This window comes from Streptomyces sp. NPDC055815, from assembly GCF_053616475.1.
Genome location: NZ_JBSHDU010000035.1, coordinates 1 through 57,103, shown reverse-complemented (window position 1 = coordinate 57,103; position 57,103 = coordinate 1). Strand labels below are relative to the sequence as shown.

The 57,103-nt window shown below is 72.1% G+C and carries 48 protein-coding genes and 1 pseudogene (1 of these 49 cut by a window edge); 30 read left to right on the top strand and 19 right to left on the bottom strand.

The window, feature by feature from the left end:
• The 7 genes from ACWGN5_RS22515 to ACWGN5_RS22485 form a co-directional block, all read right to left on the bottom strand.
• Positions 1 to 525, bottom strand: the 5' portion of a protein-coding gene (locus ACWGN5_RS22515) for a cysteine dioxygenase (protein WP_453517941.1). 21 nt of this gene lie to the left of the window's left edge; 525 of the gene's 546 nt are visible here — the first part of the coding sequence; it begins with the start codon at positions 523 to 525; the stop codon falls past the left edge of the window.
• A 94-nt stretch (positions 526 to 619) separates the two neighbouring features.
• Complete coding sequence (locus tag ACWGN5_RS22510; RefSeq protein WP_311314449.1) at positions 620 to 667, bottom strand: hypothetical protein; 48 nt, start codon at positions 665 to 667, stop codon at positions 620 to 622.
• A 71-nt stretch (positions 668 to 738) separates the two neighbouring features.
• Positions 739 to 2,499 carry an FAD-dependent monooxygenase gene (locus ACWGN5_RS22505; RefSeq protein WP_453517940.1) on the bottom strand — a complete coding sequence of 587 codons (1,761 nt, stop codon included), beginning with the start codon at positions 2,497 to 2,499 and terminating at the stop codon, positions 739 to 741.
• A 192-nt stretch (positions 2,500 to 2,691) separates the two neighbouring features.
• Positions 2,692 to 3,582 carry an amino acid ABC transporter permease gene (locus ACWGN5_RS22500; protein WP_453517938.1) on the bottom strand — a complete coding sequence of 297 codons (891 nt, stop codon included), beginning with the start codon at positions 3,580 to 3,582 and terminating at the stop codon, positions 2,692 to 2,694.
• Positions 3,579 to 4,253, bottom strand: a complete 675-nt coding sequence (locus ACWGN5_RS22495) for an amino acid ABC transporter permease (protein WP_453517937.1) — start codon at positions 4,251 to 4,253, stop codon at positions 3,579 to 3,581. Before ACWGN5_RS22495 ends, ACWGN5_RS22500 begins: the two co-directional genes overlap by 4 nt.
• 121 nt (positions 4,254 to 4,374) lie before the next feature.
• Positions 4,375 to 5,196 (bottom strand): glutamate ABC transporter substrate-binding protein, encoded by an 822-nt coding sequence (locus tag ACWGN5_RS22490; RefSeq protein WP_453517934.1) that lies wholly within the window; start codon positions 5,194 to 5,196, stop codon positions 4,375 to 4,377.
• 53 nt (positions 5,197 to 5,249) lie between these two features.
• Entirely contained in the window at positions 5,250 to 6,035 is a 786-nt protein-coding gene (locus ACWGN5_RS22485) for an amino acid ABC transporter ATP-binding protein (protein WP_453517933.1), read from the bottom strand.
• A 282-nt stretch (positions 6,036 to 6,317) separates the two neighbouring features.
• Between ACWGN5_RS22485 and ACWGN5_RS22480 the strand changes: the two genes are divergently transcribed.
• Both ACWGN5_RS22480 and ACWGN5_RS22475 read left to right on the top strand, forming a co-directional pair.
• Positions 6,318 to 7,031, top strand: a complete 714-nt coding sequence (locus ACWGN5_RS22480) for a response regulator transcription factor (RefSeq protein ID WP_453517931.1) — start codon at positions 6,318 to 6,320, stop codon at positions 7,029 to 7,031.
• Between the two features lie 17 nt (positions 7,032 to 7,048).
• Positions 7,049 to 8,446: a HAMP domain-containing sensor histidine kinase gene (locus ACWGN5_RS22475; protein ID WP_453517929.1), complete on the top strand. Its 1,398-nt coding sequence runs from the start codon at positions 7,049 to 7,051 to the stop codon at positions 8,444 to 8,446.
• On the opposite strand, the gene ACWGN5_RS22470 is transcribed toward ACWGN5_RS22475, so the two are convergent.
• The 4 genes from ACWGN5_RS22470 to ACWGN5_RS22455 form a co-directional block, all read right to left on the bottom strand.
• Positions 8,443 to 9,441, bottom strand: a complete 999-nt coding sequence (locus tag ACWGN5_RS22470; RefSeq protein WP_453517926.1) for a TAXI family TRAP transporter solute-binding subunit — start codon at positions 9,439 to 9,441, stop codon at positions 8,443 to 8,445. The two genes, ACWGN5_RS22475 and ACWGN5_RS22470, sit on opposite strands and share 4 nt — an antisense overlap.
• A gap of 241 nt (positions 9,442 to 9,682) precedes the next feature.
• Positions 9,683 to 10,858 carry an RCC1 domain-containing protein gene (locus tag ACWGN5_RS22465; RefSeq protein ID WP_453517924.1) on the bottom strand — a complete coding sequence of 392 codons (1,176 nt, stop codon included), beginning with the start codon at positions 10,856 to 10,858 and terminating at the stop codon, positions 9,683 to 9,685.
• Between the two features lie 31 nt (positions 10,859 to 10,889).
• Positions 10,890 to 12,059 (bottom strand): RCC1 domain-containing protein, encoded by a 1,170-nt coding sequence (locus tag ACWGN5_RS22460; RefSeq protein ID WP_453517923.1) that lies wholly within the window; start codon positions 12,057 to 12,059, stop codon positions 10,890 to 10,892.
• A gap of 13 nt (positions 12,060 to 12,072) precedes the next feature.
• Positions 12,073 to 13,284, bottom strand: coding sequence for an RCC1-like domain-containing protein (locus ACWGN5_RS22455; protein ID WP_453517921.1), 1,212 nt, complete (start codon positions 13,282 to 13,284; stop codon positions 12,073 to 12,075).
• A gap of 658 nt (positions 13,285 to 13,942) precedes the next feature.
• On the opposite strand from ACWGN5_RS22455, the gene ACWGN5_RS22450 reads away from it, so the two are divergent.
• The 3 genes from ACWGN5_RS22450 to ACWGN5_RS22440 are packed head-to-tail and all read left to right on the top strand — an operon-like array spanning position 13,943 to position 16,805.
• Positions 13,943 to 14,422: a hypothetical protein gene (locus ACWGN5_RS22450; protein ID WP_453517918.1), complete on the top strand. Its 480-nt coding sequence runs from the start codon at positions 13,943 to 13,945 to the stop codon at positions 14,420 to 14,422.
• A gap of 34 nt (positions 14,423 to 14,456) precedes the next feature.
• On the top strand, positions 14,457 to 15,404 hold the full coding sequence (locus ACWGN5_RS22445; protein ID WP_453517916.1) for a hypothetical protein: 948 nt from the start codon (positions 14,457 to 14,459) through the stop codon (positions 15,402 to 15,404).
• A gap of 18 nt (positions 15,405 to 15,422) precedes the next feature.
• A complete protein-coding gene (locus ACWGN5_RS22440) occupies positions 15,423 to 16,805 on the top strand; it encodes a hypothetical protein (RefSeq protein ID WP_453517913.1) in 1,383 nt (460 codons plus the stop codon).
• A 15-nt stretch (positions 16,806 to 16,820) separates the two neighbouring features.
• Here the strand turns inward: ACWGN5_RS22440 and ACWGN5_RS22435 are convergent, their stop codons facing one another.
• Entirely contained in the window at positions 16,821 to 18,455 is a 1,635-nt protein-coding gene (locus ACWGN5_RS22435; RefSeq protein ID WP_453517910.1) for a glutamate--tRNA ligase, read from the bottom strand.
• A gap of 202 nt (positions 18,456 to 18,657) precedes the next feature.
• Here ACWGN5_RS22435 and ACWGN5_RS22430 point away from each other — a divergent pair, with 202 nt between their 5' ends.
• From ACWGN5_RS22430 to hemL, 13 genes are all read left to right on the top strand, one after another.
• Entirely contained in the window at positions 18,658 to 19,938 is a 1,281-nt protein-coding gene (locus ACWGN5_RS22430; protein ID WP_453517908.1) for an MFS transporter, read from the top strand.
• On the top strand, positions 19,935 to 20,852 hold the full coding sequence (locus tag ACWGN5_RS22425) for a TIGR03619 family F420-dependent LLM class oxidoreductase (protein ID WP_453517906.1): 918 nt from the start codon (positions 19,935 to 19,937) through the stop codon (positions 20,850 to 20,852). The genes ACWGN5_RS22430 and ACWGN5_RS22425 overlap by 4 nt, the downstream gene beginning before the upstream one ends.
• 30 nt (positions 20,853 to 20,882) lie before the next feature.
• The gene (locus tag ACWGN5_RS22420; protein ID WP_453517903.1) at positions 20,883 to 21,803 is read left to right on the top strand and encodes a LysR family transcriptional regulator; all 921 of its coding nucleotides are present in this window, start codon (positions 20,883 to 20,885) and stop codon (positions 21,801 to 21,803) included.
• A 203-nt stretch (positions 21,804 to 22,006) separates the two neighbouring features.
• A complete protein-coding gene (locus ACWGN5_RS22415) occupies positions 22,007 to 22,936 on the top strand; it encodes a DMT family transporter (RefSeq protein ID WP_453517901.1) in 930 nt (309 codons plus the stop codon).
• Between the two features lie 172 nt (positions 22,937 to 23,108).
• Positions 23,109 to 23,666: a LuxR C-terminal-related transcriptional regulator gene (locus tag ACWGN5_RS22410; RefSeq protein WP_453517898.1), complete on the top strand. Its 558-nt coding sequence runs from the start codon at positions 23,109 to 23,111 to the stop codon at positions 23,664 to 23,666.
• A gap of 36 nt (positions 23,667 to 23,702) precedes the next feature.
• Positions 23,703 to 24,122 carry a tautomerase family protein gene (locus ACWGN5_RS22405; protein ID WP_453517895.1) on the top strand — a complete coding sequence of 140 codons (420 nt, stop codon included), beginning with the start codon at positions 23,703 to 23,705 and terminating at the stop codon, positions 24,120 to 24,122.
• Between the two features lie 166 nt (positions 24,123 to 24,288).
• On the top strand, positions 24,289 to 25,041 hold the full coding sequence (locus ACWGN5_RS22400; protein ID WP_453517892.1) for a maleate cis-trans isomerase family protein: 753 nt from the start codon (positions 24,289 to 24,291) through the stop codon (positions 25,039 to 25,041).
• The gene (locus ACWGN5_RS22395; protein ID WP_453517889.1) at positions 25,038 to 26,288 is read left to right on the top strand and encodes an FAD-dependent oxidoreductase; all 1,251 of its coding nucleotides are present in this window, start codon (positions 25,038 to 25,040) and stop codon (positions 26,286 to 26,288) included. Before ACWGN5_RS22400 ends, ACWGN5_RS22395 begins: the two co-directional genes overlap by 4 nt.
• The gene (locus tag ACWGN5_RS22390) at positions 26,257 to 27,057 is read left to right on the top strand and encodes an aspartate/glutamate racemase family protein (protein WP_041131583.1); all 801 of its coding nucleotides are present in this window, start codon (positions 26,257 to 26,259) and stop codon (positions 27,055 to 27,057) included. Before ACWGN5_RS22395 ends, ACWGN5_RS22390 begins: the two co-directional genes overlap by 32 nt.
• A gap of 100 nt (positions 27,058 to 27,157) precedes the next feature.
• Positions 27,158 to 28,177, top strand: a complete 1,020-nt coding sequence (hemB, locus tag ACWGN5_RS22385) for a porphobilinogen synthase (RefSeq protein WP_453517887.1) — start codon at positions 27,158 to 27,160, stop codon at positions 28,175 to 28,177.
• A gap of 4 nt (positions 28,178 to 28,181) precedes the next feature.
• Positions 28,182 to 29,513 (top strand): glutamyl-tRNA reductase, encoded by a 1,332-nt coding sequence (hemA, locus tag ACWGN5_RS22380; RefSeq protein WP_453517885.1) that lies wholly within the window; start codon positions 28,182 to 28,184, stop codon positions 29,511 to 29,513.
• Positions 29,510 to 31,555, top strand: coding sequence for an acetate--CoA ligase family protein (locus ACWGN5_RS22375; protein ID WP_453517883.1), 2,046 nt, complete (start codon positions 29,510 to 29,512; stop codon positions 31,553 to 31,555). The genes hemA and ACWGN5_RS22375 overlap by 4 nt, the downstream gene beginning before the upstream one ends.
• The gene (gene hemL, locus ACWGN5_RS22370) at positions 31,552 to 32,850 is read left to right on the top strand and encodes a glutamate-1-semialdehyde 2,1-aminomutase (RefSeq protein ID WP_453517881.1); all 1,299 of its coding nucleotides are present in this window, start codon (positions 31,552 to 31,554) and stop codon (positions 32,848 to 32,850) included. The genes ACWGN5_RS22375 and hemL overlap by 4 nt, the downstream gene beginning before the upstream one ends.
• Positions 32,851 to 32,907: 57 nt before the next feature.
• Here hemL and ACWGN5_RS22365 read toward each other — a convergent pair.
• Positions 32,908 to 33,325, bottom strand: a pseudogene (locus tag ACWGN5_RS22365) (organic hydroperoxide resistance protein).
• Between the two features lie 151 nt (positions 33,326 to 33,476).
• Between ACWGN5_RS22365 and ACWGN5_RS22360 the strand changes: the two are divergent.
• Entirely contained in the window at positions 33,477 to 34,562 is a 1,086-nt protein-coding gene (locus ACWGN5_RS22360; protein ID WP_453517878.1) for a CaiB/BaiF CoA transferase family protein, read from the top strand.
• Here ACWGN5_RS22360 and ACWGN5_RS22355 read toward each other — a convergent pair.
• The 4 genes from ACWGN5_RS22355 to ACWGN5_RS22340 form a co-directional block, all read right to left on the bottom strand.
• Positions 34,559 to 35,299 (bottom strand): thioesterase II family protein, encoded by a 741-nt coding sequence (locus ACWGN5_RS22355; protein WP_453517875.1) that lies wholly within the window; start codon positions 35,297 to 35,299, stop codon positions 34,559 to 34,561. The two genes, ACWGN5_RS22360 and ACWGN5_RS22355, sit on opposite strands and share 4 nt — an antisense overlap.
• A 171-nt stretch (positions 35,300 to 35,470) precedes the next feature.
• Positions 35,471 to 36,880: an MFS transporter gene (locus tag ACWGN5_RS22350; RefSeq protein ID WP_453517872.1), complete on the bottom strand. Its 1,410-nt coding sequence runs from the start codon at positions 36,878 to 36,880 to the stop codon at positions 35,471 to 35,473.
• A gap of 234 nt (positions 36,881 to 37,114) precedes the next feature.
• Positions 37,115 to 38,296: an acyltransferase family protein gene (locus ACWGN5_RS22345; RefSeq protein ID WP_453517870.1), complete on the bottom strand. Its 1,182-nt coding sequence runs from the start codon at positions 38,294 to 38,296 to the stop codon at positions 37,115 to 37,117.
• 183 nt (positions 38,297 to 38,479) lie between these two features.
• On the bottom strand, positions 38,480 to 39,352 hold the full coding sequence (locus ACWGN5_RS22340; protein WP_453517867.1) for an aspartyl/asparaginyl beta-hydroxylase domain-containing protein: 873 nt from the start codon (positions 39,350 to 39,352) through the stop codon (positions 38,480 to 38,482).
• Between the two features lie 124 nt (positions 39,353 to 39,476).
• Between ACWGN5_RS22340 and ACWGN5_RS22335 the strand changes: the two genes are divergently transcribed.
• Together ACWGN5_RS22335 and ACWGN5_RS22330 are read left to right on the top strand one after the other, a co-directional pair.
• On the top strand, positions 39,477 to 40,274 hold the full coding sequence (locus ACWGN5_RS22335; protein WP_453517864.1) for an SDR family oxidoreductase: 798 nt from the start codon (positions 39,477 to 39,479) through the stop codon (positions 40,272 to 40,274).
• Positions 40,275 to 40,300: 26 nt separating this feature from the next.
• A complete protein-coding gene (locus tag ACWGN5_RS22330) occupies positions 40,301 to 40,948 on the top strand; it encodes an isochorismatase family protein (protein WP_453517862.1) in 648 nt (215 codons plus the stop codon).
• A gap of 103 nt (positions 40,949 to 41,051) precedes the next feature.
• On the opposite strand, the gene ACWGN5_RS22325 is transcribed toward ACWGN5_RS22330, so the two are convergent.
• A complete protein-coding gene (locus ACWGN5_RS22325) occupies positions 41,052 to 42,173 on the bottom strand; it encodes an isochorismate synthase (RefSeq protein WP_453517860.1) in 1,122 nt (373 codons plus the stop codon).
• Positions 42,174 to 42,311: 138 nt separating this feature from the next.
• On the opposite strand from ACWGN5_RS22325, the gene ACWGN5_RS22320 reads away from it, so the two are divergent.
• From ACWGN5_RS22320 to ACWGN5_RS22285, 8 genes are all read left to right on the top strand, one after another.
• Positions 42,312 to 43,952, top strand: coding sequence for a (2,3-dihydroxybenzoyl)adenylate synthase (locus ACWGN5_RS22320; RefSeq protein WP_453517857.1), 1,641 nt, complete (start codon positions 42,312 to 42,314; stop codon positions 43,950 to 43,952).
• Positions 43,953 to 44,002: 50 nt separating this feature from the next.
• Complete coding sequence (locus ACWGN5_RS22315; RefSeq protein WP_453517855.1) at positions 44,003 to 44,260, top strand: phosphopantetheine-binding protein; 258 nt, start codon at positions 44,003 to 44,005, stop codon at positions 44,258 to 44,260.
• A gap of 26 nt (positions 44,261 to 44,286) precedes the next feature.
• Positions 44,287 to 45,795 (top strand): tryptophan 7-halogenase, encoded by a 1,509-nt coding sequence (locus tag ACWGN5_RS22310; RefSeq protein WP_453517852.1) that lies wholly within the window; start codon positions 44,287 to 44,289, stop codon positions 45,793 to 45,795.
• A gap of 111 nt (positions 45,796 to 45,906) precedes the next feature.
• Positions 45,907 to 46,119 carry an MbtH family protein gene (locus ACWGN5_RS22305; protein ID WP_453517849.1) on the top strand — a complete coding sequence of 71 codons (213 nt, stop codon included), beginning with the start codon at positions 45,907 to 45,909 and terminating at the stop codon, positions 46,117 to 46,119.
• Positions 46,120 to 46,313: 194 nt separating this feature from the next.
• Positions 46,314 to 47,582 carry a cation:proton antiporter gene (locus ACWGN5_RS22300; RefSeq protein ID WP_453517846.1) on the top strand — a complete coding sequence of 423 codons (1,269 nt, stop codon included), beginning with the start codon at positions 46,314 to 46,316 and terminating at the stop codon, positions 47,580 to 47,582.
• A gap of 55 nt (positions 47,583 to 47,637) precedes the next feature.
• Positions 47,638 to 50,826, top strand: a complete 3,189-nt coding sequence (locus ACWGN5_RS22295) for an amino acid adenylation domain-containing protein (RefSeq protein ID WP_453517843.1) — start codon at positions 47,638 to 47,640, stop codon at positions 50,824 to 50,826.
• A 46-nt stretch (positions 50,827 to 50,872) separates the two neighbouring features.
• Positions 50,873 to 51,967, top strand: coding sequence for an NAD(P)/FAD-dependent oxidoreductase (locus ACWGN5_RS22290; RefSeq protein WP_453517842.1), 1,095 nt, complete (start codon positions 50,873 to 50,875; stop codon positions 51,965 to 51,967).
• Positions 51,968 to 52,302: 335 nt separating this feature from the next.
• Entirely contained in the window at positions 52,303 to 53,826 is a 1,524-nt protein-coding gene (locus ACWGN5_RS22285; protein WP_453517840.1) for a hypothetical protein, read from the top strand.
• On the opposite strand, the gene ACWGN5_RS22280 is transcribed toward ACWGN5_RS22285, so the two are convergent.
• Entirely contained in the window at positions 53,819 to 54,856 is a 1,038-nt protein-coding gene (locus tag ACWGN5_RS22280; RefSeq protein WP_453517837.1) for an AMP-binding protein, read from the bottom strand. The genes ACWGN5_RS22285 and ACWGN5_RS22280 overlap by 8 nt on opposite strands.
• Positions 54,857 to 55,341: 485 nt before the next feature.
• Here ACWGN5_RS22280 and miaB point away from each other — a divergent pair, with 485 nt between their 5' ends.
• Positions 55,342 to 56,865: a tRNA (N6-isopentenyl adenosine(37)-C2)-methylthiotransferase MiaB gene (gene miaB, locus ACWGN5_RS22275; RefSeq protein WP_453517836.1), complete on the top strand. Its 1,524-nt coding sequence runs from the start codon at positions 55,342 to 55,344 to the stop codon at positions 56,863 to 56,865.
• Positions 56,866 to 57,103 lie beyond the last annotated feature (238 nt).

Genomic DNA, 57,103 nt, shown 5'->3' with positions numbered 1-57,103 from the left:
CTCGACCTGCTCAAGACGGAGCACCGCGCCCGCCCGGCTGAAGCGCCGGATCAGCGGGAGCGGCGGATAGTAGGCGTGCACCGACACCGCGTGGGTGTCCGTGGACTCGTTCAGCACCTCGTGCACATGGTGGCGGCCGAACGCCCGGCCGGTGCCCTCCGAGAGGCGCCGTGAGCGGTCGAGGCCGTCGGCCAGTTCCAGGGTCTTCCAGCCGCTCGCCGGCAGCCGGACCGCGAGCGCGTTCTCGGTCAGCGTGCCGCGCGCGGTCGCGAAGGCGCCCAGCGACTCGGCGTGGTCGTGCCAGCCGGTGCCGGTGCCTGGCGGCCAGCCGATGAGCCAGGCCTCGCTGCCGCCGGGGCCGTCGAGCCGTACCCAGGTACGGCCCTCCGGGTCGAGCGGCAGGGAGTCGACGAGTTCCTGGTCGGCCGCCGTACGACGGACGAAGTCGAGGAGTTCCGCCGAGGTCGGTGAGGGGGTGGAGGCGGGGGAGAGGGTAGGGGGAAGGGGGGTGACGTGCTGAGGCACGGGTGACCGTCCTGAGGTTCGCGAAGAGCGCGCGACGGAACCCGGCACACGGACATGCGTCGGTGGCGGGGCGCGCGCGGGGAAAGGGGCGAGATCAGCAGGACGGGCGACACACGCAGCCCGCATAGCGGAGGAGGTCCATATGGACCCTCCGCCACAGGCGCACATCGGTGTCGGTCACGCTCCGGAGTACACCATGCGCGCCTGCGGGAATCAATGCATGTCCGCCGTGCGGTCGCTCGGCACGGGCACCTCGGTCTCCGAGGGGGCCTTGTCGGAAGGGGCCTTGTCGGAGGGGGCCTTGTCGGAGGGGGTCTTCTCGGAGGGGGCCTTCTTCGACGCGGCACCCTCCGGCGGAGCCTCCTCGGTGGCCGAGCCGCCGCGGGCCGCGTCCGCCGCCGCGTACAGCTCCTCCGGACGGACCCCGGAGAACGCGGCGACGAGGTGCCCGTCGGGCCGTACGAGCAGGACGGCGTGGGCCGGAGCGCCCGGGTAGGCCTCCGTGACCAGGACCTCGGCCTTCACCGGGAGCGCCTGGACCGCCTCTTCGAGCCGGGGCATCACCCCCGCGGTCCGCCAGTGACGCCGGTCCCACACCCCCGTGCCGGGTGCGACGAGGAGGACCAGGAGGCGGCCCTGGCCGAGCCGGTCCCGGAGCCGTACGGTCGTGCCGTCGGGGGCGGTCACGCGGACGTCCTCGACCGGGGCGCCCTCCGGGGTGCCGACGGGGGTGCGCCCCTCGGTGTACGGAGGCGCGAGGGGGGAGTGCGGGTACGCCGGGGGCGCGCCGAGCGGGCCGCGCCCCACGTGACCGTCGGTCAGCAGGGCGTCGTGGCCGCGCGAGGCACCCGGGAGGTACGTCCGCAGGCCCCCGCCGCCGCGCAGCACGGGCAGCGACTGGTCCGCGGCGCGCAGCCGGATCGCGACGGCCGTCCGCCGCTCGCTCTGGTAGCTGTCGAGCAGCCGCTCCGAGCCGCCGTGGTGCCAGGCGTGGGCGAGCTTCCACGCGAGGTTGTCCACGTCCCGCAGGCCCTCGTCGAGGCCCTGGGTGCCGACCGCCCCGAGCAGGTGCGCCGCGTCGCCGGCGAGGAAGACCCGGTCCACCCGCCAGCGGCGGGCGAGCCGGTGGTGCAGGGTGTGGACGCCGGTGTCGATGAGTTCGTACGGGGGCGTCACGCCCTCGCACCAGCCGGCCAGGGTCTCGCGGATCCGGGCGACCAGCGCGTCCGGCGTGACGAGGTCGCCGCGGGGCGGCAGCAGCCAGTCGATCCGCCACACGCCGTCGGGCAGCGGACGGGCGGTGATCTCCTCGCCGGCGCCCCGCCACGGGGGCTGACGGTGCAACAGGGCCTCGCCGGGCCACGGGAGTTCGGTGCGCAGCGCGGCGACGGCGTGCCGCTCCACCGCCGTGCGGCCGGGGAAGCGGATCCCGAGCAGCTTGCGTACGGTCGAGCGGGCGCCGTCGCAGCCGACGAGATGGCTGCCGCGCCACCAGGTGCCCTCCGGGCCGCGGGTGTGGGCGACGACCCCGTCCGGGTCCTGCTCGATGGTGTCGAGCCGGGACTCGGTGACGATCCGGATGAGCTTCTGCCGGGAGATGGCGTCGCGCAGTCCGCGGGCCAGGGCGTGCTGCGGGATGTGCAGCGGGGCCGCGGGGGAGGCCGGCGCGTCGGGGTCCTCGGACCATTCCTCGGTGCCGCCGAGCCCCAGGTCGAGGGTGAGCCGGCGCACCTCCTGGCGGCGGCGCATCCCGCGCCAGCCGATCCAGCGGACGCCCTCGTCACGGAGGGTCGTACAGCCGAGCCGCTCCACCATCGCGGCCATGTCGGCGCGCAGGACGACGCTGCGCGCCGGGCGGGACTCCTCCTTGCCGGCGCCCTCGTCGAGGACGATGCTGGGCACGCCCTGGGCGGCGAGCGCGAGGGAGAGCGCGAGGCCGACCGGCCCCGCGCCCACGATGATCACCGGGTCCACGGCGCGGCTCCTGTAGGCCGGACGGTCATGGGGGCAGCACAGCTGAGTGTGGCACGAGCCCGGTGGTTGATCACAGACCGTATGCAACCCACTGAGGGTGCTTGCGTCAAGCGACGGGGTGGGCGCGGTGCGGCTGACCTGAAGTCAGTGCCGCTCCGGCCCACCCCTGTTGTCCCACGGACCCCTGCGGGGTCAGGCGCCGCTGACGGCTTCCGACTTCACGTCGGGGGCTCCGGCCTGGGCCGGGAGGGCCACCGAGGGGGACTTCCTGCCCTGCCGCAGCCGCTTCTCCAGACGGCTCGCGAGGGTGGTGAGGAGGAAGTTGATGGCGATGTAGATGAGCGAGATCACCGTGAGGGTGGCGATCGTGTTGGCGCCGTAGTTGGCCGTGATCTGCCGGTTCTGGCTGAGCAGTTCCGTGAGGCCGAGCAGGGCGCCGCCGAGCGCGGTGTCCTTGACGATGACGACGAGCTGGCTGACCAGGGCCGGCAGCATGACGGTCACGGCCTGCGGCAGCAGGACGTACAGCATGGTCTGGCCCTTGCGCATGCCGAGCGCGACGGCCGCGTCGCCCTGGCCCCGGGGCAGCGAGAGCACGCCGGCCCGGACGATCTCGGCGATCACGGAGGCGTTGTAGAGCACCAGGCCGGTGACGACCGCGTACAGCGGGCGGAAGTCCGAGCTGATGGTCGTGAACTCACGGTAGATCCCGGCGGCGAACATCATCAGGAGCAGCACCGGGATGGCGCGGAAGAACTCCACGAGCGCGCCGACCGGCACGCGCACCCAGCGGTGGTCGGAGAGCCGGCCGATGCCGAGGGCCGCGCCGAGCGGCAGCGCGATCACGATGGCGAGCGCGGCGGCCTTGAGGGTCTCGGTGAGGCCGGGCAGCAGATACGTCGTCCAGACCTCGGAGTCGGTGACGAACGGGGTCCACTTGTCGGCGTCCAGCTGGTGCTTGGCGTTCAGGGCGGCGAGCACCCACCAGGCCACCAGGGCGAGGACCGCGAGGAAGACGATCGTGTAGATGACGTTGCGCTGCTTGGCGCGCGGTCCGGGGGTGTCGTACAGGACGGAGCTCATCGCTTCACCGCCAGTCGCTTGGCCGCCCAGCCGAGGATCAGGCCGGTGGGGAGGGTGAGGACGATGAAGCCGAAGGCGAAGACCGCGAAGACGGCGAAGAGCGCGTCGGTCTCGTTCTCCAGCATCTCCTTCATCAGGAGCGACGCCTCGGCGGCGCCGATCGCGGCCGCCACGGTGGTGTTCTTCGTGAGGGCGATCAGCACGTTGGCGAGGGGGGTCACCGCGGCGCGGAAGGCCTGCGGGAGGACCACGAGCCGGAGGACCTGGGTGAAGCTCAGGCCCAGAGCGCGGGCGGCCTCGGCCTGGCCAGGCGGGACGGTGTTGATGCCCGAGCGCAGCGCCTCGCAGACGAAGGTGCCGGTGTACGCGATGAGGCCGAGCACGGCGAGCCGGAAGCCGATGTCCTCGAAGCGTTCCGCGCCGAGCGAGATCTGCAGGGTCTGGTTGAGGCCCAGCAGACAGGCGACGACGACCACCGTCAGCGGAGTGTTCCGGACGATGTTCACGTACGCGGTGGCGAAGCCCCGCATCAGCGGGACCGGGCTGACCCGCATGGCGACCAGGGCGGTGCCCCAGATCAGCGAGCCGATCGCCGAGTAGAGGGCGAGCTGAGCCGTCACCCAGAAGGCGCCGAGCAGGTCGTACTGCCCGGAATCAAGAAAGTCGAACACGATGCCCCGCGCTCTCCCCTGGTGGTCGGTCGGTGTGGAGGCCGCCGGGTGGGCGGCGGCCGGTGCCGGTGTGACGGCCGCCCCAGCGCGGGGCGGCCGTCACGAGGCCGGGCGGGGTGGGTCAGCTCGCGACCTTCGGCGCGGGCTCGTACTGGTAGCCCGAGGGGCCGAAGTGCTGCTTGACGAGCTTCTCCCAGGTGCCGTCGGAGACCATCTTCTCCAGCGCCTTGTTGATCTTGCCGCGGAGCTCGTCGTCGCCCTTCTTCAGGCCGATGCCGTAGTTCTCGTCGCTCATCTTCAGGCCGACGAGCTTGAACTTGCCCTGGTGCTCCTTCTGCGAGGCGTAGCCCGCGAGGATCGAGGCGTCGGTGGTCAGGGCGTCCACGGCCTTGTTCTCCAGGCCGGTGAGGCACTCGGAGTAGCCGCCGAGCTGCTGGAGGTTCGCCTTCGGGGCCAGCTTCTCCTTGACGTTCTGCGCGGACGTCGAGCCCGTCACGGAGCACAGCTTCTTGGAGTTGAGGTCGTCGACCTTGGTGATCGAGCTGTCGTCGGCGCGGACGAGGAGGTCCTGGTGGGTCAGGAAGTACGGACCCGCGAAGTCGACCTCCTTCTTGCGCTTCTCGTTGATCGAGTAGCTGGCGACGACGAACTTGACGTCACCGTTCTTGATCAGGTTCTCGCGCTCGGCGCTCGGCGCCTGCTTCCAGTTGATCTTGTCCTCGGAGTAACCGAGCTCCTTGGCCACGTACTTGGCGACGTCGACGTCGAAACCGGCGTACGTGCCGTCCGGGGTCTTCAGGCCGAGGCCCGGCTGGTCGAACTTGATGCCGATGTTGATCTTGTCGCCGTTGCTGCCGGAGTCGGAGCCGCTGCCACAGGCGGTGGCGGTCAGGGCGAGGACGACGGCGGCCGCGGCGGCGGCGGAGACGCTGCGAAGCTTCATGGAGGAAGTCCCTTGAGTAGGCGTGAGGGGGGAAGACTAGGTCGTGAACCCGCTCAGTGGTGAAGGATTTTGGAGAGGAAGTCCTTGGCGCGGTCGCTGCGCGGGTTGCTGAAGAACTCCTCGGGCGACGCCTGCTCGACGATCTTTCCGTCGGCCATGAAGACGACGCGGTTGGCGGCGGAGCGCGCGAATCCCATCTCGTGGGTCACGACCACCATCGTCATGCCGTCCCGGGCCAGCTGCTGCATGACCTCCAGGACCTCGTTGATCATCTCCGGGTCGAGGGCCGAGGTCGGCTCGTCGAAGAGCATGACCTTCGGGCCCATCGCGAGCGCGCGGGCGATCGCCACGCGCTGCTGCTGGCCACCGGAGAGCTGAGCGGGGTACTTGTCCGCCTGAGTGCCGACCCCGACCCGGTCGAGCAGGGCCCGGGCCTTGGTCTCGGCGGCCTTCTTCTCCGTCTTGCGGACCTTGATCTGGCCCAGCATCACGTTCTCGAGCACCGTCTTGTGCGCGAAGAGGTTGAACGACTGGAAGACCATGCCGACGTCGGACCGCAGCCGGGCGAGCTCCTTGCCCTCCTGCGGCAGCGGCTTTCCGTCGATGGTGATGGTGCCGGAGTCGATGCTCTCCAGCCGGTTGATCGTGCGGCACAGCGTCGACTTGCCGGACCCGGAGGGTCCGATGACGACCACGACCTCGCCGCGGGTGATCGTCAGATCGATGTCCTGGAGGACATGCAGCGCGCCGAAGTGCTTGTTCACACCGGACAGTACGACCAGGTCGTCCCCGGTGCGCGGGGTGCCCTCGGGATCCTTGGACACTGACTCTCCGCTCATCGGCCTCTTGCTCCGTCCTCCTCGGTTGGGGAGGACACTAGAGACCCGATGTGACGAGCGTCATCACATCTGAGCGGAAATTGAGGATAACGATACGGCCGCAATCGGACACAGCGCGTGAAGGTGACGCCCCGTGCCGTACCGGGTCCATAACGGAAACGGTGGCGTAACAGGGGGACACTTGACTGTGACACCCATCTTCGGTGTTCATGCCCTGGTACCACCTGGTACACAGAGAGCCGCCATCGGCAGAACCCACGGAACATCACGGAGGAGGTACGCATGCGACTGCTGCTCGTCGAGGACGACGACCACGTCGCCGCCGCACTCTCCGCGATCCTCGCGAAGCACGGCTTCACGGTCACGCACGCCCGCAACGGTGAGGAGGCCCTCCAGGCCGTCCTGCCCACCGCCCAGGGCGAGCGGCCCTCGTACGGAGTGATCCTGCTCGACCTCGGCCTGCCCGACCAGGACGGCTACCAGGTCTGCGGCCGCATCCGGAAGCTCACCACCACCCCGGTGATCATGGTGACCGCGCGCGGAGACGTGCGCTCCCGGATCCACGGGCTGAACCTCGGCGCCGACGACTACGTCGTCAAGCCCTACGACCCCGGTGAGCTCCTCGCCCGCATCCACGCCGTCAGCCGGCGCAACAGCGGAGCCGAGGAGACCGCCGGAAGCACCGGTGCCGCCGAGGCGGCCCAGCTCCGGCTCGGCTCCGTCACCATCGAGCTGCCCACCCGCAGGGTCAGCGTCGACGGCGAGAGCGTCCCGCTCACCCGCAAGGAGTTCGACCTGCTCGCCCTCCTCGCCCAGCGGCCCGGCGTCGTCTTCCGCCGCGAGCAGATCATCAGCGAGGTCTGGCAGACCAGTTGGGAAGGCACCGGCCGCACCCTGGAGGTGCACGTCGCCTCCCTGCGCTCCAAGCTGCGGATGCCCGCCCTGATCGAGACCGTGCGAGGCGTCGGCTACCGCCTCGTCGCCCCCGCCGCGTAACGACCGAACGGCCCCCCGTGCGCACCCGACTCCTCCCGCTGCTCATCGTGCTGATGGCCGGCGTGCTGCTCGCCCTCGGCTTCCCGCTGGCCGCCAGCCTCGCCGCGTCCGAGCAGCAACGGGTCGTCGTCGACCGGCTCGACGACGCCGCGCGCTTCGCCGCCCTCGCCCAGTTCGTCAGCGAGAGCAGCCCCGGCACCGACGAGCGGCAGGCCACCCTCGGCGGCGAACTCGCCAGCTACCACGACGTGTACGGCATCCGCGCCGGGGTCTTCTTCCGCGACAACCGCGCCATGGCCGCCGCCCCCGAGGACTGGGTCGTCCCGTACGACGGGGAGGGCCGGCGCGCCTTCAACGAGGCCCTGCTCGGGCGCCGCAGCCACGACCCGCCGCAGGTCTGGCCCTGGCAGGGGCACGCGCGGCTCACCATCGCCTCACCCGTCGTCCGCGACGGGGACGTGGTCGCCGTCGTCGTCACCGACTCGCCCACCGGACAGCTCCGCTCCCGCATCCTGCGCGGCTGGCTGCTGATCTTCGCCGGTGAGGCCGCCGCGATGCTGCTCGCCGTCGGCGCCGCCTTCCGGCTCACCGGCTGGGTGCTGCGACCGGTCCGCGTCCTCGACGCCGTCACCCACGACATCGCCACCGGACGCATGAACTCCCGCGTCGCCGCCACCGGCGGGCCGCCCGAGCTGCGGCGCCTCGCCCACTCGTTCAACGAGATGGCCGACAACGTCGAGGACGCGCTGGAACAGCAGCGGGCCTTCGTCGCCGACGCCTCCCACCAGCTGCGCAACCCGCTCGCCGCGCTGCTCCTGCGGATCGAGCTGCTCGCCCTGGAGCTGCCCGAGGGCAACGAGGAGATCGCCTCCGTACGGACCGAGGGCAAGCGCCTCGCGCAGGTCCTCGACGACCTGCTCGACCTGGCGCTCGCCGAGCACGCGGCGGCCGAGCTGCGGCTCACCGACGTCGGGGCGCTCGCCGCCGAGCGGGTCGCGTCCTGGCGCCCGGTCGCCGAGGACAAGGGCGTCACCCTGACCGGGGAGTGCGGGGCGGTCACCGGCTGGGCGGACCCGGTGGCCCTCTCCAGCGCCCTCGACGCCGTGATCGACAACGCGCTCAAGTTCACCCCCGCCGGGGAGTCGGTCACGGTCACCGTCGTCCCCGACCGGTCGTCGGTGGCCGTCGTCGTCGCCGACCACGGGCCGGGCCTCACCGAGGAGGAGCTCGGCCGGGTCGGCGACCGCTTCTGGCGCTCGGGCCGGCACCAGAACATCAAGGGCTCGGGCCTCGGCCTCTCCATCGCGCGCGTGCTGCTGACGGCGGGCGGCGGAGGCGTGACCTTCGCCCCGAACGAACCGCACGGCCTGCAGGTGACCGTCACGGTGCCCCGGTACGCGCCGGACAGGTCCTAGGGCTTCACCGACTGGTAGTAGCGGCGGGCGCCGTCGTGGAGTTTCAGGGGCTCGGTGTAGACGGCCGTCCGCAGGTCGACCAGCTGGGCCGGGTGGACCTGGCGGCCGATGCCGTCCCGGCTCCTGATCACGGTCCGGGTGAAGCCCTCCACCAGGTCCTCGTCCGCGTCCACCGTGGTGACCAGCAGGTTCGCCACAGCCAGGGTCTCGATCTCCCGGCCGTCCTGCGCCTTCGCGTACGCGTCCGCCGGGATCACCGCCGACCGGTAGAACCGGGTCGACGCGCCGACGTCGTGCAGCCGGTCGACCAGGCGGGCGTCCAGCGGGATCAGCCGGACCGGGAAGCGCTCGGACAGCTTCTGCACCGCGTCGGTGGGCAGGCCGCCCGACCAGAAGAAGGCGTCGAGCTCGCCGTCCTCCAGGAGCCCCGGCATCGTGTCGATGCCCGCCGAGACCGGTTCGATGTCCCGGACGGGCGTCAGGCCAGCCGCCGCGAGGACCCGGTCGGCGATCAGCCGTACGCCGGAGCCGTCCTGGCCGACGCCCACCCGCAGGCCGCGCAGGTCCTGGACCCGCTGCAGCGAGGAGCCCTTGCGCACGACCAGCTGTACGTAGTCGTCGTAGAGCCGTGCGCAGCCGCGCAGCCGCTCGAAACCGGGCCTGCGGTCGCGCTCGTACTGGGCCACCGCATCGGCCGTCGCGACCGTGAAGTCGGCCGCGCCGCTCGCCACCCGGGCCAGGTTCTGCTGGGAGCCCTCGCTGTCCTTGAGCGTTATCGACACCTCGGGCAGGTCCTGCGCCAGGGCGTTCTTGAGGAGCTCGCCGTACTTCTGGTACACGCCGGTGGGGACACCCGTACTGAACGTGACGGAGCCGCTCGGGGCGGGGGAACCGAAGGGAACCAGCCACCACACGAGCACCGCGCCCACCGCGAGCAGCGCGGCCGCGACCGCCAGGAGACGGCGGCGGGCGACACGGGAGAGCGAGGCGAGCATGCCGCGATCCTGCCAGGTCACCGACGTGTCTGGCCAGGCTCGGCGGCGCGGGAAGCCGCGCCGGGCGCTCGGCTGGGTGGTACGGGGAGCCGCCGTCGGGCGCTCGGCTGGGTGGTACGGGGAGCCGCGTCGGGCCTTGTCGCGGCGGTGCCGGGGAGTCGGGTCCGGCCCGTGGCGCGGGTGGTCCGGAGGTCCGTGCGGGGGTGCGCGCGGACCTCCGGGCCTGGGAGTCGCGCCGTCGTCAGTAGGCGAAGGCGGACTTGCCCGTCATCGTCGTGGCGACCTGGGTGACGCCGCTGCCGGGCGGCAGCGCCACCGTGGTGCCGGGGGGACTGGTGGTCGAGCCGTCGCCGAGCTGGGCCGCCGCGTTCGCGCCCCAGCCGATCACCGAGCCGTCGTCCAGCGCGGCCACCGTGAAGTCGGCGCCGCCCGCGATGCTCTGCACGCCCTTGAGGGCGTCCAGGACGACCGGGGTGGTGCGGTTGGAGGCCGTACCGTCGCCGAGCTGTCTGTCGGTGTTCTTGCCCCAGCCGGCCAGGCTGCCGTCGTCGAGGACGGCGAAGCCGGACGCGGAGGTGGCGAAGACCTTCGCCACGGCGTCGAGGTAGGCGACGTCGACCGGCTTGTTGCTGTCGGTGGTGGAGTCGTTGCCGAGCTGGCCCTCGGCGCCCTTGCCCCAGGCCTTGACGATGCCGTCGGCGGTGAGGGCGAGGACGTGCTCGCAGCCCACGGCGATCGACTCGACGTCTGCGAGGTCGGGGACCTTCTGCGGGGTCTCGCGCGTGGTGTTGGTGCCGGTGCCGAGGCGTCCGTTGTCGCCCTTGCCCCAGGTCCAGACCGTGCCGTCCTGCCGGAGCGCCACGCTGAAGTCGCAGCCCGCGCCGACGTCCTTGACCTTGTCCAGGCTCTGGACGGGGATCGGGGCCTTGTAGGGGCTGGTGGTGTCCTGGCCGGTGCCGAGCTGCTTGGAGGCGTTGGAGCCCCAGGCGAGGACCCGGCCGCCCTTGACGGCGAGCACGTGGTTGAGGCCCGCGGAGACCTCGCTCACGCCGGAGAGCCCGGCGACGGTCGCGGGGAAGGACTGGGCGGTGAGGGTGCCGTTGCCGAGCTGGCCGGTGGCGTTGGAGCCCCAGGTCTTCACGGTGCCGTCCTTGAGGAGGGCGACGGCGAAGCCGTTGGCGGCCGCGGCGGCGCCGCCACCGCCGCCGGAGAGCTCGCGGACGTCGTCACGGGCGATGCCGGTGACTGCCGCGGGGGTCTGCTGGGCGAGGACGCTGCCGTTGCCCAGCTGCCCCTGGGCGTTCTCGCCCCAGGCGCGCACCCAGGGGTCGGTGCCGGCGGAGGCGGGAAGGGCGGAGGTGGTGAGGGCCGCGAGGGACAGGGCGGCGAGGAGGGTGAGACGCAGGGGTGGGGTCATCTGCGTGCCTTTCGCTTCAAGAGGTGGGGGGTCAGTAGGCGTAGCTGGACGCCCAGGAGGAGGAGGCGGGGACGTGGGTCGTGCCGCTTCCGGCGGGAAGGACGGGGACCGGGGTCGCCGACGCGGTGACGGTGGGGTCGCCGAGCTGTCCCGAGGCGTTGTCGCCCCAGGCGAGGACGGACTGGTCGTCGAGGACGGCGAGGGTGTGGTGCCGGCCGAGGGACATCGAGGTGACGCCGGTCAGCGCGGGGACGGGTACCGGAGTGGTGCGGGTGACGGTGCTGCCGTCGCCGAGCTGGCCGTACTGGTTCCAGCCCCAGGCACGGACGCTCCCGTCGTCGAGCACCGCGAAGCCGTGGTACCAGCCCGCGAAGACTCCGGCGACGTCGTCGAGCCCCTTGACCGTCACGGGGACGGGACTCTGCGCCGTACTGTCGTTGCCCAGCTGGCCTTGAGCGTTGCGGCCCCAGGTCCGTACGGTGCCGTCCGCCAGGAGCGCCGCGGAGTGCAGGCACCCCGCGGTGACGGCCACGACGTCCTGCAGATCCGCCACCTTCTTCGGTGTGTTCTGGTTGCTGGTGGAGCCGATGCCGAGCTGGCCGCTCCCGTTGGCGCCCCACGTCCAGACCGAGCCGTCCTCGCGGAGCGCGACGGCGTGGTCGCAACCGGCCGCGAGGTCCTTGACCCGGTCGAGACTCTGTACGGCGACGGGGCGGGTGACCGGCGGATCGGTGCTCTGCGCCGTGCTGCCGTTGCCGAGCTGCCCTGAGGCGTTGGAGCCCCAGGCCAGCACGCGCCCCTTCCGGACGGCGTAGGCCTGCCGCTGACCCGCCGCGATGTCGGACACCCGGTCGAGTCCGGCGACGGCGCCGGGAAAGCTCCGGTCGGTCGTCGTTCCGTCGCCGAGCTGGCCGCTCTCGTTGCCGCCCCAGGAGCGCACCGTGCCGTCCTGGAGCAGAGCCACGACGAACGGCCGGTTGGCGCTCGCGCCGCCGGCGGCGAGTTCACGCACGTCCTTCCGGGCCAGGCCGGTGACCGATGCCGGCGTCGGCTGGTCGAGCGTGCTGCCGTTGCCGAGCTGCCCGGTGCTGTTCCGGCCCCAGGCCCGTACCCACGGATCGCTCGGTTCGGCGTGGGCCTGGCCGGTGAGCGCCACGAGGGCGAGGGCCGTCGCGAGGCCGCGCACGTACGCGTACGTCATGCCGTTCACCGGCTCAGTACGCGTACGTCGTGTTGCCGCCCAGGGAGACGGCCACGTCCTTGATCGCCGAGCCCTCGTTGAGGATCTTCACCGATTCGAAGCGCGCGACCGTCGTGCCGTTGCCGAGCTGGCCCTCGCCGTTGTGGCCCCAGGCGAAGACGTCGTCCGCCGTGACCGCGACGCCGTGCCGGGCGCCCGCCGCGAGGTGCTGGACGCCCTCCAGGCGCGGGATCTCGACGGGGGCGGTGCGGTTGGTGCGGGAGATGTTGTCGCCGAAGGCCTCGTCGCCCTCCAGGAGCTGGCCGTACTGGTTGTTGCCCCAGCCCCAGACGTGGCTGTCGCTCGTCTTGACGTAGTTGTGGAAGGCGCCCGCCTCGATGTCGGAGACGCCTTCCAGCCAGTCGACGTCCACGGGGACGGTGGAGGACTTCGTCGAGGAGTTGCCGAGCTGGCCGTAGAGGTTGTAGCCCCAGGACTTCACCGTGTCGTCGGCGGTCAGCGCGAGGGCGTGGTAGCAGCCGGCGTCGATCTCCACGATGTTCTCCAGGCCCTGCACCTGCCGGGGCACGGCGCTGGTGGCGCGGTTGCCGGTGCCCAGCTGGCCGTGGATGCCGCGGCCCCAGGCGTACACCTTGCCGTTCTCCAGGAGCGCGAGGCTGAAGTCGCAGCCGGCCGAGATCTGCTTGACCTTGGGCATGCCCTGGACGCGGTCCGGGACCGTACGGCTGTCGCCGGTGCGGTTGTTGCCGAGCTGGCCGTAGGCGTTGTCGCCCCAGGAGTAGACCTGGCCGCTGGTGTCGAGGGCCAGGGCGTGCTTCCCGCCGGCCGCGATGTCCTTGATGTTGCTCAGGCGCGGGACGGTGGTGGGGACCGTCTGGTTGGTGTTGCCGCCGTTGCCGAGCTGGCCGGAGGAGTTGTGGCCCCAGGACTTGACCGTCTTGTCCGTACGGGCGAGGACGAACGAGTCGGCCGAGGACGTGCCGCCGGCCGAGACCTGGTCGACGTCGCCGCGGAAGAGGCTGGTGACGGAGGTGGGGCTGAGGCTGTCGGCGAGGGTGCCGTTGCCGAGCTGGCCGGTGCGGCCGGCGCCCCAGCTCAGGACGGTCGGATTGCCCTCGTTGGCGAGCGCGAGGGGGGTCGGTGCGGCGGCGAGCGCGGCGGCGGCCGTGAGGACGGCCAGGCTTCGCCAGGGGGTACGCAGGGGACTGCGGCGTGTACGGGACATGGCTCTGCTCTCCTTCGATGGGGACATACGGGAGCGCTGCGCCCGGTCGGCCGACGGCCCCACAGGGGCAGGCGGTTCGGGCGCGGGTCATGCGGACAGGCCGTGCCGGGCCCTTGGGCATGGGACGCCCAAGGGCGGGGTGCGGCGGCCGGGACGGGCCGCCGGGCACAAGATCAGACTGGCCGAGAATGATCACCGTGGCGAGCGGGACGCGGTGAAACACCCGTCTGACGGACGCCCGTTCGGGGGCGCGGTTCCGGGGGCGCGTTCACCCTCCGGACGCCCCCAAGGAGGGACTCCTCGGCCGGCGCCGGCGGACCGCCGTACGGCGGCGGCCGGGGGAGTGAAGGACCCCGTCGTATACGGTCGCCCGCCGTCTCCTCCACGCCCCGGATTCCCTACGAACGGGTGGACCGACGGGCCCGGCGAGCCGCCCGTGAAGCACCCGGATCGGGCCCCTCGCGGCGGCCCCGAGTGCGCTCCGCCGAAGTGGTGAGCGGGCCCGTCGGCGCGCGCCGCGCCGTGTGTCGCGCCGGGCCGCCGGGGCCCCTGCGGCTAGCGTCGGAGCACGCTCGGTGATCTTGAGGACAGTCCCCTGTCCGCCCCTGGCGTCCCCTTCCGAGCACCCCCAACACACCCCTGTCCCAAGGGAGTTCCCATGCCCTACGTGAAGGCGCGCCGTGCCCTCGGCGTCGCCCTGCTCGCCGCCGCCCTGGCCCTGCCGGCGGCCTCCGTCGCCCACGCCGAGGAGTGCAAGCCCGACGACCAGGCCTGCCTGGACAAGGAGGCCAACGCCAAGGAGGCCAAGGAGATCGAGGAGAAGCAGAAGAAGAACGACGAGGCGGCCGCCCAGGCCGACAAGGACATCAAGGCGGCCGGGGAGAAGCTCAAGGAGTGCCCGCCCGGCTCCTCCTCCTGCATGGACAAGCTGACCGGCGGCAAGGGTGCCGACGAGGAGAAGGGTCTCAAGGACATGACCGAGACCATCTCCACGAACAAGCCCGAACCCGGGAACAATGCGGCCGAGGCCGTCTCCTCGACCTGCGCGTCCTTCCCCGGCTCGCTGCCGCAGGGGTCCACCGACCCGGGACAGTCCCCCTTCCCGGTCGGCCAACTCTGCTCCCTGCTCGGCTCCTGACCACACCCCCCACCCCCCGAAGGGTTCCTTCGTCATGTCTCCGCGCCGTCCCCGCGCCCTCCTGCCCGTGCTCGTCCTCGGCCTCACCGCGCCGCTGACGCTGCTCGCCCCGCCCGCCGCCGCCGAGGAAGGGCCGGGCGAGACCCCCGTCCCCCGCGCCCTCACCGCCGACGGGCGCCCGGCCGAGGTCGACGACGTCCTCAAGCACTGCCGGACCGAGCGCTCCGCCTGCACCTTCACGATCGACCCCAAGCTGAGCCGCGAGTACGCCACCACCGTGAGGTCGCTCGGCAACGCGGTCATCAACTGCACCCAGAGCGACATGGCCGTCGAGCGGACCGTCACCCTGAAGACCGGCACCACCGACAACATCGGCGGCGAGATCTCCGGCCAGATCACCGCCGAGGGCACGGTCGCCGCCACCGGCCAGGTCACCGCCAACCTCGCCAACGAGACCGCCATGGAACACAAGACGCCCCAGCTCGACAAGGGCCCCACCTCCACGAACGGCAACAAGACCACCGTGTCCGGCGGCGCGACGGCCTCCGGCTCGCTCACCGCGCGGCTCGCCTTCGCGGCCGCTTTCAAGGCCACGTACTCCAAGTCGTGGACCGTCGAGAACAGCGAGCAGACGGTCTACAAGACCACCGTCCACGCGCACGACATGCTCGTCTTCGGGGCGAACGCCGCCATGCGGCGCGTGGTCGGCAGCCTTGTCGCCAAGACCGGGCAACGCATCATCGGCATCGCCGTGGACAGCCCCTCGATGGTCACCAGCAGCTCGTTCATCGCCCAGACGTACGCCGCGCCCGCCGGCGTCTGCGGCGGCACGCGGCCCCCTCAGAACACCGCCCCGACTCCGGCTCCCGGCCCCGCCCCCGCTCCCGGCCCCCCGTCCGCCGCCGAGATCCCCGCCGCACGGGCGGTGCCTCCGGCCGCCGCACCCAAGCACGTCGCCGTCCTGCCCGCCGCCGCTTCCTGACCCGGGAGGAGAACCACCATGCACCGCACCACGCTCCCCGCCCTCGCCGTCCTCGGGGCCGCCGGACTGCTGCTGCCCGTCGCCCCCGTCTCGTACGCGACGCAGGCCGCCCCCGCCGAACAGGACGTCACCGTCCTCAACGGCGACTTCGCCGACCCCGTCATGAAGGGCGACGGCCCCACCACCGTCGGCCTCGACCACTGGACCGGCCTCAACCAGCGCTACTCGCCCGCCGCTTCGGGCCGCACCGACGCCTCCCACGGCGTCGCCCTCCAGAAGGACGGCAACACCCTCCGCCAGCGGCTCCGCGGGGTCCGCGCCGGGGCGAAGGTCACCGTGGCCTACGAGGACAGCCCCGCGGTCTCCAAGGAGTGCACCGGCGAACAGGTCGCCGACGGCCAGCCGTACGCCGTGAGCGGCTCCGGCGGCCCCGTCCAGGAGGTCACCACCGCCGGCGACCCCGGCCGGGTCAAGGGCACGCCCGGCAAGGGCCGTTGGACCGGACGCGCCTACGTCTTCACCGCCGGCGAGAACGAGCCGGTGCTCACCTTCACCTCACGCGTCACCGACTCCCGCACCCATGTGACCTGTTCGCCGATGATCGCCCGGATCCGCGCCGTCGAAGTGCCGCCCGCCGTCGACAAGACCGTCGACAAGACGCGCCTCGGCACCTCGGAGGCGTACAAGGGCAACGAACGGGAGAGCAGCCTCCACAACGCGGCCGCCGCCTGCAACGGCGAGAACGCCTGCACCTTCCGGCCCGACGCCCGGACCTCCTTCCGCTACTACGACAAGGCGCGGGTCGTCGGCGAGGCCTACGTCAACTGCACCCGCAACACCCTGGAGCACAGCCGGGTCCTCTCGTACTCCGAGCGCAGCCACGACAGCATCGCCCAGACGTACGCCGACGCCGGTCTCGCCCTCCCCGAGGTGGCCCGGCTGCCCACGAGCGGCGACCCGGTGGAGGACGCCAAGCGGATCAAGGAACGGCCGATGGCCACCCAGTTCTCCCAGGCGTACGAGAAGGGCTGGCAGCGGGCCTGGCAATGGTTCAGCAGCGACCAGCGGACCGTCGTGGAGCGGATCCAGCCCGGCGAGGTCAGCTGGGTCGAGCTGCAGCCGAGCCGCGAGCGGGTCGAGGGCTGGTTCGTCAGCAAGAAGGACGACTACCGGCTGCACGCCGTCGTCGACGGCCCCTCCCGCGCCGTGCCCGACCGGCTGCTCCAGCGCACCGGGCCCATGTCCGAGGCCGAGAAGCAGCGCTGCGCCGCCGCCCGTCCCATGACCACCACCCCGGTGGGCGCGGACGCGCCCGCGAGCTCCAGTGACAAGGGGCTCCTCCGGACGAAGGCGCCGGCGGCGGGCTTCCGCGCACCGGCCCGGGCCCTGCCGCTGCACTAGACGGGTCCCGCCGCCTCACCCCGCCACGGCGGTGAGGCGGCGCACCACCTCGTCCCGGCCCAGGGCGCGGGCCACGGCCACGAGGTCCGGGCTGCGGGTGGCTCCCGTGAGCGCGACCCGGACCACGTTCGCGACGGCCCTCGGCGGGCCCGCCCAGCGGTCCGGCTCCCGGCGCCAGGAGGCCGTGTCCGGAGCGTGGCCGTGGCGCCCGGCGATCTCCCCGAGCTCCGCGTACCAGTCCTCCGGGGCGACGACGGCGAACGCGGCCGCGATCTCCCGTACGCGGAGCTCGGGCAGGCCGCCGTAGCGGTCGTCCCCCGGTGCCGGTGCCCGGCCGAAGAGCTCCGCGAAGAAGAAGCCGTACCGGTCGCGGAAGCACGACCAGCGCTCCAGGTCCTTGCGGGCCGGCGCGCCCTCCGGCCGGCCCGTGGCCACGGCCGCCAGGGCGAGCCCCTCGTGGCGCGCGAGGACGGAGCCGAGCTCGGGGTCGTACTCCTCCGCCCAGGCGAGGAGCTGCGCGTACAGCTCGCCCGGGGTGAGCGAGGCGATGAACTCCCGGCTCAACGAGTGCAGTTTGGGCAGGTCGAGCAGGGGACCCGAGGGGCGCATGCCGTCGAGCCGGACGTCGGCGGCGAGCGCCTCGGCGGTGGGGACGTCCATGAGCCGGACGTTGGCGAGGCCCCGCAGATAGTGCTGGACGGCCGCCGGGGGATAGCCGGCCGACAGGTAGTAGTCCACCGACGCCTCGGGGTCCTTGCGCTTGCTCAGCTTGCGGCGCGAGGGCCCCTCCGCCTTCATCAGCGGGGCGAGGTGCGCGTACGCGGGCGGCTCGAAGCCCAGCGCCGCGTGCAGCTGCAGATGGACCGGGGCCGAGGACAGCCACTCCTCGCCGCGCACCACGAGCGTCACCCGCATCAGGTGGTCGTCCACGACGTGCGCGAAGTGGTAGGTGGGCAGCGGCAGTTCCTCCTGCGAGGACTTCAGGAGAACGATGTCGTTGCCGTTGTCCTGCATCGTGACGGAGCCCCGGATGCGGTCCGTGAACCGCACCCGGCCGGGGAACTCGTACGGGCAGCGGAACCGCACCACATACGGTTCGCCCGCCGCGAGCCGCCGCGCCGCCTCCTCCGGTGCGAGCGTCCGGCACGGCGCCCAGCGCCCGTAGTAGCCGAGGGGCGAGCGGCCCGCGCGCTGCTCCTCCGCGCTCCGGGCGAGCAGCTCCTTGCCGCAGAAGCAGGGGTACGCGCGGTCGCTCCGCAGGAGCTCGCGCACCTGGCTGAGGTAGATCTCCCGGCGCTCCGACTGGAGGTACGGACCCCAGGCCCCGTCCCCGGCGACGCCGCCCTCGTCCGGGGCGAGCCCGAAGGCCCCGAGCAGCCGGGAGAACTCCTCGGCGGCTCCCGCGACCTGGCGGGAGCGGTCGGTGTCCTCGACGCGCAGCAGGTGCACCCCGCCGGACTGACGGGCGAGCGCCCGGGCCACCGCCGCCGTGTAGAGGCCCCCGATGTGCAGGTGTCCGGTGGGGCTCGGGGCGAAGCGCGTGACCTCGGCGCCGTCCGGCAGGGCGCGCGGCCCGAACCGCCGCTCCCAGTCGGCCGGTTCCGGGAGGTCGGGCGGGAACATCGCGTTGATGACGGACAGGTCGAGCACGGTGGACTCCCTCCTGGGGTTCCTGGAGAGCCTGGGCTTCCTGGAGAGATCCACGGTAGGCCGGTGACCGGCCGATTCGAGGGCCCCGAGGGCGCGAGGCTGCGGAACCCCGAACCCTCTTCGGCCTTGTGGACCCCCAGGGGCGCCAGGGGTCAGTAGCGTCCCGAGGACCGTTCCGTACGACGACCACAAGGGGGGTGTGATGGGCGGCACGCGCGCGGTGGCCCTGCTCGCACTCGGGTCCTTCGCCATGGGGACCGACGCCTACGCCATGGCAGGACTGCTCCCGGACATGGGCGCCGACCTGGGCGTCTCCGTCTCCCTCGCCGGCCAGTCCGTCACCGCCTTCACCCTCTGCTACGCCCTGGCCGCGCCCCTCTTCTCGGCCGTCCTCGCCCGCTGGGGCACCCGAACCGTCCTCGTCGCCGCCCTGGTCGTCTTCGTCCTCGCCAACTCCGGGACGGCGCTCGCCGGTTCGTACGCCGAACTGCTCGGCACCCGGGCCCTCGCCGGCGCCGGAGCGGGCCTCTTCACCCCGGCCGCCGCCACCGCCGCCGTCGCGCTCGTCCCGCCCGAGCGCCGCGGGCGCGCCCTCGGCCTGGTCCTCGGCGGGATGAGCGCGGGCACCGTGCTCGGCGTGCCGCTCGGGCTGCTCGTCGCGGCCGGCTCCGGCTGGCGGGCGGCCCTCTGGCTGATCACCGCGCTCGGCCTCGCCGCGCTGCTCGGCGTCGCGACGGCCCTGCCGCCCGTACGCGGAGCGGCGGCGCCCTCGCTGCGCGACCGGTTCGGCGCCCTCGCCCGGCCCCGGGTCGCCGTCGTCGTCGCCGTCACCTTCACCCAGACCGTCGCCAGCCTCGGGCTCTACACCTACCTCGAACCCGTCCTGCACCGCGTCGCCGACGTGGACAGCGCCGTGCCGTACCTGTGGGTCTGGGGCATCGGCGGCGTCTGCGGCAGCTTCCTCGCCGGGACCCTCGTCGACCGCACCGGGCAGCCCGCCCGCCTCGCCGTCACGCTCCTCGGCGTCCTCGGCGCCGCCCTGGCGCTGCTGCCGTGGACCGGCGCCGTACCCGGCCTCGTCCTGCTGCCCCTGCTCGTCTGGGGCGCGGTCGGCTGGGCCTTCGTCGTCCCGCAGCAGCACCGGCTCCTCGCCCAGGACGGCGGCGCGGCCGCCGTCGGCCTCAACAGCTCCGCCACCTACCTCGGCGGCGCCGCCGGCTCCGCGCTCGGCGGCCTCGCCCTCGCCCACGGGCTCGACGCCCGCCTGCTCCCGCTCCTCGCCGCCGGGGCCGCGCTCGCGGGAGTCCTCTTCCACGTCACCGTGGCCCGGCGCACCACCGGGCCCGACCTCCCGGACACCGCACACGGGGCCGGAGCCGCGGCCGAGGCCCCCGAAAGGAACGGGGCCGGAGCCGCGGCCGAGGCCCCCGAAAGGAACGGGGCCGGAGCCGCGGCCGAGGCCCCCGAAAGGAACGCCTCATGAAATTCGGCGTCAATCTGCCGAACTACGGGCCCGAAGCCACACCCGACGCCCTCGCCGACTGGGCGCTGCGGGTCGAGGCGATGGGCTACCACTACGCCATGGTCTCCGACCACGTGGCGCTCACCCCGGACGTCCAGCACCTCTTCCCCGCCCCGTTCTACGACCCCTTCGCGACCCTCGCCTGGCTCGCCGGGGTCACCAGGACGGTGGGGCTCGGCACGACCGTGACGATCCTTCCGTACCGGCATCCCGTGCACACCGCCCGCGTCGCCGCCAACATCGACCGGTTCAGCAACGGCCGTCTCGTGTTCGGCGCGGCCGCCGGCTGGGCCGCCCGGGAGTTCGCCGTCCTCGACGTGCCCTACCGCAGGCGCGGTGCCATCAGCGACGAGTACCTCGCCGCGATCAAGGCCTGCTGGGCCGACGAGGTCGCCTCCTTCGACGGCGCCCACGTCTCCTTCCGCGAGGTCCACACCGGGCCGCTGCCCGTGCAGCGGCCCGGACCGCCCGTCTGGGTCGGCGGCCACAGCTACGGGGCGCTGCGCCGGGCCGTCCGCCTCGGCGACGCCTGGCACCCCACCTCCGTCTCCGGCGACTGGCTCCTCGGCGTGGGACTGCCCACGCTCCGCCAGGTCGCCGAGGAGCAGGAACTCCCCGTGCCCGAGCTCTGTCCCCGGATCAAACTGCGGGTCACCCCACGGCCGCTGGGCCCCGGCAGGCTGCTCGGCGAGGGCACCCTGGCGCAGATCGCCGACGACCTCGGACTCCTCCAGGACCTGGGCGCGGGCGCCGTCGTCCTCGACCCCACCTACCCGGGCGACCGGCGGGAGGCGGGCCGCACCGCGCGGGACCTCGACGTCCTGGAGACACTGGTCAAGGAGGTCATCGACGTGGACGCCGGCTGCGTACGATGACGAAACGGTGAGGGGCCTCACGGGGAGGGAGTGCGGGACGTGGCCGATCTGGACCTGCGGAAGCTGCGCGTGCTCAGGGAGCTCAGCGAGCGCGGCACCGTCAGCGCGGCCGCCCAGGCCCTCCACCTCACCCCGCAGGCCGTGTCCCAGCAGATCAGCGCCCTGGGACGGGAGTTGGGCGTCCAGCTCACCGAACCGTCCGGGCGCCGGCTGCGCCTCACCGGCGCCGCGCGGATCGTGCTCCGGCACGCCGACGCCGTGTTCACCCAGGTCGAGCAGATGCGCGCCGAGCTCGCCGCGCACGAGAGCGGCGAGCGCGGCGAGGTCGCGGTGGCCGGCTTCTCCACCACCCTGTCGGCGCTGATCCTGCCCGCCGTGGCCCGGCTGCGGGAGACCCGGCCGCTGCTGCGGACCTCGCTCGCCGAGATCGACCCGCCCGAGAGCTTCTCGCTGCTCCACCGCGGGGAGACGGACGTCGTCATCTCCGCGGACACCGCGGGGGCGGCCGGCGAGGACCCGCGCTTCCACCGGGTCGTGCTCTGCGACGACCCCTTCGACATCGCCCTGCCGGAGGGCCACCGGCTCCTCGACAACCCCCGGCTGCTCCTCGCCGACCTCGCCGAGGAGACCTGGATCTTCGCGACGACCGGCATGTGTCACGACATCGGCGTCGCCGCCTGTACCGCCGCCGGGTTCACCCCGCAGGCCTCCCACGCCATCGGCGACTGGGATGCCACCCTCGCGGCGGTGCGGCTCGGCCTCGGGGTCGCGCTCGTCCCGCGGATGGCCAAGCCGGCGCCGCGGCCCGAGGTGACGATCCGCGCGTTCAGCGAGCAGGCCCCGTCCCGTACGGTCTTCGCGGCCGTACGGGAGGGCAGCCAGACCTCCCCGGAGATCGCCGCCGTCCTGGACGCGCTCCACACCGTGGCCCGGGCGGCCGTCGCCGCCTGACCAAGGGGGACGCCGCCGCCCGAGCAGGGGGAACGTCGCCTCCTGACCAGGCGGAACGCGATTCGCCACGGCTCGTGGAAGGTACCGTCCACGAGCCGTTGCTGGACCCGTCCGGCAGCCGCTGCGAGGCTCGTTCCCGTACCGCGGACCCGTCCGCGCGTCCCCTTCTTCTCCCCTTGTCCTCTCCTGGAGCGGGAACACCCATGTCCAAAGCCACCTACGCGCGGCTGGCCGCGCTGAGCCTCATCTGGGGCTCCGTCTTCCTGTGGATCAAGATCGCCGGATACGGCTTCTCGCCCGTGCAGATGGTGCTCATCCGGCTCGCCCTCGGTGCCGTCGTCATCCTCGCCATCGGCTACGCGAAGGGGCTCAGGCTGCCCAAGGAGCCCGCCACCTGGGGGCATCTGACGGTGGCCGCGCTCCTCGGCAACGCCGTCCCCTGGACCCTGTACGCCGAAGGCGAGATCGAGGGCTCCAGCAGCGTCGCCGCCGTCGTCAACGGCAGCGCGCCGATCTGGACCCTGGCCGCCGCGCTCCTCCTCGGCCAGGAGAAGCGGGTCTCCGGCTTCAAGGCCGGCGGAGTGCTGCTCGGCCTCGGCGGCACCGCGCTCATCGCCTCCCCCTGGAACTCGGCCTCCGCGGGCAGCGGTTGGAGCATCCTCTGCTTCGTCCTCGGCTCGATCAGCTTCGGCGCCAGCTTCGCCTACATGGGCAAGTTCCTCGTGGGCAGGGGCATTCCGCCGCTGATGCTGGCCGGCGGACAGCTCAGCGTGGCGACCGTGCTGCTCCTCGCCGCCTTCCCGTTCCTGGGCCTCCAGACCGTGACCTGGCGCGCCGACTCGGTGATCTCGGTCCTCGTCCTCGGCGTGGTCTGCACCGGCTTCGCCGCGCTGCTCAACTTCGAACTGATCATCAAGGACGGGCCCACGGTGGCCTCCACCGTCACCTACCTCATGACCGCGGTGGCCGTGGTGCTCGGCGCCGTCGTGCTGCGCGAACCGCTCGGCTGGACCGTGTGGCTGGGCGCCGTGGCCGTGCTCGCCGCCACCGGACTGCTGCGCCGCAAGCCCCGCCCGGCGCCCGAACCGGCTCCCGGGGCCGCCCCCGTACCGACACCCGCGGCGGCCGATTAGCCGAGCCCCGTCGGAACCCATGAAATGCCGGGCCGCCGTCCGCAACATTGTGTTCATTCAATGGGCGGGCGGTGGATGGTAGCGTCACAAGTGGAAACACCCGGCCTTAATGGGGGAGTCGTCAGTGGCTTTTGTGGTCGAACTCGTTTTCCGTGGCAATGAGACGGGCCGGTTGAGTTTCGGAGAGGCGCACCGGGCCTACTGGAAAAGAATGGCCGCACGCGGCATCCTGCTCGGCGGCGGACCATGGCGGGACGGCACCGGGGAATTATTGGTCTGCGAGGCACCCGACCGCCGCACGCTCTTAAGGGTCCTGTACGCCGACCCGTACGCACAGGCGCAGGTCGTCGGCGAACTACGGGTCCGGGAGTGGAACGCCGTCATGGGACACGTGGTGCTTGCCGGCCTCGAACGGTCCACCGGCGGAGCCGGGACCCACGAGCGAATACGCGGGGGCGTGCCGGCCTCCCTCACGCCTCCCGCCCCTCCGGGCGCGCGCGAGGAGCCGACCGCCCCGCCGGGCGCCCGCGAGGAGTTGACCGCCCACGAGCGGCGCATCGCCACGATGATGCTCGACGGCCTGACCAACAAGCAGATCGCCGAGTCCTTCACGGTCTCCACCCGGGCCGTGGAACTGCACATCACCCGGATCTACCGGAAGCTCGACATCCGCAGGCGCGCCCAGCTGGCCGCTGCCATCGACCGCTTCGAAGCCGCCCTGGCCTGCTGATCCACACCCCTGACACCTACCGAACCGGGAGTCACCATGCCTCTGGTCGAGATAACCGTTCCCGAGGGCAGCCTGTCCGAGCCCGCCGCGGAGGTCCTGCAGCAGCAGGTCGCCGACTCCGTGCTGACGGCCATGGAGCTGCCGCACACCGAGTTCTTCGCCGCCGCGACCTGGGTGTACGTCCGCGAGGCCGCCAAGGGGCTCGCGACCACCGGCGCCGGCCGGCCCCCGGGCGTCCTGGTCGTCGTCACGCCCCTGGAGGGCTTCCTCACCCCGGAGCGGAACGAGGCACTGGCCGTCGAGGTCACCCGGCACGTGCACGAGGCGACCGGCCCCGACACCGTCGTCTGGCTCGTCGTCAACGAGATCCCGGAGGGCAACTGGGCCGTGAACGGCGGACTCACCCGCCGCGCGAAGATCGACGAACTCGTCGCCGAGGCGGCCCGCGCGAGCTGAATTCCGCATTCCTGATTCCGGCCGGCGGCGCCGCACCGTATTCACGGTGCGGCGCCGTTCGTATTTCCAGAGCCGCAGACAGGAGTGCGGATTCCCGTATCGATGTACGGATCACCCGGCCCGTACGGTGATGTCAATGGCACCGACGGATGGGAGAGACTCGCTCATGGCTCTGCAATCGGCGCCGCGACTCGGTGTGGTGGTTCCGTCCGGGAACGCCGCCGCCGAACCCGAGATCGGCAGCCTCGTAAGCCCCGCATTCAATGTCCACACCTCGAGATTTCCGGTACTTCCCGGAAAAGACCTGCGCGGTCGCCTGGAGAAGTACAACGACGTGCTCCCCGACGTCCTCGGGAATTTCGGCGGCCTGCGGCTCGACGCCGCCGTCGTCTCCTGCACCGGCTCGCACTACCTGCTCACGCCCGAAGGCGACCGCGCGCTCTGCGCGGAACTCTCCGAGCGTCTCGGAGCGCCCGTGCGGTCCGCCGCCCTGGCCATCCTCGACACCGCGCGGGCCGTCGGTGCCGAACGCCTCGTCCTCGTCTCGCCGTACGAGCCGTGGCTCACCGAACTCTCCCACGCCTACTGGGAGTCGGCCGGGCTCACCGTCGACCGGGTCGTCAAGATCCGGGCCGGCGCGCGCTTCTCCCCGTACGACGTGACCACCGAGGAACTCGTCGCCCAGGTCCGTGAGGCCGAACTCCCCGACGACGCGACCCTGTTGTTCACCGGCACCGGCATGTTCACCTTCGACGCGCTCGCCGAGCTCGGCCGGGACAACGGGCGCACCCTCCTCACCTCCAACCTGGCCGGCGCCTGGTGGGCCCGCGACACCCTCGGCCTCCCGGCCGAAGGCCCCGACGCGCACCCGCTGCTCCGCAGGCTCGCCGCGCGATCCGCCGCCGTGGCCGTGTCGTGAGCGGCCGTACGGCGCGCCGCGGGCCGGTCGCCGTCGTCGGCGCCGGGCCGGTGGGCCTGACCGCCGCGCTCGTCCTCGCCCGCGCCGGCGTCCCGGTGACCGTCCTGGAGTCCAGGAGCGAACTGGCCACCGAGTCCCGCGCCTCCACCTTCCACCCCGCGACCCTCGACCTCCTCGACGAATTCGGCGTCGCGGCCGCCCTGCGCGTCCAGGGCCGCACCGTCGACCGCGTCCAGTGGCGCGACCTGGACGGCGGGGTCCACGCCGAACTGGACTACGGACTGCTCGCCGGACACACCCGCCACCCCTACCGGCTCCACGTCGAACAGGCCCGGCTCACCCCGCTGCTGCTCGACGCGCTGACCGCGACCGGCCTCGCCGACGTACGGTTCGGGGCCACCGCCACCGGCGCCGAGCAGACCGGCGACGGGGTCCGGCTGCGCACCGAGGACGCGGCGGGACGGACGACCGTCGGCCACCACCCGTACGTCCTGGCGGCCGACGGCAGCCGCGGCCGGCTGCGCGAGCTCGCCGGACTGCCCGGCGCGGCCGAGGAGTACCCCGACTACGCGCTCCGCGTCGTCACCGACGCCCCGCTCGACGCACTGGTCCCCGGGCTCGCCGCGCTCACGTACGTCCGCGACCCCCGCGGATCGGTCAGCGCGCTCGGGATGCCCGACCACTGGCGGCTCATCTTCCGGATCCGGCGCGGCACGCCCCGCGACGAGGTGCTCGCACCGGACGCCGTGCGCGCCCGGGTCGACCAGGCCCTTCCGGGCGGCGCAGGACGGGCCGTGCGCGTCACGGACGCGCACACCTACCGGCTCGCCCGGTTCCTGCTGCCGACCTACCGGGCCGGCCGGGTGCTGTTCGCCGGGGACGCCGCCCACCTCACCTCGACCGCCGGCGGCCTCAACATGAACTGCGGCCTCCACGACGCCGTGGAGACCGGCCGGGCCCTCGCCACCGTCCTGCACGGCGGCACCGGGGACGAGACCCCGCTCGACGCGGCCCTCGCGCGACGCCGCTCCATCGTCGAGACGGCGGTCCTCCCGCGCAGCGAGGCCCGCACCGCCGGGCTCGACAGCCCCGCCGAACTCCTCGCCAGGATCGCCGGCCTGCGGCGCACCGCCGCGGACCCCCGCGCGGCCACCGACTACCTGCTCAAGGCCTCACTTCTCGACGTCGCACCACGACCCCTGAAAGGTGACGCACATGCGGATCTGGTTTCACAAGCACACCGTTGAGGGACGCCTGCCGCTGCTCGACCAGTGGTACCGCGAGCACCTCGACGCGATCGCCGCACCCGGCACCACCGTCGACATCAAGACCCTGCCGGCCGACACGTATCCCGACCGCACCCCCTTCGGCCTCGTCGGCCACCACTCCGCCCAGGTGCTCTTCAGCCGGCACTTCTCCGAGTCCGCGCTCGTCGCGGAGCGGGAGGGCTACGACGCCTGGGTGATCGCCGCCGGCCAGGACCCCGGCCTGCGCGACGCCCGCCACCTCGCCTCCATCCCCACCCTCGGCTACGGCGAGACGGCCTTCTTCCTCTCGGCGCTCACCGGCCAGCGCTTCGGCGTCCTCGGCTTCATGCCGCCCCTGGAGGAGCCCATCAGGGCCAACATCCGCCAGTACCGCCTGGAGTCCTCGCTCAGCTCCTACGAGGTCGTGCCCGGCGGCTGGGACTCCGTACACCGCTCCCTGGAGGGCGACTTCGACGAGTTCGTCGAGGTGTACTCGGCGGCCGCCCTGCGCGCCGCCAAGGCCGGGGCCGAGGTCATCATCCCCGCCGAGGGCATCCCCAACGAGATCCTCTGGCACCTCGGCATCCACGAACTCCACGGCCTGCCCGTGATCGACCCCGCCGGACTCGCCGTGAAGCTCGCGGAGACCCTCGTCCAGCTCGGCGAGCTGAAGCTCTTCCAGCGCAGCGGCCACGGCTACTGGTTCAGCCGCCCCGACGAGCCCGTCTCCAAGCACCTGGAGCAGGTCTTCCTGGGCTCGGCGCTCTAGGAGATGCCGTGTCCGCAGGAACCGCACCGCACCCCGCCCCGCGCCCGTACCCCCACCGTCATGCACCGCACGCCGTCACGCCTTCGAGGGAGTCACGCCCATGACGTACGACGCCTACGGCCGCAACACCGCGGCCACCGACCCCGCCGCCCCCTACTACCGCCCGCGCCGGCTCCGTCGCACGCCCGCCCTGCGCCGCTTCGCCGCCGAGACCCGGGTCGGCCCCGCCAACCTCGTGCAGCCCCTCTTCCTCCGCGAGGGCCTCACCGAACCGCGTGAGATCCCCTCCATGCCGGGCGTCTTCCAGCACACCCGCGACACCCTCCGCAAGGCCGCCGCCGAGGCCGTCGCCAACGGGGTCGGCGGGCTCATCCTCTTCGGGATCCCCGAGCACAAGGACCCCACCGGCACCGGCGCCGTCGACCCCGACGGCATCCTCCAGGTCGCCCTGCGCGACGTCGCCGCCGAGGTCGGCGACTCCACCGTGATCATCGGCGACATCAACCTCGACGAGTACACCGACCACGGCCACACCGGCGTCCTCGACGCGAACGGCGACGTCGACAACGACGCCAGCATCGAGCTGTACGCGCAGGCCGCCGTCGTCCAGGCCGAGGCCGGCGCCCAGATCGTCGCCCCCAGCGGCATGATGGACGGCCAGGTCCGCCGCATCCGCGAGGCCCTCGACCAGGCGGGACACCAGTCCGTCGCCATCCTCGGCTACTCCGCCAAGTACGCCTCGCACTTCTACGGCCCCTTCCGCGACGCCGTCGAGTCCACCCTGCGCGGAGACCGCAAGGGCTACCAGCAGTTCCCCGGCAACATCCGCGAATCCCTCCTGGAGGTCTCGCTCGACGTCGCCGAGGGCGCCGACCTCGTCATGGTCAAGCCCGCCCTCGCCTACCTCGACATCGTCCGGCTCATCGCCGACCACGTACAGGTGCCCGTCGCCGCCTACCAGGTCTCCGGCGAGTACTCCATGGTCGAGGCGGCCGCCGCCAAGGGCTGGATCGACCGCGACCAGGTCGTCCGGGAGAGCCTCGCCTCCATCCACCGCGCCGGCGCCACCCAGATCATCACCTACTGGGCCTCCGAGTTCGCCCAGAGTCTGGACCGGTGACCCGGTGACCGCGTCCTCCACCGTGCTGGTCCTCGGCATCAGCCATGCCAGCGCCCCGCTCGACCTCCTGGAGAGACTCGCCGGCACCGACCGGCCCGCCGAGGAGCTCGTCTCCGACGTGACCTCCGTCGACGGCATCGACGCCGCCGTCGTCGTCTCCACTTGCAACCGCCTGGAGATCTACGCCGAGACCCGCGCCGCCACCCCCGAACTCGACGGCCTCGGCGAGCTGTTCGCCCAGCACACCGGCGTCGACCACGAGGAGATCGCCCCGCACCTCTACAGCCACCACTCCGACCGGGCCGTACGCCACCTGTTCGCCGTGGCCTCCGGACTCGAATCGGTCGTGGTCGGCGAGGACCAGATCCTCGGCCAGGTGAAGCTGGGCCTCGAACGGTCCCAGCGGCTCGACCGCACCGGCCGCGTCCTCGCCAAGGCCGTCCAGACCGCCCTGCGCGTCGGCAAGCGGGCCCGCAACGAGACCGGGCTCAACGAGGCCGGCCGCTCCCTCGCCACCGCCGGACTCGGCTTCTTCGAGCGCCGGGTCGGCTCCCTGCACGGCAAGACCGCCCTCGTCATCGGCGCCGGAGCCTTCGCCGGCGTCGTCGTCGCCGCGCTGCGCCGCTCCGGCCTCGACCGGGTGCACGTCGCCAACCGCACCCCGGAGAAGGCCCAGCGGCTCGCCGAGACCACCGGGGGAGTGGGCTACGACCTCGACGACGTGCCCCGGCTGCTCACCGAGGTCGACGTCGTCGTCGGCGCCACCGCCGCCACCGGCCACCTCGTCACCGCCCGGCACGTCGAGGAGGCGCTCGCCGCCCGGGACGGCCGCGAGCTGTTCCTGCTCGACCTGTCCCTGCCGCACAACATCGCCCCCACGGCGGCGGAACTGGCCGGCGTCACCTTCGTCGACCTGCGCCGGATCGCGGAGGAGGGCCAGGAGGACGAGATCTCCGCCGCCAGCGTCCAGGCCGCCCACGAGCTGATCGACGCCGAGGTCGAGCAGTTCCGCACCGGCCTCCGGCTCGCCGGAGCCAAGCCCGTCCTCACCGCCCTGCGCACCGCCGCCGCCGAGGCGGCCGAGGCCGAGCTCGACCGGCTCGCCCGCCGTCTCGACGGGCTCGACGGCGCGGCCCGGCAGGAGATCGGCCGCAGCGTCCGCCGCATCGTCGACAAGGCCCTGCACCAGCCCACCGTCCTCGTGCGGGAGCTCGCGGCCGACCCGGACGGCGCCCGGCACATCGCCGCCTTCACCCGCCTCTTCGCCGCGGCGGAACCACCCCACGACAGCGACACGAACGACCCGAACGAGAAGAAGATCGAGGCCATCGCATGAGTGACATCTCGGCCCTCTGGGAAGCCGAATCCATCGCCGTCATCGGGGCCAGCGAGCGCCCCGGCGCCCTGGGCCGCAAGCCGCTCGACTACCTCCTCCGGTACGGCTACAAGGGCCGCGTCCTGCCGGTCAACCCGCGCTCCCCGGAGATCCTCGGCGTCCCCGCGTACCCCAGCGTCAAGGACGCCCCGGGCCCCGTCGACCTGGCCCTGATCATGGTCTCCGCCGAGCGGGTCCCCGGCGCCGTCGACGACTGCGTCGCCGCCGGCGTCAAGCTCGCCGTCATCGCCTCCTCCGGCTTCGCCGAGACCGGCGAGGAGGGCGCCCGCCTCCAGGCGGAGGTCGTCGCCAAGGCCCGCGCCGGAGGCCTGCGGCTCATCGGCCCCAACTGCATCGGAGCCGTCGGCTACGAGAACCGCGTCCTCGCCACCTTCAGCCCGCTCTTCGGCGCCGAGTCCGTGCCCTTCGAGCCCGGCACCCTCGCCTTCGTCAGCCAGTCCGGCGCCCTCGGCTTCGGCGCCGCCAGCCTCGCCCTGGAGCGCGGCCTGCGCCCCGGCTGGGTGGTCAGCACCGGCAACGACGCCGACGTCACCGCCCTCGAAGTCCTCCGCGAACTCGCGACCGTCCCCGAGGTCACCGGCCTCCTCGGCTACCTGGAGGACACCCCGGACATCGGCACCCTCCGCGAGCTCGCCGGCTCGGGCAAGCCCGTCGCCCTCCTCAAGTCCGGCCGTACGGAGGCGGGCGGCCGCGCCGCCGCCTCGCACACCGGCGCCCTCGCCACCGACGACCGGGTCCTCGACGCCGCCCTGCGCGGCCTCGGCATCGTCCGCGTCGACGACATCGACGAACTCCTCGACGTGGCCCGGGTCTTCGAGTCCGAGCGGCGCCCCGCCGGCAACCGCGTCGCCGTCGTCACCACCTCCGGCGGCTCCGGCATCCTCGCCGCCGACGCCGTCGAGGCCCACGGCCTGGAGCTCAGCGCCCTGGAGCCGCGCAGCAAGGAGGCGCTCGCCGAGATCGTCCCCGCCTTCGGGGCCATCGACAACCCGGTCGACATCACGGCCACCGTCCTCAGCGACCCGTCCCTCTTCGACCGCTCCCTCGACGTCCTCATCGCGGACGAGACCGTCGACATCATCGTCGCCGCCTTCTGCGTGATGGCGGGACCCGACGTCGAGAAGGCCGTCAACGCCCTCTCCCGCGCCGCCCAGAAGGGCGGCAAGCCCATCCTCGTCGCCCGCACCGGCGCCGACTTCCTCGCCCCCGACGCCCCCCGCGACCTGCGCGAGGCCGGCCTCCCCGAGTACCCCACCCCGGCCCGCGCCCTGCGCGCCGCCGCCGCCCTCTGGGAGGTCAGCCGTCCCCGTACGCTCCCGGAGGCACCGCGCCCCGGGACCGTGCCGGGACCCGGCGCCGAGGCCACGGAGCCGCAACTGAAGGCGCTCCTCGCCGAGGCCGGGATCGCCGTGCCCCGGGGCAGGACCGCCGCGAGCGCCGAGGACGCGGCGGCGGCCGTCACCGAGGTCGGCGGTACGGCGGTGCTCAAGGCCGTCGTCCCCGGCCTGCTCCACAAGACGGAGGCGGGCGGCGTCGAGATCGGCGTCACCGCCGACACCGCGCCCGAGGCGTACGGGCGGCTCGCCGCGCTCGGCGGCCAGGTGCTCGTCGAGGAACTCGTCGACGAGGGCGTCGAGTTGATCGTCGGCGTCCACTCCACCGACCTGGGCCCGGTGCTCACCGCCGGTCTCGGCGGCATCTTCACCGAGGTCCTCGACGACGTCGGCCACCGGCTCCTGCCGCTCGCCCCCGGCGAGGGCGCCGAACTCCTCGCCGGCCTGCGCGGCGCGAAGATACTCGCCGGCACCCGCGGCCGCGGCGCCGTCGACGTCGAAGCCGCCGCCGAACTCCTCCACAAGGTCGCCGAACTGGTCCAGGACTGGCCGCCCGGCTTCGCCCTCGACCTCAACCCGGTGCGGGTCCTCACGAAGGGCGCGGTCGTCCTGGACGCGGCGCTCAGCAGCGAAGGGGCGGACCGATGAGCGGTACGGAGAACAGCGCGGCCCTCTTCGCGCGCGCCCGCGAGGTCACCCCCGGCGGCGTCAACTCGCCGGTCCGCGCCTTCGGGGCCGTCGGCGGCACCCCCCGCTTCATCGCCTCCGCCGAGGGCCCGTACCTCACCGACAGCGACGGCAACGAGTACGTCGACCTCATCTGCTCCTGGGGCCCGATGATCCTCGGCCACCGCCACCCGGCCGTCGTCGAGGCGGTCACCCGGGCCCTGGAACGGGGCACCTCCTTCGGGGCGCCGTCCACCGGGGAGGTCGAACTCGCCGAGGAGATCGTCGACCGGGTCGCCCCGGTCGAGCAGGTCCGCCTGGTCAGCTCCGGCACCGAGGCCACGATGTCGGCGATCCGTCTCGCCCGCGGCTTCACCGGCCGCGGCAAGATCGTGAAGTTCGCCGGCTGCTACCACGGCCACGTGGACGCCCTGCTCGCCTCCGCCGGCTCCGGCCTCGCGACCTTCGCGCTGCCCGACACCCCGGGCGTCACCGGCGCCCAGGCGAGCGACACGATCGTCCTGCCGTACAACGACCTGGCGGCGGTCGAGAAGGTCTTCGCCGAGATCGGCGACGAGATCGCCGCCGTCATCACCGAGGCGGCCCCCGGCAACATGGGCGCCGTCCCCCCGCTGCCCGGCTTCAACGCCGGCCTCAAGGAGATCACCGCCCGCCACGGCGCGCTGTTCATCTCCGACGAGGTCATGACCGGCTTCCGGGCCAGTCGCTCCGGCTGGTACGGGCGGGACGGCGTCGCCCCCGACCTGCTGACCTTCGGCAAGGTCATGGGCGGCGGCTTCCCGGCGGCGGCCTTCGGCGGCCGCGCGGACGTCATGGGCCACCTCGCCCCGGCGGGCCCCGTCTACCAGGCGGGCACCCTCTCCGGGAACCCGGTCGCCACCGCCGCCGGCCTCGCCACCCTGCGGCACAGCACCCCCGAGGTGTACGAGCGGCTCGACCAGGTCTCGTCCACGATCGGCGCGGAGGTCTCCGCGGCCCTCACCAAGGAGGGTGTGGCGCACCGGGTCCAGTACTCCGGCACCATGTTCTCGGTCTTCTTCGGCGAGGACGAGGTCGTGGACTTCGACGGGGTCCGCGCCACCGAGGCGTACCGCTACACGCCGTTCTTCCACGAACTGCTCCGGCAGGGCGTCTATCTGCCGCCCTCGCCCTTCGAGGCCTGGTTCATCTCGGCCTCGCACGACGACCGGGCCGTGAGCCGGGTGGTCGAGGCACTCCCGGCCGCGGCGGCGGCCGCGGCGGCGGCGAAACACTGATCCGCGCACGAGGAAAAGCCCCCGCGGTCCACGACCACGGGGGCTTTTCTCGTATCCCTACGCGGCGAACTCGATCCGCACGTCCACATTCCCCCGGACCGCCTTCGAGTACGGGCAGCGGCCGTGCGCGGCGTCGGCGAGCCGCCGCGCCTCCGCGGGGTCGAGGCCGGGCAGTTCGACGGTGAGGACCACGGACAGGTGGAAGCCGCCGTCCTCCTTGTGCAGTGCCACCTCGAAGGGTGACGGTGTCGTCCGTGAGCGCGGTCCTGGACTCGCGCGCGGAGACCCGGAGCGCACTGTGGAAGCAGGCGGCGTAGCCGGCGGCGAAGAGCTGCTCGGGGTTGGTCGCGGTGCCGGAGCCGCCGACGGCCTTGGGGCTCGACAGCGGCAGGTCGAGGAGCCCGTCGGAGGAGCGCACGGCGCCGTTGCGCCCGTCTCCGGTGGAAGCGACCTCGGCGGTGTAGACGACGGCCATGCGTCATTCCTCTCGAAAGCGCGGAAGGGGGAATTCCCCCAGTCTCCGGCGCCGGTGAATTCCCGGCGCTACGGATCTCCGCAGTCCTTTCCGGAGCTCCGCCGCATAGCGTGACGGGCATCACCCGCCCATGAATTCAAGGGAGTTGGCCATGGCAGGACCGCTGACCGGAGTCCGCGTACTGGAATTCGCGGGCTCGGCGCCCACCGCGTTCGTCGGCACCGTCCTGTCCGGTCTCGGAGCCGATGTCGTACGCGTCGACAGGGCGCCCGCGGCCGTGGGGGACGGACGCCCCCCGGAGAACCCGCTCTCCCGCGGCCGCCGTTCCGTCGCCCTCGACCTCAAGAGCCCCGAAGGGATCGAGCGGGCGCTCGCGCTCGCCGAGCACGCCGACATCCTCGTCGAGGGCTTCCGCCCCGGCGTCGCCGACCGCCTCGGCATCGGCCCCGCCGCCGCCCACGCCCGCAACCCGCGCCTGGTGTACGGGCGGCTCAGCGGCTGGGGCGGACAGGGCGAGTGGGCCGGACGCGCCGCCCACGACCTCGCGGTGCTCGCCCTGACCGGCGCCCTGGACACCGACCCGGCGACCGGGGCGCCGGTCCCGCCCCCGACCGCGTACCTCTCCAGCTTCGCCGGCGGCGCCAACGCCCATGTGCACGGGCTGCTCGCCGCACTCCACGAGCGGGAGCGCTCCGGCCGGGGCCAGGTCGTCGACACGGCCCTCGCGGACGGCGCCGCCCTCATCGCCACCCTGATCCACCAGTGGCGCGCGGTCCCCGGCAACCACACCGTCACCGACGCCCCGCACTACACCTTCTACGCGGCCGCCGACGGCCTGCACCTCGCCGTCGCCGCCATCGAACCCCGGCTCTACCAGAACCTCCTGGAACAGCTGGGCCTCACGGAGGAGGACGACCTCCCCGACCGCGCCGACGCGGCCGCCTGGCCGGAGCTGCGCGCCCGGATCGCCGCCCGCTTCGCCACCCGGGACCGCGCGCACTGGGTGAAGCTCTTCGACGCCGTCGACGCCGGAGTGGCCCCCGTCCTCACCGCCGCCGAGGCGGCCGAGCACCACCAACTGGCCGCGCGCGGCGCCTTCGTGGACGTCGGCGGCACCCTCCAGCCGGCCCCCGCCTCCCGCTTCGACCGCACCCCGACCGGCGCCCCGGGCCGCGCCCCGCTCCCGGGCGAGCACACGGACGAGGTGCCGGTCGAATGGACCCGGGCCGCCGGCTAGCGCGGCACGGCGGCGGTGGCCTGCAGGGCGGTGGCCCGGCGTATGTCCGCGTGGATCCGGCGGGCGAGCGGACCGGGATCGTCCTGGAAGTAGAAGTGGTCACCGTCGAACTGGTGCAGCCCGAGGAAGCGCCGGGTCAGCGAGCTCCACCGGGTGAGCGCCTCGACGGGCACGACGGGATCGTCGATTCCGGCGAAGGCGGAGATCGGCACGTCGAGCGGCACGGGGGCCGGCGGCCGCCACGACTCGGTGAGGTACAGGTCCCCGTGGATGGTCGGCTTGAACCGGGCCCACAGATCGGGGTCGTCCAGAATGCCCTGCGGGGTGCCGCCCATGGCGGCGACCCGCCTGCGCAGGGCCTCGTCGGACGGGCCTTCCGGGACCGGGACCGCGCCCGGCTCCTCGCCGTCGGCGGCGGGCAGGGGCGCGGTGCGCGCCGACACGCCCAGCCAGACGGGCGGGGTACGGCCCTCGTCGAGCAGGCGGCGGGTCAGCGCGTAGCTCAGCGCGGCGCCCATGCTGTGGCCGAACAGCGCGAACCTGCCGCTGAGTCCGTCGCCCAGCTCGGTGAGGAAGTGGTCCACGAGGGTGTCCATGCGCTCGAGCGGGACCCGCCCGTCCATCAACCGGCCCGGGGCGTCGGGGGTGTGGACCTCCCAGTCCCCAGGGAACTGGGCGGCCAGGTCGCGGTACATGAGGTGCGAACCACCGGCGTGGTGGAACACGAACAGGCGCATGGTGACTCCATGGACGTTGGTGACGTGCGCGGCCGGACTCCGGCCGGGGAATGTGGGCGGTGCCCCGCGAGACGCGCCCCGGGGGTGGGCGGTTCCGCGGGGCACCTGCGTGCCGCCGGACGGCGGGCCATCGACTCGGTGGCCGCCCGGCGGCACGGTCCGGGGGCATCCTCAGGTGCTGGGGGAGCGCCGTCCCACGAATCCGGCCACCACCAGCGCGCCCGCGAGGAGCAGCACGCCCGCGATGCCCATCGCCAGGCCGTAGTGCTGCGGCCCGTCGCCCGTGCCGATGACCACGCCGAGGATGGCGACGCCGAGGACGGCACCGGTCTGCCGGGCGGCGTTGAGCGCGCCGCCGCCGATGCCGGCGTGGTGCTTGGGCACCGAGCCGATGACGGCGCTGATGAGCGACGGCATCGCGAAGGAGATGCCGAAGCCGAGGAGCAGCAGACCGGCCATGCTGCCGATCGTCGACGCGTCGGCGTGCATGAACGGCACCTGGAGCAGCGTGCCGGCACCCATCAGGACGAACCCGAGGGTGGCGGGGATCCGCGGCCCGATCCTCGCGACCAGCTTGCCCGCGTAGCTGCCGTTGAACGCGGTCGGCAGGGTCAGCGGCAGGAACAGCAGACCGGTCTTCATCGCACTGGCGTGGTCCATCGTCTGGAAGAACAGCGACAGGACGAACATGGCGCCCGACAGGCCGAAGTTGACCAGCAGTCCGGCGAGCAGGCCCGCCGAGAAGGTGGACGAGCCGAACAGGCTCATCGGGAGCATGACGTCGGTGCGCCGCTTGCGCTCGACCATGACGAAGGCCACGCCCATGACCACCGAGGCGACCAGGGTCGACAGGACCACCGGGTCGCCGAAGCCGCTCTCGCCACCGGCGATCAGCCCGTAGGTGAGCAGGCCGAGGCAGGCGATTCCGGTGAGCTGGCCCGGCAGGTCCAGGCCGCGCCCGGGCTTCGGGGCCGTGGCGGGCGCCTTCTTCGCGGTGATCGCGATGCTGAGCGCGGCCACCGGGACGTTGACGGCGAAGATCGCGCGCCAGCCGAGCGAGTCGGTGAGCACACCACCGATCAGCGGTCCGGCCGCAAGCGCGACGCCGGTGATGGCGGCCCAGACGCCCATCGCCCGGGCACGCTTGCCCGGATCCGGATAGGAGTTGACGAACAGGGCCATGGACGTGGGCAGCAGGCCGGCGCCGAACAGGCCCAGCAGTCCCCGGAGGATGACCAGGGACAGGGAGTCGGGTGCCGCGATCGAGATCGCGGACACCACGGCGAAGGCGGCGGAGCTGTAGAGGAAGAGTTGCTTGGCTCCCAGCCGGTCCGACAGCGCGCCCGCGGTGAGCAGGAGCGCGGCGAACGTGAGGGTGTAGCCGTTCGAGATCCACTGGAGGGAGTCGACGGAGGCGTGGAACTCCTCCGCGATGGCCGGGAGCGCGACTACGACGACGGTGGTGTCGAGCAGCACCATGAAGTAGCCCAGGGAGATGCCCAGCAGGAGCCAGTCTCGCGATTTCCTGGTCTCGGCCGGGGCTGCGATGTCGTCAAGTGGTTGCTCGGGTAGCGTCGTCACTCGTACTCGGTTCCTTGTTCGGGGACGCGGGGGGATGGGGGCGCACTGGTCGGGCAGTGGCGATGAAAAAGGTGAGTGAGCGGCCCGCGACGGCGGTCGGATGGGGCCGTCCGTCTTCGTCCCGGGGTGGTGCGACGGGGTGGAGGGCCGACTGGGCCCTATCATCGACCACTTACTAAACTATCATCTACACGGCCCGATGGGCAATGGTGGGGGGTCGGCGCCGACGGGCCGTCAGCCGGCTTGCTGCCGCGGGCGCGAGAACCGCCGCGTCAGCGGCTTCTCCACGAGGGCGTACAGGGCCCAGGAGGCGAGCAGGGTGACCACCGCCTCGCCGGCGATGATGGCGATGCCGGTCGCGGTCCCGTACATCTCGGTGCCCAGCAGCTTCCGGAACCAGGCGAGCACGATGAAGTGCAGCAGGTAGAAGGCGAAGGACACATTGCCGAGCCAGACCATCGCGCGGCTGCGGAAGAGGGTGAAGCGGCCGTCCCGGTCCGCCACGGCGGCGGCCGCGATGAGCATGACCGCGGGGATGAGGCACGTCGCGCGCTGGGCGTACAGGTACGGCACGTAGTAGCTGGCGACGTATCCGGCGGCGAGCAGGACGGCGGACCAGATCATGCCGATGTTGCGCCAGCGGTTCAGCATCACGGCCCGCGCGACGAGGATCCCGAGCGCGAAGTCCAGGATGCGGGGCAGCGGCATGATGTAGGCGAACCAGTAGTGGACCGGCGAGGTGCCGTCCGTGCCGGGCATCACGTGCGGGCCGGCCGGCACGAGCTGGTAGGTGATCAGCGGCGTGACGAAGACCGCCGCCACCGTGCCGACGATCCAGTACTTCAGCCGGTCGGCGGAGATCCGCCTGATCCCGGCCAGCAGCAGTGGGAAGGCCAGGTAGAAGACGGCCTCCACGGCGAGCGACCAGCTCGGCGGATTCACCGGGAGGTGCTCGGAGAAGTACGGCGTCCACACCTGGAACATGAACAGGGCGCCGAGCGCGGGCAGGAGCGGCGTCGCGGCCGCGTACAGCGCCATCGCGAGGATCCAGGCGACGACGTAGTTGGGCAGGATCTTGACGTAACGCCTGCGCCAGAAGGACGGCGCGGTGTCGTCGTCGGAAGCCGACCACGTCAGCACGAATCCGCTGAGCACGAAGAAGAACGTCACGCCGAGTGCGCCGCTCGGGCCCACGGCCCACGCGAAGTTGTGCTCCACCGTGTCGTCGGCGAGCAGGCGCACCAGGGGCATCGGCAGCGAGGCGTGGAAGACGAACACCATGAACGCCGCGGGGAAGCGCAGGCCGGTCAGTGAGGGGAGTCGGCTCGGGCGGTGCTGTCGTGGGCCGTCCGGCCGCGCGGATGCCCGTCTTTCCTGTGGCTCCGTCGTCGCCAGGCTTGTGCCGTCCGTGGGCATGTTCAGTCGCTCCTTCTCGAGTCGGGCGGTCGGGGCAGCTGGAGTCGAACCAGCAACGTGCTGCCGGGAACCGGCAGGAGGTACACCGCCTACGTGCCCCGTGGTCCGCCAGCGGCCGGCGCGCATCCACGACGCGCCGCGCCACCGGGGGCGATGGTTGTCAGGCGGGCCGGAGCCGCGCGCTCACCAGGAGGTCAGGGAGAAGCGCTCGGTCAGCGCGCGGGCCTCGACGGCGAAGTCCCTGATCTGCTCGGCCTTCTCGACCATCTGGTCGTCGCCGCTCTGCTTCGAGATCTCGATCAGCCAGTCGTAGGTCTCGCTGGGGTGCACGTCGTACTTGTAGTGCACCTTGGACAGCATGAAGAGGACGTCGCGGAAGTTCTCCCGCTCGATCACCTGGCCCAGGCCGAGGATGCGCCGGTGGTGCTCCTCGGTGAACGGACGGCGCTCGGGCAGGGTGGGCGTGGCGCCGGGGGCGTAGACGGTCGGGTCGGCGAAGATCTCCTTCTCGTCGAAGTCCCCGTCGAAGGCGAAGTCGACGCACAGCGACTGCCGGCTGATCTCCGAGAAGTTGACCGCGGAGTGCACCGTCGCGGCGTCCAGGAACCAGATCTCGCCCGGGCGCATGTGGATGACGGTGTCCTCGTTGGAGTGGAACGCGAGCGGGCTGTCCTCCAGCACCATGAAGGTGCGGAAGTAGCGGTCGGCCGCGCGGTCCAGCTCCACGAAGTCGCGGTGCGGGATGACGATGGCGTTCTTCAGGTTCCGGGTCCGCGCCATCTGCAGGTGCGCGCCGTCGAAGACCGTGGTCACGATCTCCTTGAGGTACGGGACGTGCTCCACGTGCGCCGTCGGCCGGGCGGCGGTGTCCTTGAGGTCGCGGTAGAGCCGGTCCTCGCTGTCCCCGGAGGCGTTCCACAGGGGGACGTGCTTCCAGAAACCGTTGCTGAATTCGTCGTACTCCTCCTCCACGGTCGGAACCGCGGCCAGGTATGCGAGATCCGGGGCCAGCCGGGTCCGATCGAGGTCGATCTTGCCAAGGATGTGTGAGCGCATCCGACCCTCCAGGTCGCGAAACAGGTGCGGAAGACACGGAGGCATGGGCACGGCGCTGTGCCGAATGTGTGCCGTCCGCGGTGCGACCTACCGTAACAACCAACCCGGTGATAGTCTAGGTTTCATGAATCAGGGGAGACAGATCGACGGCGTGACGGGTGCGAGCGTGATCGTCACGGGCGCCGCCGGAGGCATCGGACGGGCGGTCGCCGAGGCGTTCGCGTCCGCGGATGCCCGGGTCGTGCTCTGGGACGTCGACGAACGGGTCCATGCCGTCGCCGCGGAGATCCAGGAGCGTCGTGCGGCGAAGGCCTACGCGGTCTGCGCGGACATCACCGACCGCGCCGCCGTGCGCGAGGCGTTCGACCTCTCCGAATCCGCCGCCGGGGACGTCTCCGTCGTGGTCCACGCCGCCGGCCGGCTGGCGACCGGGCCGGCCCTCGAAGCCGCCGAAGAGGCCTGGGAACGGTGCCTGTCGACGAACGCGACAGGCACCATGCTCGTCGCCTCTGAGGCCGCGCGGCGCATGACCTCACGCGGACACGGGGCGATCACCGTCATCAGCTCCAACGCCGCGTCGACCCCCCGGGTGGGCATGAGTGCCTACGCCGCGTCCAAGGCCGCCGCCTCCGCGTTCGTCCGTTGCCTGGGACTCGAGGTCGCCGGCCGGGGCGTGCGGTGCAACCTCGTGTCGCCCGGTTCGACCGACACCGCGATGCTGCACCAGAGCTGGACCGGCACCGCGGACCTGGACTCCACGATCGCCGGTGACCCCACCGCGTACCGGCTGGGGATCCCCCTGCGCCGTGTCGCCCAGCCGCAGGACATAGCCGACGCGGCACTCTTCCTGTCTTCCACCGCCGCACGCCACATCACGCTGCACGACCTCCGTGTCGACGGCGGCGCCACTCTGGACATGTGACGACCGATCAACGGAAAGGACGCCCGATGGCGATTCCCCCCATTCCCGCGTACGACCTCCCCTCCCTCGGCGAGCTGACCGCCAACCGCGTTCCCTGGCAGCTCGACACGGAACGGTGCGCCCTGCTCGTCCACGACATGCAGAAGTACTTCATCGACGCCTACGACCGCCGGACGGAGCCGATATCCACGGCGATCGGGAACATGGCCGCCATCCGGCGGGCGTGCCGGGAAGCCGGCGTCCCGGTGGTGTACACCGCGCAGCCCGGCAACCAGCACCCGTCGCGGCGCGGCCTGCTGTCGGACTTCTGGGGCAGTGGACTCAGCTCCGGCCGTGATGCGGAGATCATCGACGAACTGACCCCCGGCGACGAGGACATCTTCGTCACCAAGTGGCGCTACTCCGCGTTCCAGCGGACCGATCTGGCCCAGCTGCTCAAGCACCACGGGCGGGACCAGCTGATCGTCGTCGGCGTGTACGCCCACATGGGGTGCATGCTCAGCGCCGCCGAGGCGTTCATGAACGACATCCAGCCCTTCATGGTCGCCGACGCCACGGCCGACTTCAGCCGGGACGAGCACCTCCTGGCCCTGGACTACACCGCCAAGAGGTGCGGTGCGGTGGTGACCACCGACCAGGTGATCGGATCGCTGTCCCTTCGCGCCGCGGCGTGACGCCGACGGCCGCGGCGCGACACCGGTGTACGGGCGCGCCGCGGCTTCGGCCGGCCCGCTGTCGCTCGTCCTCGTGGGCGTGGCGACAGCGGGCCGCGTCCTGCTATACGGAGGCGTACTCCGTAGCCCCGAGCGCGGTCAGCATCGGGGTGAACTTGGCGGAGGTCTCGGCGAGTTCGGCCTCCGGGTCGGACTGCGCGACGATGCCGCCGCCCGCGAAGACCCGGATGCTGCGCCGGTCGGCCGCGAGCTCTCCGCAGCGTATGGACACCATCCACTCGCCGTCGCCCTGGGCGTCGCACCAGCCCACCGCGCCGGCGTAGAAACCGCGGTCCCCTTCGATCTGCGCGATGGCGTCGCGGGCGTCGTCGGCGGGATGGCCGCAGACCGCCGCGGTCGGATGGAGGGCCAGGGCCAGGTCGAGCGCGGAGGTCTGCTCGCTCCTGAGGGTGCCGGTCACGGGCGTTCCCAGGTGCCACAGGGCCGGCGCCGCCACCAGCGACGGCGAGCTCGGGGCCCGGACGTCCTCGCAGAGCGCCTCCAGCGACCTGCGCAGTCCCTCGACCACGATGGCGTGTTCGCCGAGGTCCTTGACCGATCGGGTCAGGGACTGGGCGATGGCGGCGTCGTGATCGGGGTCCGCCGAGCGTGCGGCGGTGCCGGCCAGCGGGAAGCAGGAGACCTCCCGTCCCACTCGGCGCACCAGGAGCTCCGGGCTCGACCCGACCAGGGCGCGGCCGCTGTAGGGCGCCCCCGCCGGAGTCAGGTCCACGCAAAAGCCGTTGCCCGCGGCGTCGTTGGCCGCGAGTGTGTGCACCAGGGTCATGGGGGCGATGGGGCGGTCGGCGCCGAGGACGAGCGAGCGCGCCAGGACCACCTTGGTCAGCGGATCGTCGGACGCGCGCAGACGGCGCACCGCAGAACCGACGGCCTGGACATGGTCGTCAGGAGAGGGGAGGCGGTCGAGGACGACGCACTCGGGAACGGAGTCGGAAGGGGCGGGGGCGAACCACGGCCCCGGGAGGCGGTGGAGCGCGGCGGGAACGGTGAGAGCGGCGGGAGACCTCAGGTCGAACGGAAGGGCACCGACGAGGGCCGGGATGCGTCCTTCCCTCAGCCGCGTGGCGGCCTCGTACGCGTCATCGAACGCGTCGAGGGAGCCAGGTGCGTGGATCGACTGATGCCGCTTCGAGAGAACGAAGGGAGTGGCCTGCTGACGTGCCATACCTTCCCCCGTCGTCCCAGTCACTGGGATCGTCATAAAACTAGACTATCATGTGAGCGACCTGCTGCGGTATGGTGAAGTCGTCGACGGACGCCGCCGTCGGCAACCGAACCCACCCACCCCCGCGGAAGGGCAGGCATGTCGCACAGTGCGTGGACCAGCGGAGATTTCGTCCCCTGGCCGGCGGAAGAGGCCGCCTCGTACCGGAGTTCCGGATACTGGGCGGGCCTGACCTTCGGCGAGCTGCTCGCACGCCGGGCGGCCGAATCGGGCGAGCGGTCCGCGGTCCGCGACCGTCAGCGGACCTTGACCTACCGTCAACTGGACGAGGCCGCCTCGTCGTTCGCGACCGGGCTGCGGGATCTGGGCATCCGGCCCGGCGACCGGGTACTGCTCCAGATACCCAACCGGGCCGAGTTCCTGGAGGCGCTGTACGCCCTGTTCCGGCTCGGCGCCGTACCCGTCATGTGCCTTCCCGCCCACCGGCACGCCGAACTGGCCGCGATCGCAGAGGCAAGCTCGGCGGCGGCCATCATCGTCGCGCGGGACGGGGACGGTTTCTCCTACCTCGACCTGGCACAGCGGATACGGCAAGAGGTGCCGTCACTGCGTCACGTGATCGCGGCCGGACCCGCGACGGCGCGTGCCGTCTCGCCGTCCGGCGCGGACCTCGACGACCTCTACCCGCCCGCGGCGGAGCTCCCCGCGCCGTCCGCCGACGCGGTGGCCCTGCTCCAGCTGTCCGGGGGCAGCACCGGACTTCCCAAGCTCATCCCGCGCACCCACGACGACTACCTGTACAGCGTGCGGCGCAGCATCGAGATGTGCGGCATCGACGAGTCGTCGGTCTACCTGGCGGTCCTGCCGGCCTCCCACAACTTCACCCTCAGCTCCGCCGGCATCCTCGGCGCGCTGGTGGCGGGCGGCACGGTGGCACTGACGGAGGACCCGAGCCCGTCCTCGGCCTTCGCGTTCATCAAGGAGACCGGCACCACCATCACCGCGCTCGTACCGCCGCTCGCCCGTGTGTGGGTCAACACGGCCGAGCAGTCGGCCGCCCCGGGACTCGACACGCTCCAGGTCGTCCAGATCGGCGGCGCGCGCTGCCCGGCCGAACTGGCCGCCCGGATCAGGCCCGCTCTCGGCGCCTCCGTGCAGCAGGTGTTCGGCATGGCCGAGGGCCTGGTCTGCTACACCCGCCTGGACGACCCCGAGGACATCGCGGTCGCCACCCAGGGCCGGCCGATGTCCGACCGGGACCAGCTGCTCGTGGTCGACGAGCGCGACAGGCCGGTCGAAGCCGGCGCATCCGGCCACCTGCTGACCCGAGGCCCGTACACGATCCGCGGCTACTTCCGTAATCCCGCCGCCAACCGCCGCTCCTTCACCGACGACGGCTGGTACCGGACCGGCGACATCGTCAGCATCCGACCCGACGGGAACCTCGTCGTCGTCGGCCGCTCGGGCGACTTCATCAACCGCAGCGGCGAGAAGCTCTCACCGGAGGAGCTGGAACAGCACCTGCTGAAGCATCCGCTGGTCGACGATGTCATCGCGGTCGGCATGGCCGACGACATGCTCGGCGAACGCACCTGCGTCTTCGTCGTCCCGAGCGCCGCGGACACCGCCCCGTCCCTGACGGACCTGCGCACCTTCGCCCGGCAGAACGGCCTGGCCGACTGGAAGCTGCCCGACGAGCTCAGGGTCGTACCGGAATTCCCCAAGACGAAGGTCGGGAAGGCCAGCCGGGCCGACCTCCGCGCCGTCCTGCGCGGCTGAACCCGGCCCTCCCGTCCCACCACCACCATGCACCAGAGAGGAACCCACGCATGCCCACGATAAGCCGCGAGCAGATGCGGGCCGACATCGCCGAGGCGACCGGCCTCGAGCCCGAGCAGATCGAGGACGAGACCAACCTGCGTGACGCGGGGCTCGACTCCATCCGGCTGATGACCCTCGTCGAGAAGTGGCGGGCCGCCGGAGTCCAGGGCGCCGACTTCGTGGCCCTCGCCTCGTCGCCCACCCTCGGCGCGTGGCTCGCCGAGTTCTCCGTGGACGCGGCCGCAGACGCCCAGACCGCCCGCTGAACCGACCCAGGATAGGAACCGAGCACATGGAAAACCGCAACGAGCAGGTCGATGTCGTCGTCGTCGGTGGAGGGCCGGGCGGATCGACCGTCGCAACGCTGCTGGCGCGCCGGGGCCACTCGGTCGTCCTCCTGGAGAAGGAGAAGTTCCCCCGCTACCAGATCGGGGAGTCCCTCCTTCCCGCCACGGTGCACGGCGTCTGCAAGCTCCTCGGCGTGACCGAGGAGATGGAGGCGGCCAGCTTCATGTACAAGCGCGGCGGCAGCTTCCGCTGGGGGACCAACCCGGTCCCGTGGAACTTCCTCTTCTCCATCTCCCCCGAGTTCTCCGGCCCCACCTCCAACGCCTATCAGGTGGAGCGGGCCCGCTTCGACGAGATCCTGCTGCGCAACGCGGCCCGCTGCGGCGTGGACGTGCGCGAGGAGTGCGACGTCACCGGCGCCCTGCAGGCCGACGGCCGGGTCACCGGTGTCTCCTACCGTGACGCGGACGGCGCCGAGCACCAGATCTCGGCGGCCTACGTGGTGGACGCCTCCGGCAACCGGAGCAGCCTGTGGCGCGCGACCGGCGGCGAGCGCAAGTACTCCGAGCACTTCCAGAACGTGGCCGTCTTCGGCTACTTCAACAACGGCGGTCGCCTGCCCGAGCCCAACAGCGGCAACATCCTCTGCGAGGCGTTCGACGAGGGCTGGCTGTGGTACATCCCGCTCACCGACGACCTGACCAGCGTCGGCGCCGTCATCAGCCGGGAGAACGCCGCCCAGATCCAGGGCGACAAGGAAGCCGCGCTGATGAAGTTCATCGGCCGCAGCACCTACGTCAAGGACATGATGAACGACGCCAAGCGCGTCGACGACGACAGCATGTACGGCACGGTCCGCATCCGTAAGGACTACTCGTACGCCAACACCCGCTTCCACGCCCCCGGCATCGTGCTGATCGGCGACGCGGCGTGCTTCATCGACCCGGTGTTCTCCACCGGCGTCCACCTCGCGACGTACGCCGGCGTGCTGGCCGCGCGCTCCCTCAACAGCGTGCTCGACAAGAGTGTCTCCGAGGAGCGGGCGTTCGCCGAGTTCGAGGGCCGCTACCGCCGCGAGTACTCGGTCTTCTACGAGTTCCTCTCGTCCTTCTACCACATGGACCAGGCCGAGGACTCCTACTTCTGGAAGGCCCGGAAGGTCACCAACCTGTCCGAGTCGTCCTTCGAGTCCTTCGTCTCCCTCGTGGCCGGCGGGTACTCCCAGGAGCGCGTCCTCACCGACGGCGCCCAGGTGGCCGAGCGGTTCGCCCGCTCCGCCGAGGACCTCGCCCAGGCCGCGGAGCGGACCGGCGGCATGGAGACGGACTCCGGTCAGCGCATGAAGCACCTCTTCTCGACCCCCGTCGTGCGGGAGGTCATGGAGGAGATGAACGCCCTGCAGGCCAACAGCGGCGAGGCCACCAAGGTCATCGAACCGCCGCTGCTCGAGGGCGGTCTCGTGCCGACCGCCGACGGCCTCGGGTGGGCGGAGCCGGCCCCGGTGGCCGGCTGACCACCCGGTGACGCGGGACGGGGCGGCCGGTCTCTCCGGCCGCCCGCGGCCCGACACCGCGCGGATCCGCCCGCTCGTGATGCCCGACCCGTTTCCCTGGGGGAACCGACCATGAACAACCCGTTCGACGACCCTGAAGGCACGTTCCACGTCCTCGTCAACGAGGAGAAGCAGTACTCCCTGTGGCCCGCGTTCGTGCCGGCCCCGGCGGGCTGGACCGCCGTGCTGGCGGATGCCACGCGGCAGGAGGCCCTGGCGCACATCGAGGAGAACTGGACCGACATGCGGCCGAAGAGCCTCGCCGAGGCGTCCCGCACCGCATGACCCGGGCGGCCCCGGAAGGGTTGTGAGTGGCATGACCCGCGCGACGGACAGGACGGCTCCTGTCCGTCCGCCGAGGCGTGCCGCCCGGGCGGCGGACAGCGGTCCGCCGCCCGGGGAACGACCGGGTGCCCGTGCGGGGCACACCGGCCGACGACCGCACACGACGGCATCCCGAACCCGAAAGGACGGTACCCATGGACATCGCCGACGGCGTCATCTTCACCGCACGGCTGGCGGCGACCCTGCTGGCCATCCTCCTGCTCGCCATGCTCGGGCGCGCGGCGGCCCGGCTGCTGCGTCAGCCGGAGGTCGTGGGCGAGATCATGGCCGGCCTGTTCGCCGGACCGCTCGTCGTGGGCCTCTTCGGCGGCGACGCGCTCCACAGCCTGCTGCCCGCCAACATGCTCGACACGCTCAAGCTCGTCTCCGAAGGCGGCCTCGCGCTGTTCCTGGTCGGGACCACCCACAAGCTCCGCCTGGGCGTGCAGCGGACGGTGCGCCAGGCCGCAGGACCGGTCGCCCTCGGCGCCTTCGTCCTTCCCCTGGCGACCGGGGCGCTGCTCGCCGGATGGCTGGTGTGGAAGGGGGATCAGGCGGTGCGGGGGCACGCCCCCACCTCGGCGTTCGTGCTCATGGTCGCCGTGTCGATGTGCATCACCGCCGTACCGGTGCTCGCCAGGATCCTCGAAGAGCGGGGCATGCTGGGATCGGTCACCGGACGGGTCGCCATGTTCGCCGCCATCCTCATCGACATCGCCGGATGGATCCTGCTCTCCGTCGCGGTGGGCCTGGCCTCCGGCAGTCCCGCGGGCTTCCTGCGCTCGATGGAGATCTTCGCCGCCGGGGCGCTGCTCGCCCTGGGAGCACGGCGCGCACTGGGCTCCCGGCTGGGCACCGTCATGGTCACCCGGGCCCGCAGGCGCACCGCCCTGGCGATCGGCGCCCTGGCGATCGCGTCGGCCATCGCCTCCGAACGGCTGGGTCTGACCGCGGTCTTCGGCGCCGTGCTCCTGGGGCTCGCCGTTCCGGCCTCCGACTCCGCGCCCTGGGAGTCGGCCGTGGCCTCGGTGACGCGCGTGGGGCGCGGCCTCGTCCCCGTGTTCTTCGTGGTCACCGGCGTAACGGTGCTGACGGCCGGGTTCGGCGACACCCCGTGGGGACTCGTCGCCGTCGTCGTGGTCCTGGGCGCGCTCAGCAAGATCGGCGGCACCTACCTCGGCGCACGGCTGGGCCGGCAGGAGCGCCGGGAGTCCCTGACGGCGGGGGTGCTCATGAACACCCGGGGGCTCACCGAGCTGGTCGTCCTGAAGGTCGGATTCAGCGCGGGAATCCTCTCCCCGCCCCTCTTCCTCGCCATGGTCCTCATGGCACTCGTCACCACGGCCATGACCGGCCCCTGCCTGCTGCTGCTCCGCGGGCGCGACGCCCAGGCCGAGCGGGTCCCCGTCGGGGCCGCGACCTGAGTCGGGCGCACCTGACAGCAGGAATTCGTACTACTTTCGAAACGGGAGGACGCCGATGACCGGCGGCAAGATCGAGTCGCTCGCACTTCTGGGCGCGCAGCAGGGCATCCTGTACGCGCAGCAACTGGTGCCGGACAGTCCCATCTTCAACATCGGTCAGGCCGTGTGGTTCGGCCGGCGCGTCGACCCCGCACTGCTGGGCGAGGCCGTCCGGACGGCCGTCGCGGAATCGGACGTCCTGAGCAACCCCCTGCCCCGGCAGGGCGCCGGCACGCACGCCGCCCCCGCCGACCGTCTCACCACCGAGGTGCACGACCTCGGTGACGAGCCCGATCCGAAGACGGCCGCGCTGGCCGCCATGCGGGCCGACCTCGCCGTGCCGCGCGAGCTGACCGGGGACGACCTCGTCCACAGCGCCTTCTACCGGCTCGGCGAGAACGAGGGCGTCTGGTACCTCCGGTCGCACCACATCCTCCTCGACGCCTACGGGCTCATGCTCGTCTCCCGCCGGGTCTCGGAGCTCTACACCGCCCTCGCCGAGGGCCGCCCGGCCCGCCCCCGCTGGTTCGGACGGACCGCGGACCTGCTGGACGAGGAGATCCAGGCCGAGGCGGAACCCTCCCACGAGGAGGACCGCGCGTTCTGGGCCCGGAAGGTCGACGGCCGCTCCGCCCAGAGGGTGCCCGGCGTCCTCGCGGCCTCGGGCTTCGACGACTACGCCAAGCCGCCCCACCGCGTCACGGTGGAACTCGGCGACGAGGCCCAGGTCCGCCTGCGCGAGGTGGCCGCCGCCCACAAGGTCACCTGGGGCGAGGTCGTCATCGCCGGCTGGGGAACCTACCTCTCCAAGATCATGGGTACCGAGCACATCGCGCCGGGCCTCCCCATGATGTGCCGCTCCACCCCCACGGCGCTCAGCACGCCCGCGGTCACCGTCAACATCCTTCCGCTGCACGTCGACGTCGATCCGCGCGCGACCGTGGCCGAGACCATCCGGCAGTTCGCCGACGAGGTCGGCCAGGTCCGCGCCCACCAGCGCTACCGCCGGGAGAGCATCGCCCGCGAAGCGGGCCTCGTCGGTTCCGACGGCCGGCTCTCGGGATCCCAGATCAACATCAAGGCCTTCGACTACCACCTGGACTTCGGCGGGATCACCGGCGTCCAGCAGGGACTCTCCACCGGGCCCGTCGACGACCTGTCGCTGTCCGCGTACCTCGACTCCAGCCACGGCCTGCGCTTCGACCTCGACGCCAACGCCTCCCTCTTCGACGTCGCCTCCGTGCAGCGCCATCTGCACCGCTTCGTCGCCTACTTCGACAAGATCCTCGGCGCCGCCGACGACCAGCGGATCGGAGCCCTGGCCGTCGCCGACGAGGCGGACCTCCGCCAGGTCGTCACCGACTGGAACCTCGGCCCGCGCCCGGACGACGAGCACACCCTGCTGTCCCTCCTCGACGCCCAGTTCCGCAGCGCCGGCGCCGATCCCGCCGTCGTCTTCCGCGGGGAGAGCCACAGCTTCGCCGAGCTGGACGCGTCCGCGAACCGTCTGTGCCGGCACCTGCTCGCGGCGGGCATCGGCACGGGCGACCGCGTCGCCGTCGCCCTGCCCCGCTCGTACGACCTCGTGGTCGCCCTCATCGCGGTCCTGCGCTGCGGCGCGGCCTACGTCCCCGTCGACACCGCCTATCCGGACGACCGCATCGAGTACATGCTCCAGGACACCCAGGCGCCGGTCGTGATCACCTCGGCCGAGTTCCAGAAGAAGCTGGATCCCATCCTGACGTCCATGCCCGGGACCTCCCTGCTGACCGTCGACGACCTGCCGATCGCCACCGCGATCGCCGCCCGGTCGGCCGCCCCGGTCACCGAAGCGGACCGCGGCGGTCGCCTCCACCCGCAGGCACCGGCCTACGTGATCTACACCTCCGGCACGACGGGACGGCCCAAGGGGGTCGTCCTGTCCCACCGTTCGATCGTGAACCGGATCCGCTGGGGCCAGTCCCAGCTGTTCGCCCTGTCCTCCCGCGACCGGGTGCTGCAGAAGGCCCCGATCAGCTTCGACGTGTCGGTCACCGAGATCTTCTGGACGCTCACCTCGGGCTCCGTCGTCGTGCTGGCCGAGCCGGGACGGCACGGAGACCCGGTCCACCTCGCGCAGTTGATGCGCGACGAGTCCATCACCCTGGCGAACTTCGTACCGTCGATGCTCCAGGCGTTCCTCGAGTCGGAGCCGGACCCCGCGGAACTCGCGCTGCGGCACGTCGTCTGCTCGGGAGAGGCCCTGCCCAGGAGCCTGGCGCTGGAACTCGGCGAGCGGCTCGGCATCACCGCGTGGAACACCTACGGCCCCACCGAGACCGGAGAGCTCACCTTCCACCGGGTCGACCTGCGCTCCGACTCCGCCGTCCACGGCGGCATCGAACCCCTCGGCCGGCCGGCCGCCGAGTGCGACGGCTACATCCTCGACCGGTTCCTCCAGCCCGTTCCGGCCGGTGTCCCCGGAGAGCTGTACCTGGCCGGCGCGCAGCTGGCCAACGGCTACCACAACCAGCCGGCCCTGACCGCCTCCCGCTTCGTCGCCAACCCGTACGGAGAGCCGGGGGAGCGCCTCTACCGCACCGGTGACCTCGCGATGTGGTCCGACTACGGCACCATCGTCTATCTCGGCCGCAACGACGACCAGATCAAGATCCGCGGCTTCCGCGTCGAACTCGCCGAGATCGCGGCGGTCGTCGCGAAGTCCCCCGGCGTCGGCCCCTGCGTGGTCGTCCCGAGGACCGCGCCGAGCGGCGCACTCGTCCTCGTGGCCTACGTGGTGCCGGACGCCGGCGCGGACCTCGACGGTCTCGCGGAGAAGGTCGTCCGGACGACCCGGGAGAACCTGCCCGACCATATGGTCCCCTCGTTCGTGGTCACCCTCGACCGCATCCCGATGACCCCGAACGGCAAGCTCGACCGGCGCGCCCTGCCCGAGCCCGACTACGAGGCCGTCGAGACCAGCCGCCCGCCGGCCGGCGACCTGGAGACCGGGATCGCCCGCATCTTCGAGGACGTCCTCGGCCTGTCGCGCGTCGGCGCCGACGACGACTTCTTCCAGCTCGGAGGGCACTCGCTGCTGGCGACCAGGATCGTCCTGCGTGTGAACCAGGAGTTCGGTACGGACATCTCGCTCCGGACCCTCTTCGACAACCCGACCGTCGCCTCTCTCGCCGGCCGGCTGGACCTGCCCCGCACGGCCGCATGACCCGCATCCGCGCAGCCGGTGACACCGGAGGAACTAGGAGGTCGTCGTGTATGACGTGATCGTGGTCGGTGCCCGGATCGCGGGCGCCTCCACCGCGATGCTCATGGCCCGGGCCGGTTACCGGGTCCTCATGGTCGATCGGGACCGGGTCGTCAGGGACGCCCTGTCCACCCTCTACATCCACCCGTCCGGGGTCGCCGCGCTGCACCGCTGGAACGTGCTGCCCGAGGTCGTGGCCACCGGCTGTCCGCCCCTGGACCGGATCCGCCACACGGCCGGGGAGACGGTGCTCGAAGGCACCCCGGACCGCACGGGCGGTGTCCACGCCGCGTACGCGCCCCGCCGCCGGCTCCTCGACCCGATCCTCATCGGCGCCGCCGTCGACGCCGGGGTCGAGTACCGCCCCAACACCTCCGTCAACGACCTGCTGTTCGAGGACGGCCGGGTCGTCGGGGTCAGGACCGGCTCGGTGCAGGGCGGGGCGGAGCACACCGAACGCGCCCACCTCGTGGTGGGTGCGGACGGCATGCGCTCCACTGTGGCGGCCGGGGTGCGGGCTCCGGTCCTGCTCCAGGACCCGCACCACACCTGCGTGTACTACACCTTCTGGTCCGACCTTCCCCCGCGGCTGCGCACCTTCGAGGCCCCCGGCCGCCGGGTCGCCACCATCCCCACGAACGACGGGGCGACCCTGGTCGCCGCGTACTTCCGGCAGGCGCAGTTCGCGGCCGTACGGGGCGACGCCCTCAACGCGCTGCTCGCGCAGGTCGGGACGACCGCGCCCGAGGTGCGCGAGGAGATGGCGGCGGGCCGCCGGCTGGAGCACGTGCACGGCACCGGAGACCAGCGCAACTTCTTCCGCGAGGCCCAGGGACCCGGCTGGGTGCTGGTCGGTGACGCGGGCCACCACAAGGACTCCATCACCGCTCGGGGCATCACCGACGCCTTCTGCCAGGCGCAGCTTCTGGCCGACTGCGTGGGTGAGGACCTGCGGGACCCGGAGTCGCTGAGCATCGCTCTGAAGCGGTTCGCCGAACAGCGACTGGACGCCCTCCTGCCCGTGTACCGCGGCACGTTGGAGGCGGCGCGGATGGACGCCGGGGGGCCGAGGACAGGGGCCCCGTCGGGTAGGAAGATTTGACCAAAAACTGGCCATTCCTTGGGAAGGGGTGATAGTCTCGGCTGACTTAGTTGAATCTCGATCGGAACGTGTGGCAGATGGTCAAGCGCCGCGTCTGCCGCATGTATCGCTCCCTCGACTTCCTCCAGTGAACCCTCATAACTTCACCCCACGCCACGGTTCCGCGGCCGCCGATCTCCTCGGCCGCGGCCTGGTTCCATTCCGCTGTTCATACGGATCACTGATGGAGCGACGCCGGCTCATCGACTGCGAGATGATGGTGCCGGGGGGCGGCTCAGAGTTGGTCTGAACCGTGCGGGTGCGCAGGGTTCGTCATAGGGGTGAGGGAAGTGACTGTGTCTGAGCCGATGCACCACTCGGGGGTGGCCGATGCCCTGGATGAGATCTTCCGGGAGCTGGGACCTCGAGAACTCGTCCTGTGCCGTGAGCGGATCTTTTCCGCCCGGCCGGCCTCCCTCGCCCGTCTCGGACAGACGATCGGCGTCTCCCGCGAGCGCACGGGCCAGATCGATCACCAGGTGCGCAAGAACCTGAAGGTCGCCTTCTTCGCGTCGGTGTCCGTCGCCGAGGCGGCGCGCTGGATCGTCGACAGCGTTCCCTACGTCGCCGAAGTCAGCCGCCTGGCCGAGCAACGGCCGGAGATGACCACTGTGGTGGAGAGCGTCGGCGTCCCGGTGATCGACGCCCTCGCCGCGGTCGGCACCAAGTTCGAGGTCCGGGAGGGCTGGGTCCTCGCCCCCGACGCGGACGACGCCGTCAGGTCCACCGCGGACGTCCTCGACGCCCATGCCTCGCCCGAAGGGGTCGTGCCGCTGGAAGTCGTCGCCCGCGAGCTCTCCCTGCCGCAGGAGGAGGCGGCGCGCTGGCTCACCCGCTGTGGTCACACCATGGTCGACGACCACGTCCTCATCCGTACCTCCACCCTCGAAGACCACGTCGCCGGCGTCCTGGGCGTCGCCGGTGAGCCGAGGACGCTCGACGCGATCCACGGGCAGCTCCAGCCGAAGCGGACGAGCGCGGCCGTGCGCAACGCGCTCGTGGCGGACGAGCGGTTCATGAAGTCGGACCGGACCGAATGGGCGCTCACCCGTTGGGGGCTGCCGGAGTACATGCCGATCCGTCAGCAGATCGCCCGCCTCGTCACGGAGAGCGGCGGTCAGATCGAGCTGGACAAGCTGATCGACGCCATTCGCTCGCGCTACGACGTGAGCGAGGCCAGTATCAGGACCTACGCCTCCGCCGGAGAATTCCGCCAGGCCAACAACGTCGTCTCCTTCCGGAGCGCGGTGCGCAAGCCGGGCAGCGCCGGGTCAGCACGCGGCCGCAGCCCCCAGGGAACGCCCCGGCTGTACCGCGAGGACGAGGTCCTGCGCTTCCGGATGACGATCAACAACCAGCACAAGCGCGGCTCGTCGTTCAGCCTGCCGTCCGGGCTGGCCGGCCTGCTCGGTGTCGGACCCAACTCGTCGAAGTCCCTCGCGAGCCGACTGGGCCCGCAGGAGATCGTCTGGTCCTCGGTCCAGGCCCGGAGCGGGACGATCAAGCGCTTCCTCGAGGACGTGGGGGCGGAAGTCGGGGACATGGTCTTCCTGACGTTCCGACCCGGTGACGGGTTCGACGTGGAGCCGCTGCGCAAGTCCGGCAGCGGCCTGCGCGCCGCGCTGGCGATGACGGGCCATTCCGGCGCCGGCGATCCGACGCTGACGGACAACGACCTCCTGGCCGCCCTGGCCCACGCCGTCTGGTTGGAGAGTGACGCCTCGCCCGAGGAGGTCCGTGCCGCGCTGGACCGCCGACGCGAGCCGGAGATCGTGGACGCGCTGCTCTCCGAGGCCGAGCGGCCTCCTCAGGTCAGCTGAGATCCGAGCCCGCGCGCTGCTGGGTGAGCAGGCGGAGGCCGAGGGGGTACGACTCGTCGAGTTCGTCGAACGAGGCCCCCTTGTGGTGGTCGGCGCCCGCTCGGCCCGCGGTGAGGTCGATGGTGTAGAGCTGTGCCTCGGCCGTCGCCTCCTTGGGGTGGGGACAGGGCCCGTTGAGGACCGTCCCGAACCGGTGGTCGCCGCCGTTCGGAAGGAGTTCGTTGCCGCCGACGATCGCGCGCAGCCGCGGCGGGGACGGCATGGCGAGAATGGAGTCGTCGAGCGGGCGGGCCAGCCGCCGCCGTGCCGAGGCGAGCATGTCCACGGGACTCGATTCGGCCATGTCCGTCTGGGCTGCCTCGGCAAGGCGGAGCGTCCGGCCCAGCGAGAGGCTGCCTCCGACGAGGAAGGCGCTGAAGCCCACCGTTATCGATTCCTGCGAGGCCATCGACTTCGTTATCGCGACGGTGTCACGTGCCGACATGTTCACTTCACCGGCGATTTCCCGCACGTTTTCCAGCATCTCCGCGTGCGACACGAAGACCGGTTCCCGGTCGTGGGCCGTGAAGAAAATGATCCCCGGTTCATCGATTTCGGTCGATTCTGCGGGTGCACGCGTGATGAGGGCGAAATCCGGAGCTTCGGGAACGGCGCCGGGCTCTTCGTCGTCCGAGAACACTTCCTCGACGAGGGCGGCATCCGCGCCGTGCGTGATGATGAAGTGCAATCCCGCTTCCGTCGGGATTCCCCTCATGGATTCCGGGTCGTCCAGGACATCGAGGAGAGCGGGGATCGCGCCCACCCGAGCGAGGGCGAGGACGGTGACCAGGAATTCGTACCCGGACCTGATGTACACACCCACGCGGTCAAGTGGTGATACACCAGCCGATTCGATCGCCTCGGCGAGATAGTCCGCCCCATCGTTCAGCGACGCGTAGTCAATGAGAAAGCCGTCCCCTAGAACAGCGATGGTTTCCGGACTTCTCTCTGCTGTCTCCCTGACGATGTCATCTACCGATTCCCATTGCATGAGAAATCCCCCCCGTGGTGAGCTCACCGCTCAGCCTGGCGCCAGGCTACCAGACCTGTCCCAGGCGCCTCCGTTCGTCCATGACCTGGAATGTGGCTTGAAGTATGCATCGGAGAATGTCTGATTTTTGCCCCCTCAACCGCTCACAGTCGTGACTTTCCGGCCAAGGGTCGAGTTGTCGGGGCACTCTGCGTTTCATGCCTCGAAGATGGCCGGTACAGAACTGCTGAACACGTGTACGGGGCGGTTGTCCGGTACGAACACGGCGCAGCGTCACCGGGCCGCGCGCCGAGCCGCCCCGGTGACCGCCCGACGAGCACGAAAAGGCACCCGCGGTGGAACACCGCAGAGGCGACGTACAGTGCTCCGGCGACTCGTCGCCGCCGGACCCCGGACCGTGCCGGGGGCGAGCCCACCCACCGTGGCGGCGGAGTCGCGCGGAGAGGGCAGCAAGGGTGCCCCCGGGAACCACCTACCCTTGAGCCATGACCAGCAGCAGCGACCGGAGCCCGGCAGTGGACGTTCCCGCACCCAAGACCTACGAGATCCGCACCTACGGGTGCCAGATGAACGTCCACGACTCCGAGCGGCTCTCCGGTCTGCTGGAGGAGGCGGGTTACGTCCGGGCCCCCAAGGGCGCGGACGGCGACGCCGACGTCGTCGTCTTCAACACCTGCGCGGTCCGCGAGAACGCCGACAACAAGCTGTACGGCAACCTCGGCCGGCTCGCCCCCATGAAGACCACGCGCCCCGGCATGCAGATCGCCGTCGGCGGCTGCCTCGCCCAGAAGGACCGCGACACCATCGTCAAGAAGGCCCCCTGGGTCGACGTGGTCTTCGGCACGCACAACATCGGCAAGCTGCCGGTCCTCCTGGAGCGCGCCCGCGTCCAGGAGGAGGCGCAGATCGAGATCGCCGAGTCCCTGGAGGCCTTCCCCTCCACGCTGCCGACCCGCCGCGAGTCCGCGTACGCCGCCTGGGTCTCGATCTCCGTCGGCTGCAACAACACCTGCACCTTCTGCATCGTCCCCGCCCTGCGCGGCAAGGAGGAGGACCGCCGGCCGGGCGACATCCTCGCCGAGATCGAGGCGCTGGTCGCCGAGGGCGTCTCCGAGATCACCCTGCTCGGCCAGAACGTCAACGCGTACGGCTCCGACCTGGGCGACCGCGAGGCCTTCAGCAAGCTGCTGCGCGCCTGCGGCCAGATCGAGGGGCTGGAGCGCGTCCGCTTCACCTCCCCGCACCCCCGCGACTTCACCGACGACGTCATCGCGGCGATGGCCGAGACGCCGAACGTCATGCCGCAGCTCCACATGCCGCTCCAGTCCGGCTCGGACACGATCCTCCGCGCGATGCGCCGCTCCTACCGGCAGGAGCGTTTCCTCGGGATCATCGAGAAGGTCCGCGCGGCCATTCCGCACGCGGCCATCTCCACCGACATCATCGTGGGCTTCCCCGGCGAGACCGAGGAGGACTTCGAGCAGACGATGCACACCGTCCGCGAGGCCCGCTTCGCGAACGCCTTCACCTTCCAGTACTCCAAGCGCCCCGGCACCCCGGCGGCGACCATGGAGGGCCAGATCCCGAAGGAGGTCGTGCAGGCGCGCTACGAGCGCCTCGTCGCCCTCCAGGAGGAGATCTCCTGGGAGGAGAACAAGAAGCAGGTCGGCCGCACCCTGGAGGTCATGGTCGCGGAGGGCGAGGGCCGCAAGGACGGCGAGACCCACCGCCTCTCGGGCCGCGCCCCCGACAACCGCCTCGTCCACTTCACGAAGCCTTCGCAGGACGTGCGCCCCGGCGACGTGGTGACCGTCGAGATCACCTACGCGGCCCCGCACCACCTCCTGGCGGAGGGCGAGGTCTCCTCCGTCCGCCGCACGCGCGCGGGTGACGCCTGGGAGAAGCGCACGGCGGCCCCGAAGCCGACGGGCGTCCTCCTGGGCCTCCCACAGATCGGCGCCCCGGCCCCCCTCCCCCCGGCAGAAACCCCGGCCTGCGGCACGCACTGACCCCACGCCGGGTCTGGGCGCCGCCGGGGCCCACCCCGTGTGGGCCCGCGCCCCGGCCGGGCGGTGCCCCGCCGCCGTGTGGGGCCCGCGCCCGGTCTGGGCGGTGCCCACCGCCCGTGTGGGCAATCGTCCCGCTGGGGCGGGACGGGTGGGCACACGGGACGGCGCGCCCAGCGGCGCCTCCGCGTTCCGAGCCTGAACCCGCACCGGATGCGCGGCGCACGACGTGGTGCGGGTT

Coding starts and splice junctions, on each gene's coding strand:
- ACWGN5_RS22455 (WP_453517921.1), bottom strand. CDS start 13,284: ATGTCCCGTACACGCCGCAGTCCCCTGCGTACCCCCTGGCGAAGCCTG.
- ACWGN5_RS22305 (WP_453517849.1), top strand. CDS start 45,907: ATGAACAACCCGTTCGACGACCCTGAAGGCACGTTCCACGTCCTCGTC.
- ACWGN5_RS22405 (WP_453517895.1), top strand. CDS start 23,703: ATGCCTCTGGTCGAGATAACCGTTCCCGAGGGCAGCCTGTCCGAGCCC.
- ACWGN5_RS22450 (WP_453517918.1), top strand. CDS start 13,943: ATGCCCTACGTGAAGGCGCGCCGTGCCCTCGGCGTCGCCCTGCTCGCC.
- ACWGN5_RS22390 (WP_041131583.1), top strand. CDS start 26,257: ATGCGGATCTGGTTTCACAAGCACACCGTTGAGGGACGCCTGCCGCTG.
- ACWGN5_RS22310 (WP_453517852.1), top strand. CDS start 44,287: ATGGAAAACCGCAACGAGCAGGTCGATGTCGTCGTCGTCGGTGGAGGG.
- ACWGN5_RS22470 (WP_453517926.1), bottom strand. CDS start 9,441: ATGCTCGCCTCGCTCTCCCGTGTCGCCCGCCGCCGTCTCCTGGCGGTC.
- ACWGN5_RS22440 (WP_453517913.1), top strand. CDS start 15,423: ATGCACCGCACCACGCTCCCCGCCCTCGCCGTCCTCGGGGCCGCCGGA.
- ACWGN5_RS22485 (WP_453517933.1), bottom strand. CDS start 6,035: ATGAGCGGAGAGTCAGTGTCCAAGGATCCCGAGGGCACCCCGCGCACC.
- ACWGN5_RS22280 (WP_453517837.1), bottom strand. CDS start 54,856: ATGCAATGGGAATCGGTAGATGACATCGTCAGGGAGACAGCAGAGAGA.
- ACWGN5_RS22460 (WP_453517923.1), bottom strand. CDS start 12,059: ATGACGTACGCGTACGTGCGCGGCCTCGCGACGGCCCTCGCCCTCGTG.
- ACWGN5_RS22415 (WP_453517901.1), top strand. CDS start 22,007: ATGTCCAAAGCCACCTACGCGCGGCTGGCCGCGCTGAGCCTCATCTGG.
- ACWGN5_RS22340 (WP_453517867.1), bottom strand. CDS start 39,352: ATGCGCTCACACATCCTTGGCAAGATCGACCTCGATCGGACCCGGCTG.
- ACWGN5_RS22345 (WP_453517870.1), bottom strand. CDS start 38,296: ATGCCCACGGACGGCACAAGCCTGGCGACGACGGAGCCACAGGAAAGA.
- ACWGN5_RS22490 (WP_453517934.1), bottom strand. CDS start 5,196: ATGAAGCTTCGCAGCGTCTCCGCCGCCGCCGCGGCCGCCGTCGTCCTC.
- miaB (WP_453517836.1), top strand. CDS start 55,342: ATGACCAGCAGCAGCGACCGGAGCCCGGCAGTGGACGTTCCCGCACCC.
- ACWGN5_RS22445 (WP_453517916.1), top strand. CDS start 14,457: ATGTCTCCGCGCCGTCCCCGCGCCCTCCTGCCCGTGCTCGTCCTCGGC.
- ACWGN5_RS22335 (WP_453517864.1), top strand. CDS start 39,477: ATGAATCAGGGGAGACAGATCGACGGCGTGACGGGTGCGAGCGTGATC.
- ACWGN5_RS22300 (WP_453517846.1), top strand. CDS start 46,314: ATGGACATCGCCGACGGCGTCATCTTCACCGCACGGCTGGCGGCGACC.
- ACWGN5_RS22315 (WP_453517855.1), top strand. CDS start 44,003: ATGCCCACGATAAGCCGCGAGCAGATGCGGGCCGACATCGCCGAGGCG.
- ACWGN5_RS22430 (WP_453517908.1), top strand. CDS start 18,658: ATGGGCGGCACGCGCGCGGTGGCCCTGCTCGCACTCGGGTCCTTCGCC.
- ACWGN5_RS22425 (WP_453517906.1), top strand. CDS start 19,935: ATGAAATTCGGCGTCAATCTGCCGAACTACGGGCCCGAAGCCACACCC.
- ACWGN5_RS22325 (WP_453517860.1), bottom strand. CDS start 42,173: ATGGCACGTCAGCAGGCCACTCCCTTCGTTCTCTCGAAGCGGCATCAG.
- ACWGN5_RS22500 (WP_453517938.1), bottom strand. CDS start 3,582: ATGAGCTCCGTCCTGTACGACACCCCCGGACCGCGCGCCAAGCAGCGC.
- ACWGN5_RS22355 (WP_453517875.1), bottom strand. CDS start 35,299: ATGCGCCTGTTCGTGTTCCACCACGCCGGTGGTTCGCACCTCATGTAC.
- ACWGN5_RS22320 (WP_453517857.1), top strand. CDS start 42,312: ATGTCGCACAGTGCGTGGACCAGCGGAGATTTCGTCCCCTGGCCGGCG.
- ACWGN5_RS22295 (WP_453517843.1), top strand. CDS start 47,638: ATGACCGGCGGCAAGATCGAGTCGCTCGCACTTCTGGGCGCGCAGCAG.
- hemL (WP_453517881.1), top strand. CDS start 31,552: ATGAGCGGTACGGAGAACAGCGCGGCCCTCTTCGCGCGCGCCCGCGAG.
- ACWGN5_RS22375 (WP_453517883.1), top strand. CDS start 29,510: ATGAGTGACATCTCGGCCCTCTGGGAAGCCGAATCCATCGCCGTCATC.
- ACWGN5_RS22480 (WP_453517931.1), top strand. CDS start 6,318: ATGCGACTGCTGCTCGTCGAGGACGACGACCACGTCGCCGCCGCACTC.
- ACWGN5_RS22330 (WP_453517862.1), top strand. CDS start 40,301: ATGGCGATTCCCCCCATTCCCGCGTACGACCTCCCCTCCCTCGGCGAG.
- hemB (WP_453517887.1), top strand. CDS start 27,158: ATGACGTACGACGCCTACGGCCGCAACACCGCGGCCACCGACCCCGCC.
- ACWGN5_RS22400 (WP_453517892.1), top strand. CDS start 24,289: ATGGCTCTGCAATCGGCGCCGCGACTCGGTGTGGTGGTTCCGTCCGGG.
- ACWGN5_RS22360 (WP_453517878.1), top strand. CDS start 33,477: ATGGCAGGACCGCTGACCGGAGTCCGCGTACTGGAATTCGCGGGCTCG.
- ACWGN5_RS22465 (WP_453517924.1), bottom strand. CDS start 10,858: ATGACCCCACCCCTGCGTCTCACCCTCCTCGCCGCCCTGTCCCTCGCG.